The organism is Coprococcus sp. AF38-1 (assembly GCF_003603945.1).
Taxonomy (GTDB): Bacteria; Bacillota; Clostridia; order Lachnospirales; family Lachnospiraceae; genus Coprococcus; species Coprococcus aceti.
Map to the genome: position 1 here is coordinate 230,686 of NZ_QVGO01000001.1, position 53,070 is coordinate 283,755.

Below are 53,070 nucleotides of genomic sequence, written 5' to 3' on the forward strand. Positions count from 1 at the left end.
TTGACGTTGATGAAATGGTTTTGAAGGGTTCAAACTGCTTTGGTACAAAGGATTGGGACGACTACGAAGGCTGGAATGGTGATAACATGACGCTTGCGGTTTTGAGGCAGACGATGGATTGGCAAGATGTATATGAATTTGACATTCCGACTGAACTCGGTGCAAAAGTCCTGTGTCAGGAAGACATTGATAAAATCGTAGATGCTTTGAAAAAGAAGTACGGTTCAAGCTTTAATGACAGCAGAGAACAGGCGGTAAGAATTGCTCTTAGCTGGGTCGGCAAGGCTCATTACAATGATGAAGATGGACATAATCATGGTCTGGTTCAGAGCTATTGTGTAGCTGCTGACAGAAACTTTAATGCAAACTGCACTGCCGGAACAGCATGGGATTTCATTCGTATGTATTCTTCATGGACAGGACAGACAGCAACTCAGAGCAACACGATTGATAACTCGAAGGCAATCAAGTCTCCGAGTGCAAGCTTGTATTTGCCAGCGGACATTATCCGTCATGTCAGAAGCGTTAGTGCTGGAGCATTGGTGAGCAGCGATAATGTAAATATTGATGCAAATGATGTGAATGAAATCAACAATTCTGGCTCAAACGAAGCACTGCTGATGATGAAGAGAGATTTGGCAGTTGTTTACATCGGTGAACTGAACGAAGATTTGGAATTGTCTGATGGTACAACCATTAAAGCAGGACAGTCTTTGACGGTAGACCTTAGTCCGAACAAAGATATTGGCACGATTTATCTGCGTAGAACCGATGCAACGTCACTTTGCAATATCGGTAAAACAAAAACATACTACTATGTGAAGAATCCTGATGGCAAGACTTGGCTTTATCGTTTTGATTGTGACAAGTACAAGGCATTTGAGGAAGCTCGTAAAGAAAAATAAGCAATAATGTTGCAAGGCAGTCCTTGTGGAATCATTCCACAGGGGCTGTTTTGTTTTTCCCTTAAACCTTACATATAAAGGGTAGAGGCATCGTTATGCCTGTTTACAGAAAGAGGTGCTTCTTATGGCAGAAGAAATGTTCAATAAATACCGCAGGCAAGACAACAAAGAGCGAATCTTACTGCTGTATCTTATCCTAAACAAATACGACTTGGACAAGGTGGAATGTGCAGTAGAAACTGTACAAAACAAAATGTTTGGCGTAGAACTCAGGAAAATTTATGGTGTAACCAGTGAATTTGTGGACGTTCAGCGAATCGAAGCAGAACTGGCAGAAATCCATACGCCAGTAATTTGCTCGATGCAGTCTTATGAGTTGTGTTCCAACACAGAGGTAATTCATACCTATATGCCGAAGGAATCCAACAAACCATTGTATATCAATGACATGGGCGTAATTTCTCAGCTGATGGTAATTACAGAACAGTGTGTTGTTTCCAGCAATCTGGCTGAACCAGTGGAGAGTGCGAAGGACATCGGCTTTATGTATTTTGTGGACTATGTACTTCATGGCGAATGCAAAATCGGAGCATGGGAAATTTCTTATAAGGACAAAGAATTTTCCGTCTTTTACACTTCAAAAGGTTCTGATGAACAGATGCACAAAGAATTGCTGTATCGTGCATTGGAACTTGACCAGACATCGACATTTAAGCTGGTGCTTTACATCATCAAAAAGGCGGCAGAGAGCATCGAAGAAGTTGTACCTGACAACTTCACAGAAGAAACTTGGAAATTGGAGAAAAATCAATGAGCGAAAAAAAGTTTAGCAACTTCACAGAAGATTATGAAGACATATTCGCCACTGGTTCTTTGCCGGAGCAACAGCCTGCTGCCTCAAATGACGAGGACGAAGATTACGAAACAATCGGCAATATTTGTGATACTTCTGTCATGACCAACATGGAAAAGAAAGGATTCTTTTCACAGGAACAGGCGAAACATATGGACACGGTTGCAAATTTACAGAAGTCTGTGGATTCTCAATCACAGACAAATGCAGTACAGAATGTCCTTGATGAATCTGTAAAAGCAGAAGACGTTGTTCACGAGGACGAAGTGCGATATGCAACGGCAGAAGATTTGCAGAATGAAAAATTGCAAAAAGAATCAGAAGACAATAAGCAGGCTCTTGAAATTGAGGGAAAACGAATTGCTCTCGATGCGTTAAAGGGAGCAACAGAGGAACTGGAGCGAACTTCTCCGAAAGACCCTCATGCTCGGCAGTACAAAAATTCAGCTGTGATGCCGAAAGTGTCTTTTGCAAAGCCGTCAACGCAAGGCGGTGGCTTGAAAAAGCTGTTCCTGTTTTTGATAGCCTGCTGTGCAGTAGGAATTTTCTTTGGCGTGGAAGCAAATTCTTATTACAACTATAAAGGTGGCAAGACAAACGGTGTTATGTCATGCACATTTAGTTGGCTTACAGTAGAAAATCTACCGATTTCAGTAACACCACTTGACACGGCAACATTCTTTGGAGCGTTTGCAATCGGAGCAGGAATCCTTGGCGTAATCGGCTTGTTTATCTGGCTGGATTCTGATGCGAAGAAAAAATCTCGTGTTGGACATGAGCATGGTTCTTCTCACCTTGGCACTTCAAGGGATTTTAAGGTGTACAAGAATAAGTTCATGGAAAAATAAAGAGAAAAGAGGGTAAGTTTTGGCAAAAAGTAAAGTACAAGACAGCTCTTATATCGACAACAATATGCTGTTTGGCGTATACAAAGGCGAATATTTGGGGCTGTCGTTAAATAACAAGAAAGTCAACCGTTCAGCGAATGTGCTGGTTATCGGTGGCACTGGTACAGGTAAGACGTTCAAATATATCAAACCGAACATCTTGCAGGAAAACTGCTCTATGGTGGTCACAGACCCTTCCGGAGATATTTTTCGTTCGTTTGCACCGTATCTGCTTTCCAAAGGATATAACGTATTCCTGTTCAATGCCTCAGACTTTACGCTGTCTAACAATTATAATCCGCTGGAGAATGTGTTTGACAGCTATGGCAACATCTCAGAAACACAGGTCAACATTCTGGTAGACCTTTACATGAAAAATGCGAAGGCTGGCAAGGAAGCTGGCGGTGGAGACCCCTTCTGGGACAAGTCAGAAAAAGCATTCATGACGGCACTGATTTATTATGTTCTGGAAGAAGATGAAGACCTGCTCCTTGATGGATTCCCTTGTGAAGGCATCAAAGGTGGCAGAACACAGCGATTGAACGGTGGAAGATGCTTTTCTACAATCTTGAAATTGGTTCAGGAAGCAAAGGTAAGCGATGATGGAAAAACAAAATCACCTCTTACTTGTCGGCTGGACGATTTCTTCAAGCGTTTCCCGAACAACAAAACAAAGCTGTATTATGATACGTTCCTGATTGCTCCGCAGAAGACAGCAAATACCATCTTGATTACTACAGCGGTCGATTTGCAGATATTCTCCACTTATGAAGTGGACATGATTACTCGCACCAATAAGAAGTACAAGAACATGAATATCAACATTGACAAGATGGCAACCCAGCAGTCGTATCTGTTTCTTGGTATTCCGCAGTCGCATCAGGCGTTCAACTTCTTGATTGCGATGCTGTATTCGCAGCTGTATGGACGGCTTTATGAACTGGGAGAGCGAAAGCTTCGGGGAAAATGGCATATCGGGTACAGAGTGGGAACTCCGGTGTTCGATTACTTCGATTCCGAAGAAGAAGCAAAGATGTTTTATGAGACTGTGACAGAGGATAATATTGTTGAAGAAGCCTATGTGAATAACACTTCTATTTATCACATTGCTTTCAATTCACCGGAAAAAGATGCTTCCGGCAAACGAAAAGGAATGAAGTATTACAAGTCCAGCGTTCTTCGAGAACCGCTTGAAACACTTATCAAAGATATGGACAAGATGTACATATGGGCTGGAGATGAGTTTGCTGGTGGCGACCCTTCGCTTCCTATTCATATCAACTTCTTGCTGGACGAGTTTAAGAATATCGGTGAAATCCCGAACTTCTTAACGATTTTGTCAACAAGCCGTAAGTACCGCATCGGCTCTCATGTAGTAATTCAGGATATTGGACAGCTGAAAACGATGTATAAGGACGGAGAACATGAAACCGTGCTTGCCAATGTAGATACAACGATTTTCCTTGGTTCTATCTTAAAGGAAGATAAAGAACAGATTCAGAAAATGCTTGGCAAGACTACAATTCGTCAGAAGTCAACATCGTCCAGTCAATCAGGAGTATCAACGTCATACACGCCGACCGAAGTAGACCTCATGAGCATTGATGAAATCGGTGCTATCAATGACCCTGCGAAAAATCGTGATGATGAGATTGTCATTATTCGTGATGTTACTCCTTACGTTTGCAGAAAGCTTCTTTTGACAGAGCATCGCCGTTGGAAAGACGTTCAGGCAGTCAAAAAGAAGAAAATCAATGCAGAGCTGTATTACAGGAATCTGAATACAGATGAAGAAAAAGATGTTACAGGCATAATGCCTACAACATAATTCAACGAAAGGAGCAAAAACATATGAAAAAAGCGGTTGAGTGGGTGCTGAACTTGGTGACAACAGTAATTGCACAGGCGTGTAGCCTTGACGCAAAGTATGTCACAATTCAAGGCGGTGGAGACTGGGATAAAATGACCTCTATTGTCAAAGAAATATACAACTATTTGGCTATCGCAGGCATTGCTTTTACTTTGGTCTATTTCCTGATGGAAATGAACGAAAAGCTCGCCTTGGAAGGCAGAGATTTGACGATGAAGAGCTTCTTTGCACCATTTTTGAAATTGATGGTTGCAATTGCAGTTATATCACAAAGCGGAAAAATTGTTTCGAGCATTATCATGTTCAATGATACATTCATCACAAAAATTTCAAGTATTGCAAAAGCCGGAGATACAACACAAGCCGACCTTGTAAAAGTCATGACAAAGCTGATGGAGATGTTTGGGAAACTTGGTTTCTTCATTTTGCTTGTTGTGCTGATTATCCTAATGCTTACAGCGATTATCGGATTGGTATTGAAATTGGTATGGTGGTACAAGGGCATGATGTATAAGTTGGAACTGCTGTTCAGACTTTCTGTTTTGCCGATTGCAGTGGCTGACATTTATGGTGGCAGACACTCCAACGCAATTCGCTATATCAAAGGATTCCTTGCACTTGGGCTTTATGGTGTGGCACTGGTTGCGTTGCCTCGGATTGCTTTAACACTTGCGACTGCGATGACAACAGAACAGCTGGCGGCTCTTACAGGTGCTGGTGGCGACCCTGACATCGTGGCAGGATTGAGCTGCTTGCTGATGTATCTGGTAGCACCGTTTGCAGCAATTGCAGCATCTAATGTTGCAAAACAAGTGAGCAAAGAAGCACTTGGAGCGTAAAAGAAAAAAGTTCACAAAATAATTTTCAGAAACGGAGCAGAAACGCTCCGTTTTTCCTTTAATTCTTACATATATATAGTGAAAGGAGTGAAAGGCAATGGAAATTCTGATTGGACAAGACATCAGAAAATACAAAACAAAGGATATTGGCAATTTCTCCTTCAAAGAAGCGGCGTTTCTTGCTGCTGGTGCGGCTGTAGGATTTTTGACTTACAAGCTGACAGGAAGCATTGAAATTGCAATACCGCCTGCCGGATTGATTTTGTTCTTTGGTTTTTTCAAACCGTATGGAATGCCTGCTTGGGATTTTCTCCGAACGGTTGGAAGGGAAAAGCTGAGTACACAATGTTACATCAATGAAACAGACTTTGTGTACGACCCCGAAGAAATCAAAAAGGAATACGGCGATGACTATGTTATCCCTGCTGATGAGTGGAATGTTATTCAAACAGCACCGCCAGCTAAGATAAATAAGCAGGACAAAGAACGGCTTATCTCATAAAGCTGTGATTGTTCTAACACACATTTTTTCATACAGAAAGGAATTGTTTGAGATGAAGACTACAGCAATGACAACTACTAAGAAAAAGAAGTGCGGTCTGTTCCGCAAGATTATGACTGGTGCAGGCATCATGTCTGCTATGGCGAGCATGAGTGCTACAACAGCATTTGCAAGCTTCGGCGAAGATGTTGAGGTGACAGCGAATGGAGGCACCGATGCAAGCACGATGATGGGCAAGATTATCGGCATTTTGCTGACCATTACTCGCTTTGTCGGCGTTGCACTGGTTGTGTACGGCGTTTATGAGGTTGTAATGTCCTTTATGCAGAACCAGCCGGAAGCAAAGACCAAGGGCATTATCATGGCTCTGGCAGGCATTGTTATGACTGCATTGAAGTCCATTCTGGTTGCCATCAAGATTGTGGGTGAATAAATACTTGCATACATTCTTTTATTCAAAAAGAAAACCCAAACGACAGGGTGAATAAGTAAGACTTCACAACGGAAGGGGCTAATTGAAAAAGTTAGCCCCTTTCTTATTAAACAGAAACGAGGAAATTATATGAACAAATGGAACAAACGGATTGCTTCTGCTGTTTTGGCAGCAGGTCTGACGTTTTCTCTTGTTGGCTGTGGCTCTGGCAGTGCAGGCACTCAGACATCGAATGCCACAGACAAAACAGGTCAGGAATTACAGCAGAACGACTATCGTGGTGGCGTGATTCGCACATTGACATTGAAGGATAGCGTTTTGAATGTTATGGAGCAGATGAAATCCAACAACACCGCTGTACGAGAAACCAGTCCTAACTCATATTGGACAGCAGACGGCTATCAGGATTTTGTGTCCACTTTTTTGGACACACCAATCATCACAGACACACAGTGGTTCAATGAGGAAGAAACAGACTGGGACACAGTTATTTCTCAAATGGCAAGTGAAACAAGTTCTTTTTCCGCAGGTGGAGATGAGGGACTTACCGCAAAGGTTACAAGAAATGAGAAAGATGATTATAGTGTAGCCGGAGTAAGCATCACAGACCCATTGCTTATGTCGAGCGATAATTCTACAGGTTTAACCGCAAACTACAGAATTTTATATGACTGCGATAAGGATTGGTGCAAGGCATATGCTACTGCAACAGTAGATGCTACGTTACCTGACATCACAACGCAACTTTTTGAGTATCAGCGAGTTGATGATGACACTTTTGCAATTCAGACAAATCGTGAACGGCTGGTTGTTGTTTTGAAGCCTGTTAATGGCGACAAAACAGAAGTGGCGACAAAGACAGAAAAGAAAGATTCGCAGAAATCTGACACCGTGCAGTATGTGGATATGCGAAATCGTGAAGTAAAAGAGTTCTACTACTCTAAGCTTGTGAAAGATGGTATGAGAAGCACTTTTACACCTTATGCAGAGCTTCCGGAAGTTGAAGGAACATCTGCCACAGAGCTGAATGCAAATATCAGACAGAACGAGTTGATGCAGAAATATCCGTTTATGAATGAGTATGGTGATATTGCGTTCTACTACGGAGAAAAAGACAGTATGTTCTTCCACGCTCCTGCGGACATGAATGAAAAGTGGGTGTTTGAAGACAAGGCTCTCCAGCAGGCAATCGTTTACAAGGACGGCATTCTGGTGGCAACTACCTACAACAAGCTTTCTGACAGCTATGAGCGTTTCATTTATGCACGTTCTGATGCGGATTCCTCAATCACAAAGAGCTTGGAAGACATGGTTGTTATCAATAGTCTGGTCGGCGTGGTAGAAGAAGCGAAGGTTTCGCAATCTCCGGAAGATACTGCTGACACTGGAGAAAATTCCGAAACAGACGCAACCAGTGAAGAATCTTCCGAAGAAACGGAGCAGGAAAGCTTGCCTGATACAGAATCAAGCACAGAAGAAAATAACTGAAAAAGGTGATGCAACGTGAAACAGCACGAATTAGAAGACAAGGCTTACGAGATAAGGAGCTACATTGCAGATAAGTTCCGTGATATTCAGTCCAACGCCACTTTACTGAAAAACGTAGAAGACGAAATCAAGGTGAAACAGATTCTCGGCAAAATTTCTGATTACAGTGAAGAAGTCCTTCGGGGCTACAGGCAGTTGGACGAACTGTCTTATGAAACACCGGACGAAGAAGAGCAGGACGACAGTGACTATGACGGCTCTGCATTTCTCTAAAGCAGACACTCCTTAATATGACAAAAAAGAATCCGTGCAAGGGCTTATTTCTTGTGCGGATTCTTTTATACCCAAATGACGATTATTTGCACAATTTTGGATTGTATTTTCTATGTATATAAAAGCAGATATACACGACATGAGAAGTGCAAAATGATAAGATAATAATACAAATATAACGTGAAAAAAGGTGTGCTAATTGAATACTTATATGGTGCTGAAAGCAACAGGACGAGGCACAAAACATGGTCGAAGTGCTGTTGTTATTGCTTTGGACGGCACAAGAAAGAAGAGCTTCCGTGTTGTAGGAAATATTCCGGAATTGTATCACGGTATGTTCATTCAAATGGAACTGGACGAAGCGGATAATGTTTTGGACTATGAGCTTACTCTGGACGAAAGAAATATCACTGCTCTGGAGAGAGCAAACGTAAATCCAGACGAATACGAAGCTGTTCTGGAACGGCATCTCATTTTGAAAAGTGATGGGATTGGGTGGAACACTGCCAGACTTTCGCTGGAAGAAATTTATTCTGTGTTACCGTTTGGCGAAGCAGATAGAGTTCACAAGGAAGTTGTGGACGATGCGAAAGAGCCGACCAGAGTAGATGCAATCAATCGCAAGATAATCCAGAATGCCAGAAACAAGCGAAAAATCTCCTATGGTATCGAAGAGTTTCTTGGGTATTTTTCTGCGGTAGAGCAGGAAGGTGCGTATCAGCAATTGATGGTTACGCTGAAAATGATGTGCTTGCAGGCAGAACGATATGGCTTGAAAAACGGCACTGTATGGGATTCTGAGATGAAGAAAAAAGAGGATTTTATTCGTACTGATATTCAAAGTCGAAAGAAGCTGGAATACGAGCTTTTGACAGAAGAAGAGGTACAAAACTTTTTTAATTCCGTCAAAGATAAAGGCTTGGAAGAGGAACAACTCAGAACGCTGTGGGGATTGCGAACAAGCCTTCCATGCGTAATTACAGGCGGTGCAGGCGTAGGAAAGACAACAGTGATTCAAACACTGATTGATTGCTATACCACTTACTATGCAAAGAAGAATGTACTTCTGATTGCTCCAACAGGAAAAGCCAGCAGAAGACTTGCAGAAAAGACAAATATGCCTGCTGCCACGATTCACAAGGCTTTGAGAAAGAATCCGGAAGAAGAGTACACGTTCTATACGGCAGAAAATAAATTGCCTTACAGACTGATTATTGTCGATGAGAGCAGCATGATTGATACGGCTTTAATGTATGACCTGCTCTGTGCGACTGACCCGACTTGCAAGGTGATTTTTGTGGGAGACCACAATCAGCTTTACCCTGTTGGGTATGGTGAACCGTTCTTTGATTTCATGAAGGAACTGGAAGTATATCGACTGGAAATCAATCACAGACAAAAAGAAGGGACTGATATTTTACAGAACGCAAACAATGTTTTGCAGGAGAAGCCTCTCCGAAACGGAGCAGGTTTTCATATGGAATTGATTGGGTTTGATGATATTGGAGAAATCATCATGACGAATAATGAAGATACACAAATTCTGTCACCGTACAACAATTTGAACGCACAGATAAATGCGTATCTGAAAAAGGGAGAAGCAGACTTCAATGTTGGCGATAAAGTGATGACTGTCAAAAACACAAAGAAGTATTGCAACGGAGATATTGGTATTGTTACAAAAATCAACGGTAAGGGAACAATCACTGTTGAGATCGACGGGAAGGAAGTGGACATTACTGCTGCCCACAGAGAAGACCTTGTGCTGGCTTATGCAATCACAATTCATAAGATGCAGGGCAGTGAGGCAGAACGTGTAATCGTTTTTATTCCGAAAGATGACCGACTGGTAGATAAGAGAATGCTGTATACAGCTCTGACAAGAGCAAAGTCACAGCTGGAACTTTACTACTACACAACAGAATAACGAAAGGAAGGTACGAATGGATTGGGGTTACTTAGATGAACTTGACTGCAATTTACTGTATACATACGCAAAGGGGTTTGCAAAATGTAGTGGTCGATTTTGTATGGAAAAAATCCACATCAGCGATGAAGAGGAAAAGTCTGAGCAAGAACAGCTAACAAGTGCAGAACGCAAAAGGCAGACTGCACTTTATATTATTTGGTGTGTCTTCCGGCACGTTCTTGGGTGCAGAACACTCGAAGAAGCTGAGGCTTCGGCAACAGAAGAGGTTTTACGAAAGTACAAGCTGGTTAGCCTTCTGAAAAATCGTCATATTTATATCGGCGTATATGGTGACAATGAGATTTACTTGTACAAATACGATGAAGGCGACATCAACGTAATTTTGGAAATTCTCTATAATCGCTATGACATGATGGCTCAGATGGAATGCTTTGTTCGCAGAACCGAAGGAAAACAACGGACTACCAGAAATCGTTGCTTGAAAAAAATAAAAGCATATAATGCTATGCTTTTGGAAAGTGACCGCTATCATGCACTTGCAAAAAAGCAGATAGAAAATGGAAGGAATAGCAAATGAAGATTGGAAAAAGGCTACTGGCTGCTGCCGTTATGGTTGCGATGTGTGTTTCCATGTCAACAATAACTGTTCATGCAAAAGAACAGCTGAAAGATACATTCATCGAAGAATTTGACCCTGACAACTTGAAGTATTATCATTCTTTAAGCGGTAATCAGATTTTGACAGGCGGCGTAAATGAACTGAATGGTATTCAATGCACAACAAGAAATGACTGCGAAGCGTTGGAAAAGTATTTGAGAAGTGCCGGATATGTTCTTGTTACAACTGATAGCAAAGATATATCAGATGAAAATTATGACCTGCTCCAGAAGGAGTTCAATTCTTTTTTGAGCCGATATATGGACAGGGACAATGAAGTGTACTGGACAAAGTACAGAGTGTATCTCAACAAGGAAACATATGACAATGCAATTTCAGAAATGAAAAAGGACGGTTCTTTTTCTATCGAAACAGAATTAGAATTGATTGATTCATCGGTTGTGCTGAATTATGCAGTGTGGGACAATTACGACAGGAAAGAAACTGTTGTATATGAAATCAATGATAACATTCCGGACTGGTGGAGTGAAACAGGCTTTCTGGAGATTTATTCTCCAGTAAATGTTATGGTAAAGCTGGAGTATAGAAACGATTGGACTTATCATGTGTTCTATGTGAAAGCGAACGAACCATTCCTTGTAAAGGTAAGAGCAGGCGGTTATTATGTGAGAACTGTCAACACGCAGGACGTTCAAGAGGGCGAAAACACATTGGTCTACGATAACAATGTACAGGTGCAACTGGAAAATACGATTGATGAACCATATCAGCTTGACATTTCAAAACTCACAGAGAAATATGACATCATGCCGATAGATTTATCTGACAAACCGGACTTCTCGTGGAACAACAGAAACAATATTAGCTTGAACGACTATGAGAACGGAAAGGTTAAGCTGGACTACGATTCTGAGCAATCGAAAGAAAATACAACAGACACAGCCGAGCTGCCTTCTGAAAGCTCTGACAAGGATTTTTCCAGCAACAGTAAAACTGGAGAAACAACAGCTAAAACAGCAACAGGAACAACAGAGATTCCAGAAGAATCTGTAATTGTGTCAAAGAAAGAAAAAGAAGAACTGCGAAAAAGTCAGATGAAATACCGAATCATTTTTATTGGCGGTGGCATCTTGATTGTATTGATAATCGCAGGAGTGTGCTACATCATTAAGAAAAAGAACAACAAAGAATAAAAATATCAGGTAAGAGAAAAAAGGAGTGAACCACGATGACAGGAAAGGAACTGGTTCTTTTATTCAAAAAGGACAGCCGTATGACAAATTCCCAATGGCATCGGTTTTGCAAAAGATACATTCATAAAGATACAAGTTCAATCGTAAAACTGGTAAAACAGATTTACGCAGATGAAGATATAAAAAGCACAAAATCGTTTGAAGATGCTCTCAAAGAGGAAATGCAACACACTTGTAAGCTCGATGAGAAGTGCTTGATTCACGGTTGATTCGTTAAAATATACAAGTTTCAACAAAATAAATAACGGATATTTTACAGATTAAACCCTATTTTCCTATTGACAACGCACCATAAAAGTGCTATAATAGTTAATGTAAGGTACAGAGAACAACAGTTCAAAGCCTTACGGTAGCCACAGGAATATATTTTGAAAAAGGAGCGTAATTATGGCTAACAATTTTAACATTTGCGAAAACTGGGGACTGAGATGCTACGAGCAGAAGATGACAGAAAAGAGTGTTATCTTGAAGTGTTCGATGAATCGTAAGGGCGATGACGGCGAGTATACCGCACCGATTTACATTGATGTTGTTTGCAGCATCGTAGGCGACAACCAGTGCGACATTGTTCAGGACGACTACGCTAAGTCTTTTGTAGACGTTTGGGGCAGATTCTCCGTAGGTGACTACACCAACAAGAACGGCGATAAGATTCCGACCATGACAATCTTTGCAACTAAGGTAGCAAAGCGTGTCAGAAACAACTAAACAGCACCGACTGATTTGACAGTCCTCCTGTAAATATGCTCCCTCTTCGTGAGGGGGCGAATATCGGGGATAAGGAATAGCAGTGATGTACTGCAAAGCGGTTCGATTCCGCTTTTCTCGACCAACATTCTCAATGAAAACCTCATACATCAAAACCCTTATGGAAAGAGGGCAACACACAAGCACCCAAAGCCCTGTATGTTGCCTTTTTTTCATGTCAGCAGAAGTTCACAAAAGTCCAGTGTATATTCACAGAGAAACGGCAGAAATATGGTATTACAACACTCAATGAGAGTTTACGCAGGTTCAAATCCTGCTCCTGCCACCATACAAAATTATAGGAAGTGAATCTCGTGGACAAAACAGATAAGACGTGGCTTTCAAGATATGCGTTCAGTGATATAACGGTGTATATGAGAAACGAAAAAGGAACGTATACCAATCTGACTGATTATACAATTTCAGATGACAATGAAAGCATTCGCATCAAGAGCAATTCGGAATATGTTTTGATGTTTTGCTCTTATTTCTATAACGCTTATAAAAGCAAGGTTGCCTGTCGTGTATGCGACATTTCACTGAACGGATTGCTTATCTTGGCTGGGATTGGCGATATGAGCTTTATAAGACGGTTTGATGATGGGTGCGATAAAAACGAAAGCCTGCTGGCAATTCTGTGTGCAAGAAAAATCACAAATTACAACTACGGCGTTGCAATGCAGGATAAAGAGAATCCCATGATTTATCGCTTTTACAGACAATTCTGGGAGAAAGACGAAGAAACAGGCAGAAACAGAAGATACAAAGGAGAAGTATTAGCGAAGGAATTTTACATCGCTTAAAGAGAATGGTCACATCGAAAGATGTGAAAGAGGTGTACTATGGCAAAGAAAAAACGAAAATGGACAAGAAATCAAAAAGAAAGTGCTGTGCTGATTACTCTTGGCGTATCGGTTTTGATTTGCGGAGCTTGTTTTCTGTCTCCGCTGAAAGATGCTGTGAAATTTGGCTCTAAGGCAATCGTGAAAGACTTGCCGATAGATGATATAAAGACAGCATATCAAGCGTATGATGAAAACAAAGATGAACTGCACAAAGAAATTCGAGAAGAGTACGCAAAGGAAGAAGCTGGAGACCAATCCAGCGAAATTCCCAGCGGTTCAGACGAACTTTCTTTAGAGCAGGCTACTGTGATTCGTGTGATAGACGGTGATACATACGAATTGGAAATCAGCGGTGAAAAACAAAAAGTTCGCTTGATTGGCGTAGATACGCCGGAAAGCGTTGCTCCGTCAGATTATCGTACAGAGAATACGGAAGAAGGAAAAGAAGTTTCTCAGATAGTCAAAGAGAAGTTTCAGGATATTGATACTGTATATGTGGAGTATGATGTTAGTCCTACGGACAAGTATGGCAGAACATTAGCTTATGTGTACTTTGAAGACGGTACAATGGTTCAGGACTGGTTGCTGGAGAATGGGTATGCCAATACTGCCACTTATCCACCAAACGTGAAACACGCAGACCACTTTGCAGAACTGGCACATACGGCAGCAGAGCAAAAGGTTGGCTTGTGGAACGGTTTCTTTGAAGAACAGAATTGATGAAAAGAGGAATGCGTTATGGATAGGATAATCATAATCGTGTGTGCTATACTGTTTGTAATCGTAGGCGGTATTTTGATATGGTGGCTGAAAATCGGAAAACAGCATTTTATTCAGAAACGCTGTCCGGAACGCTTGCAAAAATCAGATAACGAGAAAGAAAATAAGGAGTGATGATTTATGGGAAACATGACAGATGCAGAAAAGAGATTACTGACTGTACCATTCTTTTCAAAGGGGGCAGTTGGAGAAAAGCTTGCAGGACGCTTTCAGAAGCTCCAGCAGACTATTTTGAATCGGAAAGAGAATGACCCTCACGCACTGAATCCAAAGAATGTAACAGGTATCTGGTATCTTTCTGGATTACAGTATGAAGAGGGAAATCCGCAGATTCTGGTTCGTTCTGACATTCCAAAGGGAACATATGAAAGAATCCTGCTCCACAATGAAATCTTTGAAATCATCTACAATGATGTGGTATACGATTATGACAAAGATTTTGTGGAAGGCGAGAACGTGATTCATGGCTTGCAAAAAGAACTCTTAGGAGAACTCAGAGCAGGTCGTGTGTATGCAATTTACGACAAGGAGAGAAGTTAAATGGCAGTAAGTGCAAAAGAACTGGAAGTGATTCGAGCAGACATTATGATTGCCGGAACTGCAATGCAGCAGAAAGACAATCCGATAATGGTAAACATGGCTGCGTATCACTTTGCTCAGGCAATCGAAAAAAGCATCAAGGCAATTATCAGTGAGAAATCTGTTGAACCGCCGCCACAGGAAACGATGTACGCTCACAACATGGAACATCTTTTGTTTCAGGCAGAGCGTGTTTCGCCTAACTTCATTCAGGAGCATATGTTTATTGCAGATAATGCACAAACGCTGTCAGCGTTCAATGGACTGCGGTATGGCGACAAGTGTGTGTCAAAGGCAGATGCGTTCGTTCTGATGAAGAATGCAAAGGACTTGTTCTGGGAAATCGAAAATGCTTATATGAAAGAGCTTGGCGTAAAGCAGGAAGCAATTGCTGACCATGCTCATATACAGATGTTTGATGCGACAAGGCTTTCGCTGGACGATAAAAATTCTACTTGGAAGAAGCAGAACGGTAAAAATTATCATGGGGCTGGAAAAGCAGACCACGGCAAGAAATCTTATGGGAAGCATTATCAGAAGCCCAAGTATCAGAAGGAACAGTATGATAAGTGCGATGATTAAATCATCATATTTTTTTGATTAACAATAACGAATAAACAGCAGAGTAAAGGAGAATAAATCATGTTAGGATATTTAGCGTCAGGAGTTGTTGGCTTTTTTATCGGCGTAATTCTTTCCTGTGTTTTACTTAGTAAAAGAGGTTTGGAAGCGTATCAGAAGGTGCAGGACGGTGTTTCAACTGGGGCTGGAAGCGTGAAGACAAATTTTGAAGCAGCAAAGGCAGTCTACCGTGCAACCATTGATGAGTACGAAAACGGCACAGACGAAGACGATGCAGAAGAAGCGGAGACTGAATCCGAGGGAGCTGAGGAAGAATGAAAAAATTCATCAAGTTTACTGTAGTGACCGCAATGCTGGTCGGTGCGGTGTGGTACGGCTATCAGAATGGCAAGGCAGACGGCTTTGAAAAAGCAATGGAACTGGAACGCAGCAGATTTCACTGCACCAAAAAAGAAGACGAAGGAGAGGCGACAGAGCCTGCTCCTGAAAAGAGTGATGCAGATTGAATCTTGCAGACGGCAGACTGATTTGCGATAAGTGCGGAACAACAGTTGATGCACCAGACAAATATATCAAAGGATATTGGTGTGGCAATTGTGGCTATCTGCATTACAGCAATCATGTGTATACCAAAGATATTCGGACGGCAGGTGAATTTGCGGAAGAAATTCGCTTTGTACTGGCTGAAATTCATAGAATAATGCAGAAACCGCCTGTTGAACAGAAAGTCAGAGTAAAGCTTTTGTGCGACTTATGCGACTTGTTCGACTGGCAGCAGGTGCTTGATGAATACTGCACAATTTCTATTTTGAAAGTGCTGACTGCACTGATTGAGCAAGTTCCGGAAAGCTCACGCAGAGCTGTAGGCGGTGATGCAAGCCGAGAGGACTACATCACATTCATAAACTATTTCGACATGACAGAGATGAATCTGAATGTTATTACTGCATTTATCAACTTTTGCTTCGGCAGAGATATTGAAAGCTATGACTTTCGGAAAATTGATTTTACATTATCTGAACCAGAACTCTATCTGTTAAGCTGGTATTCTAACACGATGGAAGATAAAAGCATTTACAAGAAAATTGGTCGCAGTGCCAAACGCAAACAGGGCAAGTACATTCGCTGTGGTATATTCACCGGACTGATTCTGACAATCGCATTCTGCTTATTTGCTGTATCTGACATCATGGTCTTAGTTCGCTCCAGAGAGAATCCATCTATTCTGCCAGCGGTATTCTTATTGGCAACTCTTTTGATTGCAGACACGGTGGTTGCAATCATTGCTCTTGAAGCAATCTCAAAGAAATATAAAAAATCGAAAAATCAAATATACGATATTCTGGATAAAAGGTGATATTTATGACCAAAGTAACAAAGGTCTATCTGATTAGCGAGCAAATCGACAAGGACGGCAATAAGATTGATTTTAAGAAAATCAGCGAATTGCTGTGGAATTTGCAGAGGCAGACACGAGACATCAAGAACAAATGCGTACAGCTCTGCTGGGAGTGGCTGAACTTCTCCAGCGACTACTACAAAAAGTCAGAAGAATATCCGAAGGAGAAAGATACTCTTGGATATACGTTAAGCGGATTCGTTTACGACCGTATCAAAAACGGAAGCGACCTGTATTCTTCCAATCTCTCCACATCTTCCAGAGACACCTGTACTGCATTCAGCAATTACAAAAAGGAAATGCTGAATGGGGAACGGTCTGTACTCTCTTTTAAGGCAAATCAGCCTTTGGATATTCACAACAAAGCAATTAAGCTTTCCTATGAAAACGGCAACTTTTTTGTTGCACTGAAAATGCTGAATCGTGCTGGAAAAGAAAAATACGGCATCAATGATGACCTGCGTTTCCGTATGCAGGTAAGAGATAAGTCTGTCCGGACAATTCTGGAACGGTTGATGAACGATGAATACAAAGTCAGTGCAAGCAAGCTGATGTATGACAAGAAGAAAAAGCTGTGGAAACTGAACCTTTGCTATTCCTTTGATAACCATGTCATTTCTACGCTTGACCCTGAGAAAATCATGGGCGTTGACCTTGGTGTCGTTTATCCTATCATGGCATCTGTCAATGGTGATTACGCCAGATTCAGTATCAAGGGCGGTGAAATTGAAGCTTTCCGAAACCGTGTAGAAGCGAGAAGACGCTCACTCTTGAATCAGTCACGCTATTGCGGTGACGGACGTATCGGACACGGCAGAAAGAAACGTACAGAACCAGCTGCACAGATTGCTGATAAAATTGCCAGATTCCGTGATACCACGAATCACAAGTACAGCAGAGCCTTGATTGATTATGCAATCAAAAACGGTTGCGGTACGATTCAAATGGAAAAGCTGACAGGCATCACAAGCAATGCAGAACATTTCCTGAAAGAATGGTCGTACTTTGACTTGCAGACAAAAATCGAAAGCAAGGCAAAAGAAGCTGGTATCAAGGTAGTTTACATCAACCCGAAGTTTACCAGTCAGCGTTGCAATAAATGTGGTTACATTCACACTGACAACAGACCTGTACAAGCGAGATTCTGCTGCCAGAAATGTGGCTATGAAGAAAATGCTGATTACAATGCGAGCCAGAATATTGGCACGAAACATATAGATGTTATTATCGAAGAAACATTAAAAATGCAGTGCGAACCGGAAGTTCCCACAGAATAACTGAGACGTTCGCACTAAATCAGGGCAACTCATTGTCCTTGAATCGAGACAGTATGCGTAATTCTTTCCTCGGAAAGTGGTAGATACTCTCGGTAAGGTAAACTGTGTATGAACAGTTTGAAATCCTGCACACAAAATCCGTGCAGGCATCTTATAGTTTTGTACATCTTTGCTGTTGCAATCTGCGTATAGGCGTAAGATGTGAGGTTTAGGGTATGTAATTACAACACATCGTTCACAGTTGCAATCTGCGTATAGGCATTGTTTATTTATTTTATTTGATAACGAATAATTTACAGAGTAAATTGATATATACGCTTGACATTTGTACACTACCGTGCTATAATAGTTAATGTAAGGTAGTTAATCTACAAAGCACAAAATCAAAAAAATAAAAAAGGAGTATTCACTATGAACGGAAATTTTGAAGCGAAATGCGAAGACGAAAACAAGGTAGTTACAATGGAAGAAGCGAAAAAGGAAACCGCATCTGCTCCAGAGGAAAAGAAGCCTGCGAGAAAGCAGACAAAGACCACTAAGCCGATGAATATTTTTCAGAGACTTCTGGCTGTAGAGAATGCTCTTGCAGTCGTGGCAAAGAATCTGACTGTCAGCACTGGTGGCAGAAACAGTTACAGAGCAGTTTCTGAGCGTGACATTATTGATGCGGTAAAACCGTTGGAAGTTGAGTACGGTGTGTACAGCTATCCGGTAAGCCGTGAGATTCTGGAAAGTCACATTCTGGAATCTGAGAATGAATATCAGGGCAAGGTGACAAAGAAGTTCACTTTCATGACGAGAGTGAAGACTGTGTATCGTTTTGTCAATGTAGACGAGCCGACAGACTTCATTGAAACAACAGTGTTCTCTGAGGGAATTGATGCACAGGACAAGGGTTCTGGCAAGGCAATGACATACGGCGATAAGTACGCTCTGATGAAGATGTACAAAATCTCTACAGGTGACGACCCTGACCAGCAGGCAAGTGAGCCGACCAACTACAGAACCGCTGGCAGTCAGCCGAGACAGCAGTCTGCACAGACGGCAGCTCCGGCACAGTCCGCACAGCAGAGACCTGCTGCTTCTGGTGGCACATGGGGTTCAAGACCTGCTCAGGCAGCACAGCCTGCACAGCAGAGACAGAATGCTTCCGGCTGGGGTAATGGCAACAGCAACGGACAGTCCGGCTCTGGTTGGGGCAGACGTGGTGCATAAGCACAGAGAATAACACAAGCAATCACACAGGACGTTCAGGCAGATGCTTGGACGTTCTGAGATGCCGACATAGCTCAATGGCAGAGCATTACAGAGAGATACAGGTTCGATTCCTGTTGTTGGCTTCAATCTTTTTACACACGATTGAATCACCGTGGCAGAATGTGAGTATTTCCGTGATTTTGCGTTTTTGTGTTGGGTTATTGTAATTCGGACAGCAGTTCCACGGTGCTGTGATTCCGGATTACTTATCGTCTGATTGGTAGCAATTTAACAGGTGCAACTCCTGTTCAGATGACTAATGTATTGATGCTTTTATTGATACTTTGAAATCAGGGCGACTTAGCGTCCTTAAATCGAGACCAGTATGCGTAATTCTCTTTCCGGAGAGTAGCAGACACCCTCGGTGAGGTAAACTGTAAGACGCAGTTTGAAATCCTGCACACAAAATCCGTGCAGGCATCTTGTAAATATGTGCATCTTCGCTGTTACAGTTTGTATGTAAGTGCAAGATGTAAGGGTGAGGTATGTTGCTCATGGCAACATGAAACTCTGTACATAAAATCTGTACAGACATCTTGCAGTTGCTATTTATGCGTATGTGCAAGGTGTAAGCTGTCTGGTATGGCGATAAATCATATGTTGATTTGTTGCAGGCTGTGCGTATGTGCAAGGTGTAAGTACGGCTCACATCAGCAGGATAACACTGGTTAAACAGTTGCAGTCTGTGCGTATATGCGAGGTATGAGCAGTATATGAAAAAATAAAAAAGGAGATATAAAATGGAAAACAAAAACTATCGTTCAAGATACTTGAAAGTTGTGGTATTCAATTCTACAAATGATATTGGCAGGATTGAATCCACTGTGAATCATACGGTTGATTCGCTGAAAGCTGCACACGCAAAAATCGTGTCCATCACAACAAACATTTACGGCATCAGTCCGATGAATCTGCTGTACAACATTATTTATGAGGCAGACCATGCTATCAGCGATGCAGAGCTTGCCGGAAAGGGGAAGTAATTGCAGAAGATAAATTCCGAGAGAGTTCGTGATGCTTGGAAGAAATCCGGACTTAGTTATCGTGAACTTTCTGCATTGACCAAAATTCCACAAAACACGCTTGCCTGCTACATCACAGGAAAGCGGAATCCCACCGACATCACAACTAATGTCATCGAAGAGATTGTGAATGCTTATCTGAATGACAGCAGTGTTTACATCAACAAGACACTCTACAGAGATAAATTCATGGAAAGCGTGTACCGCATTTGTGAGATTATCCCAGAAGAGAGACAGCCAATTGAGATTATGAAAGCGTTTGATGCTCTGCCGTCAGTAATTATCAGCACAAAGGATTTGAAAGCGTCTACAGACGCTCAGGACGGCTCAGAACGAGCCGAAAAGGAATAGCCGATACAACAGACGAGTGATTCCGAGAAAGCCTTACAGAGGCTCAGAGAAGCCCTGTGGGGCTTTTTTATTTTGAAAGAAAGAGTGATTCATTTATGAGTGAAGATTATATCAGCAAGCTTGGGGCAGAGCAGAAGCGAATCTTCTCCCGAATGGTAAACGGTGAGAATATTTTTCTGACCGGAAATGCCGGAACAGGTAAGTCGTTTTTGGTAAAGGCATTCGACCAGTATTGTAAGCAGAATGATGTGAAAATTCTGAAAGCTGCACCGACTGGCATTGCCGCCTGCAACATTCAGGGCGTGACTTTACACCGACTGTTCAAGCTGAAAACTGATGTTAAAAGTATGCTTGCTGACGTGAGAAATGTTCCGACAGAAGTGATGCAGATTCTGAATCTGGCAAGTGTTCTGCTCATTGACGAAATCAGTATGGTGCGGATTGACGTGTTCGATAAAGTGATGAAATACATTGACCTTATCAATCGGGAACGCAAGGCACAGAAGCGACCGGACATTCAGATTATTCTGGTAGGGGACTTTTATCAGCTTGCTCCGGTAATTCCTCCGCTGGATAAAAAGATGCTGGACTTGTACTACGGCAAGAATATCGGAAACGGATTTGCGTTCCAGTCAAAGTATTGGCAGTCACTCCGGATTCAGTTTGAAAAGCTGACCGAAGTAAAACGGCAGGACGGAGACAAAGCGTTCTGCACAGCACTTGACCAGTGCAAAGAAGGCGATACGGATTGCCTTCCGTTCTTTGCAAAAAATACAGCAGCAAAAGAGCAGAAAGATGCAATTTGGGTATGCGGAAAGAATGTTACAGCCAGACTTCGGAATCAGGAACGGTTGGACAAAATCAAGAAGAAGGAATACAGTTTTCCTGCTATCTATACAGGGATAGCGACCGCCAGTGACGGACTGTGTGAGGATTCTTTCCAGTGCAAGGTAGGAGCAAGAGTAATCATGCTGGTAAATGAACCGTCTGGAGATTATCAGAACGGCAGTATGGGAACAATCAAAAAAATCTCAGGTGATGAAATTTATGTTGAAGTGGAGCGAATTGAAATCGCCACAGGAAAACCAGAAAAACATCTGGTTTGTGTAGAACGGCATGACTTCAACAAGTACGAATACAGAGAGAAAGAAATCATTGAAGAACTGAAAGATGAGCGTGGAGAGGCAATCATCAAGAAGCATAAGGAACTGGAGCTTGTGACTGTAGGAAGTGCAGAGCAGTTTCCGATGAAGCTGGGATTTGCAATCACAGTTCACAAAGCACAGGGACAGACTTATGACGCAATGAATTTCAAGCCGGAAATCTTTCAGGACGGACAGCTCTATGTTGCTCTTTCCCGATGCAAGGCAGCAGACAAAATGTTCATTGCTGACCCTCTGACACCAAAGATGGTTCGGGTATCTTCTGAGGTCGTCAACTACTACAAGAACCCAGAGAACTACACATTTTTCGGCAGAGAAAAAGATATAATTTCTGTGCAGACTTCCAGAGATTGCGAGGGTGCAGTAAAACTTTTGAACGAGGTTTTTGCAGACAACAAAGCAGAGATTCTTGACTTTCTGCAAGCTCTTTCTGCAAAGAAAAAGGCAGAGGAAAAGGAGAAAAAAGAAGAGGAAAAGAGTGAAGTGTCAGTCGCTGGCTGGAACAAAAAAGGAGCATAATCCAGCTTGTTTTTGGAAAGGAATTTTGCAATGACTGTGAAAGAATTGAAACTGTATTGTACAGCTACGCCCGACATAAAAGACACCGAGGCATTGCAGGAATTTATGGATAAAGAGAGAGCAGGAACGCATAAAGTTGCCTGCATCAAAATTGGAATCACTATCGGATTTGCAGTTGCTTTTTCACTTGTAATATTCGCTTTTTGCGGAAAAATTTCTCTGGAAAGCTTGAAAAATATTTTGCCGTTTTGCTTTCTGTGTATGATATACATTGGCATCGTTGTCATTACAATGTTGCTTCATGTGAGCAATGCTGCGAAGAAGTTAGAACAGGCAATTCAGGCAGGCTCAGGCATTCGCACTTCAAAGCATTTGTTCTTGCTTGATGAAATCAGCAAAGAGAAAAAAGCATCTGACAAAAAGCCCTCTACGATATATCATTTCACTGATGAGCAGAAATCATCTGCAAACTTTTACGTCAGCAAGCAACAGGCAAATTGCTTCTTCGACCAGACGGCGAAAGGTGTACATTACAAGCTGTATTGTTTGCAGGATAAATACATCTTTTTCCTTGCCTCTGATACTACAGAACTAGAATTGATTACAGAACAAAATAACGGATAAATGAAAAATATAAAGTGGCTGTTGTGTTTCATAACGGTCACTTTTATTTTATGTTTTGAATTTTAGGAATTGAAAAAATGTTTGACATCTTGTATAATAGCACTGAACGAATTTATGATAGGAGAGATGGATATGCGTAGAGGAACAAAAGAAATCCGCAAGGTTTTCACTGGCTCACGAGAATACTATGTATATGATTTGGACAAGGACTTTTTTGGAAAATCCAAACGCATTTATGCTGCTACCGAAGGTGAACTGAAAGAAAAAATTGCAACAGCAGAGGCTGAACGTACTGCGGTTTTGGAAACATATAGACCAGTTGGGAAAAAGCTTTCAGACTATGTGCGTTTTTATTTCAAGTGTGCTGTTACGCAAGAGGCAATACCAACTATCAAAAAACTGACAACGCTATTTGAAAACGCTGTTTTCGATTCTCCAATAGATAAAAATATTGATGAAATTACACAAGAAGATATGCAGAAATTTTATAACACGATTGTTCTGAAATTTGAGCAGGTGAACATTGATAAAATCACAGATGTGTTGAAGAAAACATTCACACTTGCGAAAGAAGCAGGTATCACTTGTCAATTCAATTTGTCAGACATCAGAAAGACAGTTCCAGCAGCCGGAACTGTATCAACAGCCTACATCATGTCACCGAAAGAGCTGGAATCTTTGCTTTCGTTTTGCATTGCAGAAGACTGTGTGAAGTATGGCGTAAATGAATTGGTTGCCATCTTTACAATGCTGACAGGATTCCGCTTCCAAGACATCAATACAATGAAAGCAAAAGACATCAATCTGGAAGAAAAGACAGCCACAATAGATAAGAAAAAATATCCGCTTTCCGACCAGTGTGTGTCATGGATTGAATCGCAAATTGAAATTGGAAGACTGCCGGAATGCAGAGAAGAAAATGACCGACTGCTGTTCCTGAACTCATACGGAAATCCATTGACAATGCAGAGTGTACACAGTACAATTCGCAACATCACAAGAGTATGCGGACTTCCAAAAGGCATTACTACAAAGACGATTCGCAAGGCGTTTATTGTATCTGAACTTGAAAACGGTACGAAGCCAAAAGAGATAAAAGACAACTTGCATATGCAGTCGATTCGTGAAGTTATGAACATAAAAGACGAATACGATTTACAAGTCAGCATTGGATAATCTGATTCAACCAGATTAAAGCAAACGGATATGTAGGTATACCTTGCTATACCTGTACCCTATACAACAGCCTTGCATTTTGTACACTGTAGCCAACATCACAGCACATGGTTTGTGCATGGCTCTGAAAATTGTGAACGCTGTCAGAATAATTTTCGACAGTGATTGACGTGCCAGTGGAAAACAAATATAATAGAAGTGCAGTAGTTTTACTGCATCTCCCCTCAAAACAGAATGTTGAAAAAGACGTTCTGTTTTTTTATGCGTTTCTTTGCAGGCAGCAGTCCTGCTCCAGAGTATTTTTACATCTATTTTATTTCAAGAATCTATCGACAAGGAAGAAGGAATCTTCATTGAATCAGACGAAAATCTCATTCAAAATTGATGGCGAACCCAAAGGAAAAGGCAGACCGAGATTCGGTAACAGCAGCACTTACACACCGACAGAAACCAAGGACTATGAAACGCAGGTTGGCTGGTGTTACAAGGCGGTCAGTCGTGGCTTCCAATTCTCCGAGAATGATGCGATTCGTGTAGAAATCATTGCTCATTTTGGAATCCCCAAGTCCACAAGCAAAGTGAAACGTGAAGCAATGCTGCAAGGCAAAATCCGTCCGTTGAAGAAGTGCGATGCAGATAATATTGCAAAGATTATCTGTGACGGATTGAACGGTGTTGCCTATCCAGATGACAAGCAAATCACTTCTCTTTCTGTAGAGAAATGGTACAGCGACAATCCGAAAGTCGTTGTGATTTTGAGCAACGACATTACGGAATAGAATCTTTTTCTTACAGCATCATGTTCCTGCTCCGGAACTGGTGCTTTTTTCTTGCAACTTCAAGCTTTACAGAATGTTTTCATTTCAGCAAAACAAAGCAAATTATATCTTACAGTAGATATGCTAAAATAATAGATGAACGAACATAAACAGCATGAACGAAAAAGGAGATGAAATGCTGTGAACCAGAAGTTAAATTTCTATCAGTGCATTCGGTTGTTGTCTGCATTGGCAGAAAAGGAAATCATTCAGCGAGACCCAGAAAACAAAAACAACATTCTGGTGTATCGCTCTGCTGGAACGGAATATCCAGAAGGCTTTTACTCTCAGAATTTGTTGTCCACTGCATCAGAGTTGGTTGATGATGAAGAAGGACAAAGTTATCTGGTCAGCCAGCTGGAAGAAGCAATTGGAGAGCCTGCTCATTTCGATGCAGACCCATTTCGGAAGAGGGAGTGTGTGTGATGCAAAACTATTCAGACGAACAAAGATATGCGTTTTTCAAAATGATTGGTGACATGAAAGCAAGTGATTTTGGTACGCAGAATTTTCTTACGCATTCGCTTGATGATACGATAATTCTTGACACAGAAATGCTTGACGAAAACACGATACGACTGCATATGGGACACAAAACAAAATACGGAGAATTACTTGTGCAGAAAGGCGATGCTGTTTGTGGCTTTTATCACAAGAACAAAGAGAACGGCAAAGGCGTTTCTGCAACAATGGACATTTCTCTGCACGAAGACCTGCATAAGAATGCTGTTATGGCAGATATTTTCTGCTTGCAGGCAGGACGGTTTCAAATCGAATCATTCATACAGGCAGATGAGTATGGAGCGAACTTTTCGTTAGAACGTATCTGGGCGAATGATGAGAAAGAGCCACGTCTGACATCTATGCCACAGCTGTTCGTTGATGGACAGTTCAGCAAAGGCTTTTACAATTTTGTTCGGGACATCGTTGGAGAAGTAAGAAAAGCGATGGAGATATGCTTTTGTGATGACGATTACGATGAAATGGAGTGCGATGACGATATATGATTACATACGGAATGCAGAAGGAAACAGCTGCATCAATTGATGTTGCAACCAAGCAGGCGGTCAACAGTGTAAAGAAAAATCTTATTGTTCTCCAAAAAGCTGCTGCCGAATACGAACGCTCCTGCGTTGCTTACTTCAAACAGGTTCTTACAGCCACCGGACTTTCTCAAAAGGTGGTCAACAAAGAAACTGGAAAAGTCGGAAAAATCCGCATCGTACATGGACGGTATCATTCGTTGGAATATCCGATGGAACTTCGATTTTTTCCGGACGATGAAAAGCCAAAGAAGAAGCCGAACAAGCTGCAACAGCACGAAAACGGCAGACAGATTCTTGCATCATACTTCTTATGTATGCAACCGAACAACGAACTCTCAGAGTATCTGAAACAGAATTTTGAACCGTACCACGAATAATCAAATCAGTCGTTTTCCTGCTCTGGGAGAACGGCTTTTTTGTAGCCAGCAATTGTAAAGATTCATACAATGTTTACAGACCAGAAAAGCAAACTGCAATATGTCTTACAGTAGATATTGTATAATAGATAATGTAAGGAACAGATAAAGGAGCGTACTGTTATGGGAATTGAAAAGAAAATCACTGAAATGCTTGTAACAGCTTCTTGCGGAGACCAGAAGCAAATTGCTGAAACAATCGCTAAAGAAATGGGGCTTGTTCTTGACGGAAGACCGATTACGATTTCTTTTAAGATGTCCATTTTTGATGAAGTTGTTGACGTAGAAACGGCACACGCAACAATTGAATGTCTGGTGGACTGGATTAACCACAGACTTGAAAGCAAAAGCTGGAAGCATGGGAATTATGATTTCTACGGCGAGGGCGAATGCGAAAAATTTGAAATCAAAGACAGAGTTCTTCGCAGAAGAAAAGGCAGAAGAGGTGGAAAAGGAACGACTGTATCTCTGGAAGCCATTCGAGAACAAGATGCGATTTATTTGGCTGAGGGAGATATGTAATCAGCGTCAGGAAAGGACGGTACGATGATGGGGTATTATCAGAGAAAATTTCATTTGCAGTATCAACTGCCGGACGGCAACACATGGAAAGGCATGATAAATGTCGATGCTGAAAGAAAAGAAGATTTGCCAGCCAAAGAAGCTATCAGAGGAACATTCTGGTTCTTCAAAAGCAAAGAGGGGTGGCATGGCGAATTTACGCTTGACAACTACGGGCAGCAGAAATATCCGTATGTTATAACACTGGGAGTGTACCGCCCAATTCGTCAGCTGACACATCAGATAAATTCCAGAGAAGAAGCAGAGGCTATGTTGTTTTATCTGAGAAAGGTGTCATATGATGAAATTCCACGATGCGAAAGCCGAATTGAAAAGTGCGTCTATTCCGAAGAAACACATTACTGGGACTGACCTATCGACCAAAGGAGCAGGATTGAAATGGAACAGTTTTACGAAATCACACCACAGAGCAAGCGGTTTGCAGAGTGCATGACCTACTGGAATGAATCCGATAAGCAAGCCGAAAAAGTCAGGAAGTTTATGAACAATCACAACATTCCATCACCTGCTCTTTGGAAAGGAAATATTCTCTACATCAAGAAGTGTCCGGATATGCCTGACGACAATTTCATGAAGAAAACAGTCGAAGACAATGGGAGTGTTTATTACGGCATCAAGAAGACAAGTTTTCTCGGCAAGGAACTGAAAGCCCTTGGAGTTTGCAGAGCATACAAACCGTTTGTGCCGTTCTTTTTTGAAGAAACGATTTTGCAGGCAGAAGTTCGGTTGTTTTCGGTTGACGGAAAAGTCTATTGCAGTGTAGAACATAATCTGGAGAAGCCTCTGACTTGTCCGGAAGGATTCGTTGAAATGAAAGGCAGTGCGTTCTACGAAATTATGGAAGGTGAAGAAGATGCGTAAGCCTTATCAGGCAAAAACCATTGCAAAGTTTCTGATAGAGGCAGCAGAAGCGGCAGAGCCTACTATCTGTATGACAAACAGCAAGCTGAACTCTATGCTGTACTATGTGCAGGCATGGTACATGATAAAGTATGGTACGCCTTGCTTTACAGACCAGCTGTACGCTCAAAGCTGGGGCGTAGCTGTAGAAGATGTACATTACACTTTCCGTATGTTTGGCAATTGCTCTTTGTGGGGCATTATGGCAAATCAAATAAAGACAGATGAAAAACTGGAAAAGAAAGACCAGAAGCAAATCTGTAAGGTGCTGTATCAAATAGGAACATACAGTGCAGCAACACTGAATCGAATCGTTATGAATCAGAAACCATACCGTGACGCTTATGCCAATACCAGCAATGCTAGTGTCATTACATTGGAAAGTCTGAAAGCATACTTTTCTGAGTGAATATGTTATATCATTAACTACACGCAAACAGATGTGTTACTGAGGTCGGCAATACACCGCTACCAGAAAGGAATCATGAATGACCATTTACATTCTGATTGGCTGTATTAAACTCTACGGAGCAGATGCAAAGGAAGTTCTAGCAGTGTTCAACACTCGCCGAAAAGCAGAAAGAGAAAAGGAACGCAGAAAAAGATTCCAGTCTTTTGATTATTACCTAATTGAAGAACAGCAGGTTCAATAATCTATCTACTCCCTGTTCTGGAAAATCTCAAAGAAGGATAACTGAATATGAATTTTGAAACACTTGTAAGAGATATGATTGCACTCCGGAAGGAATACCGAGAAAAAACACGGAGTGGAGAAGTCCACACACAAAGCGATGCAATTGCGGTTTGCAGAGCCTTCAAAAACAAATACAAGCTGTCTGACAGCGAGTGTGTCGGCATTGCAAGGGGCTATTTTGACCTTGATGATACTATAAACTTGTGGGACAGAATGCAGGGAAAAGAACCACAGACACAGGACGATATTTTCAAATTGTGATTTACTTAATCACCATTTGAATTGTCATAATGCACAAATTTTCTGGCACTTACATAACGAATGTTTGACAGAGTAAATATGCGTATATACTTGACATTTGTACACTACTGTGCTATAATAGATAATGTAAGGAACACACAGAAACGTGAAAGGTATGGTGTTGACAATGAAAATTTTTGCAATCGACCTGACTTTTAACAGTGGAAGAACAGAAAATGCTGTGTATGCTTGTGCAGCTTACGATGAAACCATCAGCATTCCGGAAAAAAGCGGTGCAACGGCTGTGGTTCTTGGCAACACAGAAAGTGATGCAATCAGAAGCCTTCTGAATGTGCTGATTAAGAGAAAAGAACGCACTGGTGTAACATGGAAAGCAAGAGAATTAAAAGAATATCGTAAATGAGGGAATGGCTATGAGTGAAACATATCAGGAAGCAAGAAAGAATGTTGTAAGAATGGCACAGCACTATATCGACTATTGTGCCAGCTATGGAACGAAATGCTCCTTCTATGAGTATTGCGAACCGGACATTCCGATGACAACAGAAACAAAGGAACTGATTGCAAAGGTTTCGGACAGCCTGCATGATGTTGTTTCTACTCTGGGAAAGTAACCTGCAACGCAGAGTGATTGCGACCGACACAAATGTCGGTTGCAAGTAATGCGACTGACAAGCGGTCACAAGTCCGCTGACAGGCTAAAAGATAAGGAATGAAAGGAATGAAAATCCGTGATTGAAACAGGTGCATATTGGGTAGGTAAGAGTAACGGCAATCATGGCAACTGTACTGGAGTATTGTGCCGTTGCAGTGTCTGCGGACATGAACACACTTTCTTTGCATACAGCCTTGAACCTTGTGCAAATTGTGGACGAACAATGATGGGCATGAAGAATGTTCCGTTCAAAAGAGAACTTATCGTTCCGAGAGATGTTTCTCCGGAAGCTCTGAACCTTGCGGAGCAGGTGCTGACGATGGTTCAGGAACAGCTGAAAGAGCGTTCCTTGAAGATGTCAACACTGAAACCTCTTGGCGATGACGAGTGGCATACAGTTCTGCGAGCTGTCGGCACAAACGAAATTGACAGGGTGATTGAGGACGTTCGCTATCAGCTGAAATGTGAGGGAGAAGCATGAGAAAGTTATTCTGGGTATTTTACCATTTGACAAGAGGACATCTTTTCAGAGCTGTTTTCGCAGTGTTTCGATAAGTGCATGAGGTGGAGCTATGACGATTGCATTTTTTGTCTTATTGTGGCTGTTCATCAATCTGATGATACTTTTTATCATGCAATTTGTTGAAGAAAAATATTCCCCACTGGAGCTTTTCGTAGAGATAATAGCAATAATCATCTCTCCGATACTGTGGATTTCTTTCTGGACTGTCGTGAATCGTATCAGGAAAGCTCGTAGAAAGAGAAAGAAAGCGAAAGAAACGAAAGAAAGCGAACCGAGGTGTTGAAATGTTAAGAAAAGTGTTGAAAATGACAATTCTGACGATGATTGCTGGAGCATTCTTGCTTGCCTGCTCCGGCTGTGATACAGCAACACCAATTCCGCTGTGTTATATGTAACAACGGCAAGCAGAAAGTGAGATGTAATCAATGAGAGAAGCTTTGCAGATGTTTTCAGTAGGCTCGCCCTATACGATGTTGCTGATTTACACTATGTTCGTCTTGGTGTATACGTTCTTCAAAAGCTGGAACAAAGTGTTAGATGTGGTGTTCTTTATTACAGGAATCACATTTTCTACTTACGGAATTGGAATAATTGCTACTGAATGTAGCATGACTGCTGGTGGAATTGAGAAGTCCATTGCATTCACTGTAACAGCTGCGGTTATGGCAGCAGCACATATACTTTTTGGTGTATATGTGGCAGCTGATAGATGGACAGAAAGGTAAATGACATGAACTCAAAGAAGATTTTTCAGTGTGAAGCTTGTCCGTTTGCGGTTTCAGGAAGCAATAGACGTGTATGAAGAATGGTAACAGGAGATGATAATATGACTTGGGAATTTGCGGTGCGATTGGCAAAAGCTTGCTTGGCAGCATCGTTTGCCAGTGCATTGATTGCTGGCATATTTGCAGCCTGCACTTCTTCTCAGGTTAAACAGAGAGATGCAGAGCAATCTTCTCAAATGGAAGAATACAAGGACAGCAGTAATGGAAAAGTGACGGTTTATACTGACAAAGATACCGGAGTGCAGTATTTGATATTTGAAAGCGACAGAAGAGGTGGTATCACGCCACGGTTGGACGAGAACGGTAATGTAATGGTTCAGAAAGGAAATACCGATGAAGAATAAGTTTCAGTGTGAAGTATGCAATATCCGCATAGAAGACTGGGTAACTGTGGAGCTTGACCCAGATGATGTACACCAGATAGATATGCAGTTTTCTTACTGTCCGAACTGCGGAACGCCTTTGGGGAAGGAACTGTATTTGAATCGCAGAGAGCAGGCTTTGAACAGTGTTCACGCTGTTGCAGGAACAGATACCTGTGACAGCATCAGAGTGGTAACAGATTTCGGCATCATTGCCCTGCGAGTGAACGAACCGTTCTATTTGCAGAAAAATCGTTACAGAGTATCTATTATCACAAGTAAAGTAAGCAACAAGTTTTTTTATAACGTGGAAATTTGCCAAAACAATATGTGGCAGTCCACTGTGATTTCAAAATCTACTATGACAGAGTGCCTGCTGACACTTGCGAAAAAATTGCAGAATGGAGAGGAAATCGTGAAATGAATGCAGTTACATATGCAGTTTTTACAATGTGGGGCATGGTTCTCGGAGCAGGACTGCTTCGCATTTTCCAGTTGATTTTTTGAGAGGTAAGATATGCTGGAGATTTATTTGAAGACTTGCAATTTCTATGTTGCAAAGAATAAGTTCGACATGGAATACGGACGAAAAAAACGATTCACAACAGCTGAACCGGAACTCGTTCTGTTGGATATTGTCAATCCGGAAGTGCAGAAGCATCTGGATATGGGTGTCTATCGGGGAGAAGGCTTTGACAGTCTGTGGAAGTTTCTCAAAGGCACGAAGCATACAGATATGGAAAATAATCTGCTCTGCTTTTCTGAACTAAGGGAAAGTGCAGAAGCCGGACGGCGTATCTATCTGTTTGACCACTATGCAGGTTCTTCGGAGAGATACGAATATCTGTACAAGGAGAGAAAAGAGCCAGAGCTGTGCTGGAAGCTTGTGATAAAGTATACCATTACCAGAAGACTGACATTGAAGAAAATGGGAGAACTCTTTCCAGAAAATAAGGTGATTTTGTACGCAAAGCAGCATCATCTGCTCAGTGATGCAATGCTGAAAGTGTTGAGCAGAGCAAAATAAGAGGTGATAGCGTATGTTGACAGAGTATGTAAGCGATGAACAATGGAAAAAAGAAGTGGTTTATGAAGTGGGTGATGTTGTGTACAACACCAGAACTGTAAGCGGTGACAAAGGCATCTATTCTGCTGGTTCAAAATTTCGTATTTGCGATATTCAGGCAAGCACAAGCACAAGAAAGCTGAAAGAATATGATGTCAGCCGATTTGTCACAAAGTATGTTTCTTTCGTTCTGGCTTCGGAAGAAACAGATGACCTCATTCGTTGTCAGGCTGGAGAATTTCGGCTGTATCACGAGGGAGAAAAAGCAAAAGAAAACAATCTGGCAATCCGATTGCTGGCAGCAGGAAGTGTGCTACTCATCTTGATGATACTGACAGTAGCCATAATTGCAGTCTTTTTTGACAAAAGCAATCGAATTGCATGGGCGGTAGCGTGGACAGTATGCGGAATTACAGGTGTCTATATCGCAGTGTTGTATTTGCTTTCAATGTACGGATTTAACCGGATAGACAACAGTCTGAGCTATCGTGCTGCAAGAAGAGAAAAGGAGTGCCTGTGATGAAAGTAAAGCGGAAGGAGCAGGACATTTACACGCCATTGTCATGGTGTGACAGAATGAACTCTGCGTATCAAATGAGCATCAGAAACAGCGTGTCTGCCGAAGCAATCATGGATATTCTGACTGCACCGAGTACGGATTCACAACAGGAGTTGCAAAAACGAAAAAGCGGCATCTTCTCTTTCTTGAAACCAAATGCAAAAGCCAATGCGTTCCTGAAAGGTCTGTCAAACAGTGAGCTGTTTGATGCACTGGAATCTATGGCAGTCATAAAGAAATGGAGCAGGAACAAGCAAGTCTTCCGACTGGACAACGATTTTGTCCATGAGCTTCTGAATACAGAAGAAGTGTTCTATGAAAAAGATTCTTGGAAGTTCCTGCCGTATCAGCTGTTTTATCTGGACATTGAAGACTGTCCGGAATACTGTGAGATGTTTTCCTGTCAGGGCATCTTTGTCTATGTTCACAATCTCTTTGAGGACGGAAAAGAAAAGGTTGTGATTCGCATTTACCGAGTGAATCAGGATATGTTCATCAAAGATATGTTTGAACTTGGTAACGTATCAGACCAGCTGGGCTTTTGCAATTTATCAGATACCAAAGAGGAAATCTATCTGTCCAACGGAGAAGAAAAGAAAATCACATCAAATATCCGAGGTCTGATGACAATGGTTGTGCAGATTCTCAATTACCTGTCTTCTGTTCAGCCGGACATCGAAGAAAATCCTCAGACGAAGAAAACGTATCGCAAGCCTGCTCCGCATACTGAGCCGAAAAACAAATATTCTGAAATTCAGAAATGGGACGTTGGCGTTCGGTTTGGTGCAGCTTTTCGTGCTTGGAAAAAAGAGCAAGAAAGTACCGAGCCAAAGGAAACGTCTGGAACACAGCACTCCAGACACGGCAAAGTCAGACCGCATTGCAGAAAGGCTCACTGGTCGCACTTCTGGTATGGCAGCGGAGAGAACAAAGTAAGAAGAGCAAAGTGGCTGAGCGAGTGCTTTGTTGGCGTAAGAACAGAAGAAATGCCAGCGGTAATACATAAAATTGAAACAGAACAGAAAGGGGAAGTGAAATGAATAAAGAAACGGTTCTTCTCGTGACAGCGATGCTGACAGTCACCTGCATCGTTTGTCTTGCCAGAGATAAGATTTTAGAAAGCAAGAATCAACCTGCTGCCAGCAGTGTTTCAGAATCTGCGGAATCCGAAGATTCCATGACATCTGTTTCTCCGGATATTGACATCAATTTCAACTCTGAAAATGATGTGGAATCAATATCAGATGAAAAGCTCCGTTCCATTGCAAATCACGATTTCAAAACCGCAGACTTTGTTCACGACCTTGCCTGTCAGCCGGACTTGTTTCAGACGGAATGGTACGGTGCAGGAACTGATACCGAAGAGAAGTTTCTCTACGCTCCTGTTTGGTTTAACGAGGAAACAAACGTCAAGAAGGCTATTTCTGCGGAAGAGCTGAAAGACTTTGCAAAGCAACGTAATGAAGAAATTGCTGTAAGCAGTGCTGATGCAGAGTATATCTTCTGCGGTGAAACAGACGATTATCTGGAATACAGCGTTCGGTTTACCAGCCATAATGAATATTATGACAACGACAGTCTGGTAGGCAACGACACCTACAGGGCATATCGTGTTATCTATCCGAAACATACAGTCATGCTGGAAAGCGACTGCTCTCTGACACAATATTTTGCAGGAACGCCTACGCTGGAGAGCGTTCAGTCCTGCTTTGACTTAGAGTTCAGCCTTGATGATGAACCAGTTCTGTATCGGGAATATACAGAAACGGACAACGCATTCCAATGCACTTACTATAACCTCACATGGGAAACATTGCAGACGTTTGATGTTGCAGATGATGCTACTTCGATTTTACAATTGAACAAGAATACGATTCTTCTCGACAAGAAGACAAATCAAATCACGAAGCATTCAGAACCAGTCAAGTCAACGACAACAGAATGAATTGCTGTCGTTTTGCACAAACATTGTGGTACTTACATAACGGATGTTCTACAGAGTAAACATTGAAATATGCTTGACATTTGTACACTACTGTGCTATAATAGACAATGTAAGGAACACATACGAACGACCGAAAGGAATGGTAAGTATCATGGCAAAGAACACAGTATGGCATACAGAATACAGTGCATGGTCGCTGGAAGCGTTGGTTGAAGAAATCAATCGCCTTAACTATTGGGAACTGGAAGCCTGCAAAGAACTGTGCAAACGTGCAGGACTTGAAAGCGACTGGGAAAATGCTGATGCAAATACTTTTGAGGAAGTCATCTATCATGCTGCTGAAATTCTCGGTGTAGTCATTGGCTAAGTGATGCAACAGGTTTTTTAACGAATGACGAGAGGTAATTGAAAATGAAAGTTAATCACGATTCAGTTATTGGAAGAAACGAGAGCATTACGATGACAAAGAGATTTAGAGCTTGCGGTCAGATTGCAAACAGCGTTTACAGCGATTCAAAAGAAGAGCTGATTAAGAAGGTCGTTGGTAAAGAGGTCTTCGGGCTGGATATTCTTCAAGAATATCGCAACGGAAGATGGACAACGATTGGAAAGTTTAACGTGCATATTGACTGAAAAGCAAAGGAGAAAAGGTGCATGGGACTGAATGAAGTGACTGCCGGAATGACACCGCAGGAAAAAGAAATCTATTTCGCACACATGGAAAAGAGACACAGGGAAGAAGCCGAGAAGATTCGGCTGGAGAAAGAGCGAACAAGAGCGTATAAAGAATCTTTGATTCAAGACATTCTGGCGAAGGGACTTAACCATAACCAATACACCGAAGAACAGCTTCGGGGCAAGTCAATCAGAGTGCTGGAAATGATGTGGTGAGGTGAGAACAATGAAAAAAGGCACGGTTCTGTTGAATACAGAAGCTTTGGCAAGCGACCCCTTTCGCATGAGTATTTTCATGGGAAGGTACAAAAACCACAAGAACGACACCATGAAGTTGTTGGTTCTGGACAGTGGCAGACCTACGATTATCCGAGAAGAAATAAAGAAGCTGTGTACCACACTGATTCCGGTCGGATATGTGGACATCATGGAAGAAGTCAAAGGCATCATGCTGAAAGCTTTTGAAAAAGCGGAAGCAGACCTGCCGAAACAGGCAAAGGAGCATATTGCATGAGCAGAGTGGAAGAAATTCGGAAAGTTGTGGAAACCGTTGTAGAGGAAACCGTTGTAGATGGAGAACACAATAACGTGTACAGAAATCTATGCAAGACAATGAAAGCATATTCTGTGGAAGAATTGACAGAATACTGCATCGCCATGGGAGAAGCAGGAACGCTTCACGCATATCTGACACAGCATATCTTGGATATGGCTGTTGCTAAGAAAGTATGGGGAAAGAAAGGAGCTTTGGCATGAAACCGGAGCATGAAATCAACTGGAATCAATACGAGTTCTCGAAGCCGATGGTAGTGCAGATGCACGATAGGGTAACAGATGACCTGAGAATCGGAAACTCACCTGTATTGGTAGATTTTTCTGTTTTTTCTGATGCGAAGAAACTGACAGCACTTGCTATCAAGGCTGGAGTTTACGACAAGTACGACAAGGCATACATTCTCCTGAATCTTGGCTGCCTGCAAAACCTGAGAGTGGGTGTTGCAGTAAATCACATGGGAGATGTTCGCATGACAGTTCGGGCGTATGGAAAGAAACCGGAAACCTTTGAAATCAAGTTATCTTTCCCTGAACGAGTTGCTCTTTTGGAGTGCCTTGACATCGTGTGTATGCGAGAGGTAGGAAGTACGCTGGAAACACTTTCTAAGAGTGCATATGAAGAAGTGGAGCAGGAAGATTTGTATAATGCAGTCCGTTGCTTCTACAGAGATGGTGTTCCGGTCGCCAGCAATTTGGACTACTTTCAGATTGAGAGGAATCTCATGGGGACAGTACAAGTCAGCTATGACATGGAAACTCTCTGCACCATTCGTGATGTAGAAAAAAATACATATGCAGTGGAAGGGCTGAAAGAAAATCGTTTTCGTTCCGCTATCAGCAGAGGCATCAAAAGTGCCATTGCAGATGCAACCGTCATGTAAAGGAGTTTATGTGAGTGAAGAAGAAAGGCAAGAAAGAGAAAACGAGCTGACAAAAAAGCTTTCTCTTGTCGAAACCACACATCTGATGCTGTTAGCATTTATCGTTCTCGGTATCATAGCAGTGGGTGAAACTGGTATGTTGCTTTACGCCTTGATTGCATTAGGAATCATACAGTGTGTTTCTTTTGAAATCACAAGTTATGTGTTGAAAAAGGACATCAAGCAGTTAAAGCAAAAAGAAGATAAGTAATTCATGCTGGATTATCCGGCTGGATATAAATTGAACTAGGAGTGATTATCATGAATGAAAAGAAGTTCACAGTTCGCATTGACACAATCAGTAAGGTAAAGGAATTTGTTCGTCTGGTATCGGCTCACAACGCAGATACCGAACTGCGTTCCGGCAGATTCGTGGTCGATGCAAAGTCTATCATGGGCATTTTCTCCCTGAACATCTCTGAACCTGTGGAGATGCGAGTATGCGGCGATGAAGATGACATTGAAAAGCTGGAACAGGACATCAAGCAGTTCATCGAATCGTAAAGGAGAAAGGACATGAGCGAAGAGAAGACAACGTATAAGGGATTCTCTGTTGGTGACAGAGTATATTACTACAAGAAAGGGTGTTGTCCCAGCTTGCCAAGCTGCCTGATTGGGGCAATTCTCAAAATCCAGACAGGCAAGGAATCCGCAACATTTGTGGTGCATGACGAAAAGGACAATATTGTCGATGTGCCATACGAGCATATCTTTAAGAATCAACAGCTGTGTTTTGCTTATGCAGCAAGCCTGACATAAAGGAGTGTGGAAATATGGCATATTACTGGTGTAGCTTGACCTTTGATAAAGTTGGAACATTGCTGGAGAGAAACAGCATTGTTTATGGCGAAACAGAGCAGGAGTTTATCCGGAATATGTCACGTTATCTCCGAGGACACTACGGAACACATCTTACCGCAAATGACTATGATATGCGATTAAAACGCATGGAAGCAGAACAGAATATGTCAGGGGCTGACCTTGGTTTGTATTCTCCGGCATATCCGGATTCAGACAACGATGATGCTGTTTACTTCGTGAGAAAGAAGCAATTGTGCAGTTTTGAGAGAGAAAATCTCCGAGTGCTTGACCTGCGAAACTACCACGAAGCAATTCTCGCTCATGCAGTATGCTTTGCGGAAGAACGTCTGAGATACTGCCGTAAGAAAAAGCAAGGCAAGCGACACAAAAAAGGCTGGAATTATCACTGGCACAAAGGAATCCGGAATAAACTGATACTGGATTCCAAAGGAATGCTCAGAGCAAAGTATTCCGCTGGATTTTTCTGTACATATCAGCTTGACCCGAAGTTTTATAAGTCAGAAAACAACTGGAAGGAAAACAAGAAATGCAGGCATCAATGGGAATGTCACAGCAATCCTCATGCGGACACCATTCCTGCATAACCAGAAAGGAAATTAAAATGAAGGCAAGGACTAAGAAAACGCCCAAAGTCGCTGATAATGAAAACGTAACAGTGGAAATTTATGAAGCCAGTAAAATGATAATGATTGTGGTTTCAAAACGTGGAAAACATTCAGGTGTCTATCCTTGATGTAAAGGAAAAGAAGTTGGGGTACGACCGTTCCAAAACAGTCAAAGTGTTCCGAAGTGATGCTCCAGAAGTTGTGCTGTGCTATATTACCGCAGAAACGACAGTGTGCGATGTTCCGAAGAAGCAGGCAAACAGTACAGGAAAAGGATTGCAGATTACAGGTATCACAGTCAGCAAGCCTAATACGCCTCTTCTGAGCCTGCTCTCAGAAGCTGGAATGGATAAGGCTGTGATATTTGACTGGGTAAAGAGAACACGGCTTACAGAGCTGCGTAAGTGTGTTGACATCGCAATGAATGTACTGGTAGATGCTGACGATGACAGCATCAGTGAAAGTTGCCGTGTAGCAGCAGAGTTTTCTGAAAAGGTGCAGAGCCTCACCAACACTTATGTGAAGGAAATCCGGAAAATTCAGTGACGAATGCAGACTTTATAAAACATTTACAAGTCCGCAAAACAAACAGCAATATATCTGCTGTAAGATTTGCTATAATGATAAGGTCAGCGGAAGTCCGCTGAAATATATCGCTCGTCTGCCATGAGTAGAAGGAGTTTCCGAGGACGTATGCGAAAAGCACCACGTCCTTTGTTTTTTACAGGGAACGGAGAGATAACGATGTCAATTACATTGGAATGCAGAAAGACGAAATCTGAAATGAAAATCGGCTATGGCAATTTCTTTTTTCTCAGAGCAAAAGTAGCTGAACTGTTCGACAAGAATGTTTGGCAGCAGTACATGAAAATCATGGAGATTCCGTATGGAGATGACCGTAAACAGGCTCTGGAGAAGTGGGACACAGACATGGACAGAATCCTGCAAGCCAGCGAAATGCCATCAGGTGTAAAAGACTTCCTGTTCCAGTCAGATTGTGCTGGGAATATCTCCAGAAGTGCTTGTATGGCATTGTATGAGCGAATACACAACTATGACAATAACATCGCCTATGGGTTTCGGATTGTGAAAGACAGCTTCGGAAACCTGATAAGGCAGGAACTTGGTTTTCAAGACTTTGTGGAACTGATAAAAGAGTGTATCGACACAAATTGTGACCTGCTCTGGTCGTAAAATATGCAAGGTGGTGATGGAAATGGAAAAAATACAACTTCTTGAATTGTTTGGTGGCATAGGTTCACCGAGGTGTGCGTTGCGGAACATTGGTGTTCCTGTAAAGTCCATTGATTATGTGGAAATAGATGAAAAAGCAGTCAGGTCATACAATGCAATGTTTGCTGCTGAACATGAATATTCACCGCAGACGGTTGTGGGTTGGAATTTGAAACCTGACATTTTAGTTCATGGTTCACCTTGTCAGGACTTTTCCATTGCCGGACATCAGGGCAAGGCAACCGCAGAAGGTGGAAGAATCAACAAAGGGAAAGGTGCAAATGAAGGTTCAGGAACAAGGTCGAGCTTGATGTGGGAAACGGTTCATATTATTGAACAGATGGGCGAATGGAAACCAAAGGTTGTGATTTGGGAAAACGTGAAGAATGTTCTGTCAAAACACATGGTTCATAACTTCAACCGATACCTTTCCTATATGGAGAAGTTGGGATATACCAACAATCACAAAATACTAGATGCAAGGAATTACGGACTGCCACAGGCAAGGGGAAGGGTTTTTACTGTGTCAGTGCTTGGCGATGAACAATTCAATTTTGACCTGATGCAGACTAAACCAATGGTGAACATCAAAACATTCCTTGAAAGTGGTGATGTTCCTGATTGCTATATGGTTACACAACCAAGTGTATACAATGCCATTGGTAAAAAAGGAATCAGGCGAGCAACTGTCATTGATGAATATGCAAACACTATCACCACAAGACAGGACAGAACCCCAGCACAGGTCATTGACCTTGGCGGTGGAAAATACAGATACCTGACAGAACTGGAGTGTTGGCGGTTACAGGGCTATTCAGATGACGATTTCTATGCAGCAGAATCAACCTGTCAGGTTGAGCGTGAGAAGATGAACAGAACCCTATATCATCAGGCAGGCAATTCCATTCCAGTTGTGATATTTGAAGCAATGTTCAAGGCAATGTTTGAACAGGGTATCATTGAAGTCGGCTCTTGAATTACTTTCAAAAATCAACATGCTATGATATAATAATGTAAGAACTTTTGTACTCAAACAAAGCTTGCGGAGGTTGAAACTATGAAAAAAGAAAACAATTGGATTGATAAAGAAATCGACATTTCCACATTTTATGATAAATTGAGTGATTCAGTAAAAGAACTCATCGTTGAGGCAGAAGAAGCCGAAAAAAACGATATGGATATGGCATTTTATGAGATTTGTGATAACATAGAAATTCAATCGAAACTGCTTGTACCAGATGTAATTTCTTTTAAGGAATGGGATTTGCTTTGCAGTAAATATTATCCACAAACTGATTGAATATGAAAGGATTGATTTTATGAAAAAAACAGTAATTCAGGACTTAAATCCATATATACCAAACGAAAGAAATGGAACGTATGGTGGAAAAGCAGGAGACAAAGAAGGAATCACTATAAACGGAGAATATTGGATTGTGAAGTATCCTAAAAGCACTAAGGGTATGAGGGGGACGTTGGATTCATATACAACTGCACCCCTTTCTGAGTATATAGGAAGCAACATCTATCAAATTCTCGGCATTGAAACGCATGACACGGTTTTGGGAATCAGAAACGACAAGCTGGTTGTTGCCTGCAAAGACTTTTGCAAAAGCGAAGGTTCTCTTCGAGAAATAAGGACTTTGAAAAATATATATAACAAAGAGCTGTCTGAAAAATTAGAAGAGACTTTTTCTTCTACTTCTTCTTCTCACTGCATTGATTTAGAAGATATGATGGTGCATTTGAAATACAATCCTATTCTGAAAGAAATTCCGGATATTCAAACACGCTTCTGGGAACAATTCATTGTCGATATGCTGATTAACAACAATGACAGAAACAACGGGAATTGGGGCGTTTTATATGAAAATGGGGAATATCGCCTTGCTCCAGTATTTGATAACGGTGCTTCATTTTCAAATAAAACTCCAGATTGCAAAATTATAGAATGCTTAAATGATGATTTCAAGTTGCAACAAAGTGTCGCTAGTTCGGTATCTATTTATCGAAACAATGGACATCAAATACACGGAAAAGACATCATTCAAATTAAAGACGAAACATTTTATGAGGTGGCTGCAAAAATAATTCCTGTCATTGATGAAAAAATGGGAGAAATTTTTGACTTCGTTCAAGGTATTCCTGAAAAGCAAAATGGTATTGCTGTGTGTTCTAAAGAAAGAGGACATTTTTATCTTGAGACTATGGAAATGAAATTGGAACAATATCTAATGCCAGTTTTAGCCGTGGCGAAAGAACATTTCATAGAAACAAAAGGCAATGCAATCGAAAACGATGATATAGAAAAATAGTAAAACAAGAGGCACTGTGGTTATCAATCAATGACTGCGGTGCTTTTGTTATTCTGCACAAAAAATCCGGTACTTACATAACGGATATTTTGCAGATTAAATTGCTGTATATGCTTGACATTTGTACACTACTGTGCTATAATAATATATGTAAGGTACAGATGACAAACACATAAAGTGAGGTTTGAATATGGATAAGGTATTGGTTTTGAAAGCGACAGAAAACGGAACGGTTGGCGTAGAAATGCCGTTCGACAAGGAAGCAGGACTGGACTTCTACTATCAGAATTTGGACTGCGACACGATTGATATTGTCGAAGCACACGGTTTGGTAGAATTGAAGCTGGAAGACTTCTGTCTGGTGTGTGATGATGAGGGCATCTTCAACGGTGGCAAGGTAAATGGAATTGCATCTTTGCTGTACGGTTTCATGGAACATGGTCAGCCGTTGGTTGGACACGTTATGGTATGCAAGAACAAATACACCGATGACGGCATTGAAACAGTCGGAATGACTGATGATGACCTGAAAACACTTTACACTGCAATTGAGAAGCTGGTACACGAATACACAAACAAGAAATAAGGAGATATTGCCATGAGATTGATTCAGACCATAGACAACGATGAATTTTATCCAACACCTGCTACACTTGTAAAACGTATGCTGGCAGGAATTGACTGGGACATGGTACAGACTGTCCTTGAACCATCTGCCGGAAAGGGTGATATTCTTCGGGGAATTGCTTTGGCAACCGAGAGTGTCAGACATGACATGGACATTGATTGCATCGAAGCAGATGCCAGTCTGCGACAGGTGCTTCGGTATAATTTCTCCGAGGAAAGAAAAGACAGCCTGAACCGTCAGCAGGGTGAGACTATCAAGAACAGCGGTTGCCCTAATGCAGAAAATCGCTTTGGGAAGTGGAAACAGTATAACAGAGATACTGGATATACTGCGATTCCGGAAGAGCTTGAAGCACAGCTGAATGCCATTGAAAAAGAAAAGAAGACATTCTTTGCCGATGGGATTCACATTGTGGGAGATGATTTCCTCACTTATGAGCCGTTCAAGCAGTACAATCTTATCGTGATGAACCCACCGTTCTCCAATGGTGATAAACACCTTTTGAAAGCTCTGGAGATGCAAAGAACGCATGGTGGTTCTGTTATCTGCCTGCTCAATGCAGAAACAGTCCGGAATCCGTATACAGCAACCAGAAAAGAACTGGTTCGCCTGTTGAATGAATACGATGCGTCCATTGAGTATCTGGAGCAGGAGTTTACCAATGCAGAAAAGAAAACAGCTGTTGAGGTAGCCCTTATCAAGGTGGCTGTTCCCGAAAAAGAAACAGAGCAGGATATTTTTGACCGCATGGCTCAGACGGAGCATTATGAAGAATTTGTTCCGGACGAGAGCAAAGAAATTGAAGTTGCCGACTTCATTCAGGCAATTGTCAACAGATACAAGGTTGAAATGAAATCTGGTCTGGAGCTGATTCACCTGTACAAAGGAATGAAACCGTATCTGGAGAGTTCTTTTGATGAAAGCGAACTGAAATACAGTAAGCCTTTGATTCAGCTGAAAGACGAAAGAGACCACGATTTGACGGTAAACAAATACGTCAAAAGCGTTCGCCTGAAATACTGGAAGGCTTTGCTTTCCAACAAGAAGTTTGTCGGCAAGCTGACAAGCACACTGCAACAGCAGTACAGAGAACAGACTTCCAGCTATGCGAATTACGATTTTTCAGAGTTCAATATTCGCACTTTGCTTGCGGAAATGAACACAAAAATCAAGGTGGGCATTGAAGAAGAAATCGGACAGATGTATGACCGTCTGACTGAGGAACACGCATATTATCCGGAATGCCAGAAGAACCGCCATCTGTATGACGGCTGGAAAACAAACAAAGCATGGAAAATCGGAAAAAAAGTCATTCTTCCTTGCTATGGCATCTTTGACAGCTGGAGTGGAAAACCTCGTACTTACGAAGCATACAACACTCTGACAGATATTGAAAGAATCCTGAACTTCTTCGATGGCGATATGACTGCGGAAGTCAATTTGGAAAATGAGCTGAGAAAGAGCTTTGAACAGGGCATTACAAAAAATATTGCCTGCAAATTCTTTCAGGTGACATTCTACAAGAAAGGGACGGTGCATATCACATTCACCTGTACGGAGCTGATTGACCGATTCAACATCTATGCTGCACAGAACCGTGGTTGGTTGCCACCGTCCTACGGCAAGAAGTCCTACAAGGACATGACCGTAGAAGAGAAGGCGGTTATTGACAGCTTCCAAGGCGAAAAGGCGTACAATGAAGTGATGGCAAAGTCAGACTACTATCTGGCATCGCCCATTGAGAGCCGCCCTTTATTGACTGTAGCGTGATTTTTTACGCTCAAATATAACGAATAACCAACAGAATAAATGCAAATGTGTCAAATTGACACACTATCAAAAGGAGAGAAAAACTATGGCAAAAATTATTTCTGTATGCTCTGAAAAAGGTGGAGCAGGTAAGACAACTGCAACTCTGAACATTGCAAGAGGACTTGCAAAGAAAGGTAAAAAGGTTCTGGTAATCGACCTTGACCAGCAAGGCAATGCGAGCCGTGCTTTGGGCTATATCAAGGACGGTAAGTACACTATTTCCGAAGTAATCTACAATCTGTCCGCAGGCATGGAAACGGATTATGCAGACACTGTTCGTCACAGTGAGAGTGGCGTTGACTATGTACCGTCTTCCCCGATGCTGACAGGCATCACTACTTTCATGGCGAATGACAGCGACAGCAACTATGTGCTGAAACGTGCTGTGCAGAATGATGTGTACGCTCAGTATGACTACATTCTGTTTGACTGCCGAACACTGCTTGACCTGCTCGTTTCCAATGCAATGAACGCCAGCGATTATATCGTGATTCCGGTAGAATGCGGCGTGTTTAGCTTTGACGGACTGGAAAAGATGCTGAACAAGGTGACATCTATCAACAACAGCACCAACAAGAATCTGCGTGTGCTGGGAATCCTGCTGAACAAGTTCAACCGTACCAATGTAAGTTCTTCTATCGTGGACAGTGTGCGTGAAGAATATGAAAAGCTGACCTTTGACACGGTGATTCCGTTCTGCCCTGCTCAGAGCGAAACGGCAGTTCTGAATCAGAAGTGCTGTGTCGATGACAAGAACAGCAGTATGGGCATTGCTTTCACCAGAGTATCAGAAGAGATTCTGAATCGCATCGAAGAGTAAGCACAGAGAAAAGGAGAGACGAAACATGGGTAAAATCAATTTGAATGCAATGAAGCAGGCAAGAAAGGAACAGGAGATTGAAACGCCTGTTCCGGAAGCTCTGGAGCAGGCATATGCCAACGTATGGGGCAAAGACAAAGAAACGGTGCAGTACATCGAACTGAATCATATTGTACCGTTTGCAGACCAGAGAGGGCGAACACAGCCTTTCAAAATCTCTGAGGAAAAGGTATCTCAAATCAAGCTGTCTGCCTCTGACATCGGCATTGTAACACCGCTTATCGTTCGCAAGGTCGGAGCAGAGTATCAGATTATCTCCGGACATCACAGATACATCGCTGCCAAGGAGCTGGAAATGCTGACAGTACCATGCGTTGTGAGAAAAATTTCAGATGATGAGGCAATCAAATACGTTACAGAGTGCAATATCCAGCGTTCCAGACTGCTGCCGACAGAGTATGCAGAAATCTATGCACGATACATGGAAATGCGGAACGATATTGACATGACAGCACAGGAGATTGCAGACAAGTTTGCAATTTCCAAGAAGTCACTGTATCGCTACATCAAGATTCTGGACTTGACCGATGACCTGAAAAAGATGATTGACGAAGACAAGCTTCATACAGATACCGCAGAAATCTTCTGTGGGTTCTCTGCGGACGAGCAGGACGCTGTATACGAATTTGTTCAGCAGACTGGAAAGAAAGTAAATCGTACTATGGCAAAGGCAATGGAACGCATCACACAGGAGCAGGAAGTGACAAGTTACGAGGATTTTCTTCCGGTTCTGGAGCAACCGAAAAAACCAGTCAAGAACAAGCTTTACAGTGGCTTTGCAGAAAAGTACAGCGTGAACTACTCCGAAGAAGAGTGGGACAATCTGGTATCAGAGCTTCTGACCAAGCACTTTGAGAATCGGTAAAAAGCTTTTCGGATAATACGCACGATTCATGCTGCCTTGCAACAGTATCATGCGTAGGATAAAAGCACATAAAGCAAAAAAGAGTGGAACAGTCCGGTGCGATTGCTCCACTTTTTCATGTTTACAAAAGGTTTACGATTGCGAAAAGTAAAGCACAATATATCTACTGTAAGATATGATATAATATAATTACAGAAAGCACAAAGACAGCAGCAATCCTGCGGAGAAGGTTTTGAGGTAAGGTTATGACGTTCGTTGAAATGAAGAGAAATTTTAAGACCAAAGACGGCTACACAAGAATAACAATGGAAGAAAATCCGTTTGCTATAAAAATAAAGCATTCACTTTGCTATCCGGCAATGGAAGAAGGAAAGTTTGTTGAGTATGTTCAGAATACATACGAAGTAAAAAAGGACGAAGCTAACAGCTTGTTTTTGAAATACAAGAAACAAGGGTTTGAATACAGAATAGAAAAGTAAGCCGACCGACAGTGGTTAATCTGTCAGAGAAAGTCAAGGAGATTAAAATGAAAGTGCTTGAAACAAAAAGTGGACAGGTTTTTGAGATATGGGAAAGCAGAAAAGAAGCTCTGCATGACGTTGCCGACATCATTGACGGTATCAGATACGCAAATAAAATCGGACAGCGAACAGATGACTTGCTGTGGGTGCAGTACAAGGACGGAAGCCACTATTGCATCAGTGAAGAAGGCGAAGAGGGAAAGTTTAAGAAAATCAACATCGAAGCTATCATTGACGAGAATGACTGCACAACGATGATTTGGGGTAAAGTTGAAATCTATAACATTGATGATATAGATGAAAAATACAGTGAAGAAAATGATGATGAATCGAAATTCTGGAACGTGACATAAGGGGGGCGTTAGCATGAGCAAAAGTGTCATTAAGCCCTGTCCTTGCTGCGGTGGTAAAGCGAGATTAAAGCAAGGAAAATACAATACTCTGGGGAGCTATGGCGGTGCAGAGCTGGATAAACATTGGTACGGGATTTATTGTACTCAATGTGGGTTGAGCCAGCCCAGAAGACAATATCCTTCAAAAGAGGACGCTTATGAAGCATGGAATAAGAGAGTATACGACAATTAACAGTCGGTTTACTGCATAAAGGAGCGAGGAAACATGAAAGAAATCAATATTTTGGAAGCTATTCAGATGCCACAGCTGATGATTGACATGGCTACACCTGTCAAGGACTACGAAAAGTATGATTTTCATGTAGGCATGAAGTGCAAAATTGATGGCTTTCCATTTGAGCTGATGAGCGAAAACGGCAAGCTGTCCCTCGAAGCAGGAGCAATCATGCTGACAGCACGGAGACGGAGAGAGCAGGAAGTCCCTCGCTTCCGATGTGGCGAAACAATTGCAATTATACAGTTGTTTGACGGCTATGCAAAAGCTTTTGCATACACACTCCCTGAAAAAGTACGGCAGCAGTCGTTCGCCATTTCCTGAAAGGCGGTATTGATATGACAGTTCCGAAGAATGATGATGTACGCTTTCAAGTACAGTGCGAAGTGGAAACAGAGGTGAAGAAACGTGGCTGATAATTATTACTGGATTCGTCTGGAGAGAAAGGTTCAGCTGAATCAGCTGAAATACGCTGATGAGGTCAAAGAGGTCTTGTGGGGAAACGGATTGATTCCCCAAACTGCACCATATGCCGTTTATGAAGGCTCTTATAAGAGCAACGGCGAATGGAAAGATGCGGTGCTGGTAGTCAGCAAAGCGTCCAAAAGAACCGTTTTGCACCGATGCCTTTTCAAGAGAGAAACGGTGAACGGCACAGAAGTGCTTCACAGAGCTGTCAATCTGCTCCAGATGAATGAACTCAGCTGTTGCAGCGTTGATGATTATAAGGACGCTGTGGGAGCAACAGAACGAATTTGGTGGTTCTATTTGAAAGCCGGAAAAAGTTGCGAGTGTCGCAACAATCCGACAGTTGGACTGCGTTTGTCCTGTATGCAGGATAACACGGAAATCACGAAGTTCATCAACGAAAATTTGGTGAACTGCTAAGAAAGGAAGACAAGTATGGGTACTAAGATAATCACTAAGATAATTATGACTGCGGTAAATATAGCTATTATTGCATTCTTGTTTCCTCTTTTAATGAATAAACTTTTCGATACGACTGTGACTGAAACCAGAACGAATATTGATTCCGGAATCAGCTATGTAGAGAGGATAACAAAAAACACAACCACCTATCAGGCAGAAGTACAAGTAAGCCGTGATGAAACGGTAACGGCTGATGTATCAAAAGAGATGTTTTCCAAAAAGCCGGAACAGGCGATTCTGATTCAATGTCAGTTGGATAAAACTCCGGACGGTGAAAGAACGATTTTGACCAGTGACGAAAATTATGATACAACAGCAATTCAGAAGAAGCTGATTGAAGACGGCGAAAAAAGCGTTTGGCATATGGCGATTGCTTCGGCATTGTTATTATTTGCTGTGAGCATTTTCGCTTTAACGGTTTTTTCAAAGGAAGAAAAGAAACTGGTGAAGGAGTTGGTCTGTCATGACACTAACTGATACACGAAAGGCATTGCAGGATATTCTTGAAGAAGCCACAGCTACCGATTGTGCTGTTTGCTATGTAACTGATGCTGATGAGGAAACCCTGCGTAGTGCGATTCAAGCAATAGACGATATGAAGAAGATGCAAGGTATGCTGAAAACAGCTGTCGATGAAATTGAAAAGCTGATGAAAGACCTTTGCCATGCGACAACACCGGATTCAAAATATTCGCCTTGTGCAGACTGCTCATACAACAGATGCTGTATGGACAGAGAAAACTATGTAACAGGTGTGCATTGGATTCATAAAGGCGAATTTGAAGACGCTTGGAACAAAGAATAAGGACGCTGTATTATGAAAAAGAACTACAAGCAAGGCTACAGTCGCAAATATCTGGAAGAAGCTTTCGTTGGGCTTGGGGCTACCATATACGGTATGTTCGACCGCAAGCAAGGCTCTGGGTATTTGTTCCGATACATTCGGGTAGAGGGCGTACAAAAAGACGGACAGCCTTTTGTAGGGCGAGAACATCACCTGTGGATATTCCGAGGCTGCAAGATGCTTGACCTGATGCAATTTTCCATGAAAAAAGGAGATAAGTTCCGCATCAAAGGCGAGCCGTATCTCTATCGGAGAAAAAACGGCTCTTACGATTTTTCTATCCGAGATATACATAGCTTTGAAAAGATACAGGACTATACTTTCCCGACTTGGGAAGAAGTGACACAGACACAGAAAAAGCATAAGTGTCTGTATTGTCCAAAGAAAGACAAGTGCAATGGCTTTTGCACATGGTAAGATAAGAGAGGTGTGACTTATGATTTTTGTAACTGGCGATACGCATGGAGAACACGACATTCACAAGCTGAACACAATCGGTTTTCCGGAACAAAAAGGCTTAACACGAGATGATTATGTCATTATCTGCGGAGATTTCGGCGTTGTGTGGAACGATGATGCTTGTGACAGGTATTGGTTGGAGTGGCTGGAGAATAAGCCGTGGACAACGCTTTGGATAGATGGAAACCACGAGAATTTCGACCTGCTCCGGAAATATCCGAAAGAGCAGTGGAATAGCGGTGTGGTGCAGAAAATCACGCCTCATGTCATTCATCTTTGTCGTGGAGAAATCTTCAATTTGCAAGGAAAGACTTTCTTTGCAATGGGCGGTGCAGAAAGCACAGACAAGGTGTTCCGCAAAGAAGGACTTTCTTGGTGGAAAGAGGAAATGCCGTCAGATGAAGAAATGGCTCATGCGATACAGACGCTGGAGCAGGCAAACTGGAACGTGGACTACGTTTTGACACACACGATTTGCAATGACGTTCTGAAACAGCTGTTTTTCTTATATGCGGAATTTGGCTGGCAATATAAAACAAACCAGCTGTCAGACTTCTTTCAGAAAATCGAACAAAAGCTTTCCTATCAGCAATGGTTCTGCGGACATTATCATGATGATATAGTTATGAGTGACAACAAGCACACAATGGTATATCACAACATTATCCGCTTACCAGAATAAATCAGATAAAAGGTGATAAATCTATGCGAAAGGAGTATCATCAGATGCCGAAGACAATAGCAGCGAAAAAGGCACAGAAGAAGTATATTGCTTCCAGAAAAAGACTGTCCCTGCTGTTCACAAACGAAGAGTATGCGAAACTGTGCGAAATGGCAAAAGCCCAGCACACGACCATCACTGGCGTGATTCGCAAAGAGCTGAAATTGAATGGGGAATAATGCGTATTTGTATGTTATCCACAAGATTCAACAGTTTTTGTAACGGATAATTTACAGAGTAAAACCGCATAAACACTTGACATTCGTACACCATTGTGCTATAATAGACAATGTAAGGAACGCTACCTTACACATTCCTCTATTTTTCCCAATGGTATTGCGGTGAAAACTGCGTACTGAAACATTTTTATTTTTTCCCATTACCCCTATATTATTTTTCTTCAACCCCACCATGGGGCTTACTCCTTATTTTTATGTGTGGAAATCACAGCAAGACAGTGAAAGCCTGTCATATGCCGAAAAGCAGGTCGCTCCTGCGATTTGGCACAACAATCCTCAGCGTATCACAATGTTTTACCCATTTGACTTTGTGGTGCGTATCATCTCCTTATTATAAATTTGCAAGACGGAGTTTATCCATTTCTCCGTCTTGTGTCTGAGTAGTTTAAGTAAAACACTGTAGCTGGAGCAAAAGCCATTTGCAACACCAGAGAGAAGCTATGTAGTGATAAACGATACAGAATGTGGGTGCAAGTCCTGCCTCAGACACCAACAGCGTCATAACAAACCATATACCTTATCACGAGGGAGAGTTTTTCTTTATCTCCTTGATTTTGTCTCTCCCTCAATGCCTGAGTTCGAGTAAATCATTGCAGTTGAAATTATTTTCAATGCGAATGATGCTGGTGCAAATCCTGCCTCAGACACCATTTGCAAAGTATCTCCGTTTGCTTTGCAACAGTCAATTCATAACGAGGAAGCGTTCGCCATAGCGTTTCCTTACTGCGTCCCTGTAGTTTAAGTAGAACAAGCGGTTTGGTGAATGCACCGCAAGCGTATCGGTGAAAGCCCGATTGGGGACACCAACAGCCTTCTGATGAAACAGAGGGCTTTTATTATGTTGTTAAAAGGAGAAGATAGCAAATGACGAAAGAACATTATTTCATGAATTTCACAAAGGAACAGCTTGCTGCCAAGCTGGAAGAACTGGACAAGAAGTATCAGCGTGAGCGTTCCTGCGATGAGATTTTGGCAAAGAAGCCTGCTCAGGAGCTGGAAAAGGAGTGTGCAATTGCATGACACAGAGACACTATGACATCTATGTAGAAAGCGTCTGGAACTGTGCATCTTCAAAAGCCTGCTCCAGCGTGTATCTGCTGGACAGAGCAATTGGTTGTTGCGGAATGATAACTACGTTTACATTCGGAAAGGAAGACGGTAATCAGGCAGAAATGCTGCGGACAGCAACACTGGCAGCTCTGAACCGTACACTTTCTGAATCAGTCGAATCCGGTTCAAAGGTCTCTTTGTACATCAATTGCGGATATGTCAGAAATGTGTTGATTCAGAAACGGTATCAGCAGTGGCAGAACAATGGCTGGGAAACGGAACAAGGCAGACCTGTCGCAGAAGCAGACCTCTGGAAGAAATTACTGGCTTTGCTTGGTGTTATGGACGTGCAGCCGATTCAGAAGAGCGTCTGGGAGCAGGACTATGAAATTGCAAAGAAGCTCCTGCGAGTAGCAGAGTTCAATGCAAGTTCTCCAGAAGAAAAGGACTTGGCATGAAAAATCAGATAGTGAAAAAGAAACGCTTTCAGCTCGCTTTTGCGAGTTTACCGAAAGAATATCACTATTATGTGAAAGAAACCAATGAACTGACTATCTGCCGTGACTGCAAGCGGTGGCACTTTGAAGTTGCAGGAGCAAATGTAACGTATCAAAAAGCAGAAATAAAAAAGGTGACAATCTTTGTGTGGGATAATACCCAGAGTTATCGCATGGCTGTTCTGAACGCTGTTCCTGACAGAGCAATCCATACTGCCATAGAGCAGTATGCTTATGCACACTATGAGAAAGGCTTTCCGGCAGAATGCGAAAACTGGTACTGGAATAAAAAAGAAAACAAACTGGTATATTGTCCGCAATAAAAAGGAAGTGTACCTGATGAGTAAAGCCGGAGCTGTTCTGCTGGTAATCGGCATCATTGTATTCGTGTTCTTTGCGAATTTGATTGTGGAGCTGATTTTGGCAGACAAACGAGAAAAGAGGGACAAAAAGTGAAGAATACTCCAATGACCAGTATCGAACTGGTGCAGTGGCTGAAAGACGGCTGCTTTGACAGCAGATTTGCTGACGCATTCGACACCGGAGAAGACGGCGATATTCACTCCGTATTTGACAATTATACGGCTGAGGAAATCGTGTATAAGGCAGAGCTTTACGAGCGAAGAAAGGGGAAAAACAATGACTAATGTGAATCGTATCGTTGCAGAAAGCAATAAAGTTGTCCGGTACATCAACGGCAATTCAATCGCTGAGACATATGCCAAGCAGGAAGCACACAGTGCAAGCGTGTACATCTCTCTGACAGGCAATCCCGAAGCTATCTGCGTTGCAAGATTCAACTACGGTATGAAGGAAACCAGCTCTGTGGCGATAACAATGCAGGCAGCAAAACTCATGGCAGAGATTATCTTTCTGTTCTCTGCTGGTGGCAGCAGTGCAGTTCCGGAAGAACTGTCTCACAAGTTGTTACGGGAAATGGTACATGAAGAGCCGAAGAACTGCATTTTTGTTGATGATAAAACGAACACACTGCATACTTTGAAACTGTCAAATTTCTTGTGCCGTTTCCTTGTAGTGCCAAACAATGAAGATTTCCTTGCTCGCCTTTCGATGCTTGTCAAAATCA

Annotated in this window: 83 protein-coding genes and 2 tRNA genes (2 of these 85 cut by a window edge); all 85 read left to right on the forward strand. The window is 42.0% G+C overall.

Translation table 11 applies throughout. The annotated features are described in order from the left end of the window. On the forward strand, positions 1-905 hold the 3' end of the coding sequence (locus DW025_RS01005) for a hypothetical protein (RefSeq protein ID WP_119998229.1). Its footprint begins 6,130 nt before the window's first position; 905 of the gene's 7,035 nt are visible here — the last part of the coding sequence; its start codon lies off the left edge, out of view; it ends in the stop codon at positions 903-905. Positions 906-1,029: 124 nt separating this feature from the next. Continuing rightward, positions 1,030-1,719, forward strand: coding sequence for a hypothetical protein (locus tag DW025_RS01010; protein ID WP_119998231.1), 690 nt, complete (start codon positions 1,030-1,032; stop codon positions 1,717-1,719). Continuing rightward, positions 1,716-2,606, forward strand: coding sequence for a hypothetical protein (locus DW025_RS01015; RefSeq protein ID WP_119998233.1), 891 nt, complete (start codon positions 1,716-1,718; stop codon positions 2,604-2,606). The genes DW025_RS01010 and DW025_RS01015 overlap by 4 nt, the downstream gene beginning before the upstream one ends. A 19-nt stretch (positions 2,607-2,625) precedes the next feature. After that, a complete protein-coding gene (locus tag DW025_RS01020; protein WP_119998235.1) occupies positions 2,626-4,473 on the forward strand; it encodes a type IV secretory system conjugative DNA transfer family protein in 1,848 nt (615 codons plus the stop codon). A 23-nt stretch (positions 4,474-4,496) separates the two neighbouring features. Further along, positions 4,497-5,354 (forward strand): hypothetical protein, encoded by an 858-nt coding sequence (locus tag DW025_RS01025; protein WP_119998237.1) that lies wholly within the window; start codon positions 4,497-4,499, stop codon positions 5,352-5,354. 97 nt (positions 5,355-5,451) lie between these two features. Then, the gene (locus DW025_RS01030; protein WP_119998239.1) at positions 5,452-5,856 is read left to right on the forward strand and encodes a PrgI family protein; all 405 of its coding nucleotides are present in this window, start codon (positions 5,452-5,454) and stop codon (positions 5,854-5,856) included. 52 nt (positions 5,857-5,908) lie between these two features. Continuing rightward, the gene (locus tag DW025_RS01035; RefSeq protein ID WP_119998241.1) at positions 5,909-6,289 is read left to right on the forward strand and encodes a hypothetical protein; all 381 of its coding nucleotides are present in this window, start codon (positions 5,909-5,911) and stop codon (positions 6,287-6,289) included. A gap of 129 nt (positions 6,290-6,418) precedes the next feature. Then, a complete protein-coding gene (locus DW025_RS01040; RefSeq protein WP_119998243.1) occupies positions 6,419-7,777 on the forward strand; it encodes a hypothetical protein in 1,359 nt (452 codons plus the stop codon). Positions 7,778-7,792: 15 nt separating this feature from the next. After that, entirely contained in the window at positions 7,793-8,050 is a 258-nt protein-coding gene (locus tag DW025_RS01045) for a hypothetical protein (protein WP_119998245.1), read from the forward strand. Between the two features lie 199 nt (positions 8,051-8,249). Then, on the forward strand, positions 8,250-9,977 hold the full coding sequence (locus DW025_RS01050; protein ID WP_119998247.1) for an ATP-dependent DNA helicase: 1,728 nt from the start codon (positions 8,250-8,252) through the stop codon (positions 9,975-9,977). 16 nt (positions 9,978-9,993) lie between these two features. Continuing rightward, positions 9,994-10,557 carry a hypothetical protein gene (locus tag DW025_RS01055; RefSeq protein ID WP_119998249.1) on the forward strand — a complete coding sequence of 188 codons (564 nt, stop codon included), beginning with the start codon at positions 9,994-9,996 and terminating at the stop codon, positions 10,555-10,557. Next, complete coding sequence (locus DW025_RS01060; protein ID WP_119998250.1) at positions 10,554-11,792, forward strand: hypothetical protein; 1,239 nt, start codon at positions 10,554-10,556, stop codon at positions 11,790-11,792. The genes DW025_RS01055 and DW025_RS01060 overlap by 4 nt, the downstream gene beginning before the upstream one ends. A gap of 35 nt (positions 11,793-11,827) precedes the next feature. Further along, positions 11,828-12,061, forward strand: a complete 234-nt coding sequence (locus tag DW025_RS01065; protein WP_119998252.1) for a hypothetical protein — start codon at positions 11,828-11,830, stop codon at positions 12,059-12,061. A gap of 178 nt (positions 12,062-12,239) precedes the next feature. Continuing rightward, the gene (locus DW025_RS01070) at positions 12,240-12,560 is read left to right on the forward strand and encodes a hypothetical protein (protein WP_119998254.1); all 321 of its coding nucleotides are present in this window, start codon (positions 12,240-12,242) and stop codon (positions 12,558-12,560) included. Positions 12,561-12,821: 261 nt separating this feature from the next. Further along, positions 12,822-12,888 (forward strand) — tRNA-Leu (locus DW025_RS14715). A gap of 25 nt (positions 12,889-12,913) precedes the next feature. After that, the gene (locus DW025_RS01075) at positions 12,914-13,402 is read left to right on the forward strand and encodes a hypothetical protein (protein ID WP_119998256.1); all 489 of its coding nucleotides are present in this window, start codon (positions 12,914-12,916) and stop codon (positions 13,400-13,402) included. A 39-nt stretch (positions 13,403-13,441) separates the two neighbouring features. After that, entirely contained in the window at positions 13,442-14,164 is a 723-nt protein-coding gene (locus tag DW025_RS01080) for a thermonuclease family protein (RefSeq protein ID WP_119998257.1), read from the forward strand. 18 nt (positions 14,165-14,182) lie between these two features. Further along, complete coding sequence (locus DW025_RS14720; RefSeq protein WP_165854720.1) at positions 14,183-14,338, forward strand: PepSY domain-containing protein; 156 nt, start codon at positions 14,183-14,185, stop codon at positions 14,336-14,338. Between the two features lie 6 nt (positions 14,339-14,344). Further along, on the forward strand, positions 14,345-14,764 hold the full coding sequence (locus tag DW025_RS01085) for a hypothetical protein (protein ID WP_119998259.1): 420 nt from the start codon (positions 14,345-14,347) through the stop codon (positions 14,762-14,764). Further along, complete coding sequence (locus DW025_RS01090) at positions 14,765-15,385, forward strand: HEPN domain-containing protein (RefSeq protein ID WP_119998261.1); 621 nt, start codon at positions 14,765-14,767, stop codon at positions 15,383-15,385. Positions 15,386-15,445: 60 nt separating this feature from the next. Beyond that, complete coding sequence (locus tag DW025_RS01095; RefSeq protein ID WP_119998263.1) at positions 15,446-15,703, forward strand: hypothetical protein; 258 nt, start codon at positions 15,446-15,448, stop codon at positions 15,701-15,703. Next, positions 15,700-15,891: a hypothetical protein gene (locus tag DW025_RS01100; protein ID WP_119998265.1), complete on the forward strand. Its 192-nt coding sequence runs from the start codon at positions 15,700-15,702 to the stop codon at positions 15,889-15,891. The genes DW025_RS01095 and DW025_RS01100 overlap by 4 nt, the downstream gene beginning before the upstream one ends. After that, positions 15,888-16,742, forward strand: a complete 855-nt coding sequence (locus DW025_RS01105) for a hypothetical protein (protein WP_119998267.1) — start codon at positions 15,888-15,890, stop codon at positions 16,740-16,742. The genes DW025_RS01100 and DW025_RS01105 overlap by 4 nt, the downstream gene beginning before the upstream one ends. A gap of 5 nt (positions 16,743-16,747) precedes the next feature. Continuing rightward, a complete protein-coding gene (locus tag DW025_RS01110) occupies positions 16,748-18,061 on the forward strand; it encodes an RNA-guided endonuclease TnpB family protein (protein WP_243104854.1) in 1,314 nt (437 codons plus the stop codon). A 411-nt stretch (positions 18,062-18,472) separates the two neighbouring features. Next, positions 18,473-19,276, forward strand: a complete 804-nt coding sequence (locus DW025_RS01115; protein WP_119998268.1) for an ERF family protein — start codon at positions 18,473-18,475, stop codon at positions 19,274-19,276. 63 nt (positions 19,277-19,339) lie between these two features. Then, positions 19,340-19,401: transfer RNA gene (locus tag DW025_RS01120), tRNA-OTHER, on the forward strand. A 657-nt stretch (positions 19,402-20,058) separates the two neighbouring features. Then, the gene (locus DW025_RS01125; RefSeq protein ID WP_119998270.1) at positions 20,059-20,301 is read left to right on the forward strand and encodes a hypothetical protein; all 243 of its coding nucleotides are present in this window, start codon (positions 20,059-20,061) and stop codon (positions 20,299-20,301) included. Beyond that, positions 20,302-20,691, forward strand: a complete 390-nt coding sequence (locus DW025_RS01130; RefSeq protein WP_119998271.1) for a helix-turn-helix domain-containing protein — start codon at positions 20,302-20,304, stop codon at positions 20,689-20,691. Positions 20,692-20,786: 95 nt separating this feature from the next. Further along, complete coding sequence (locus tag DW025_RS01135) at positions 20,787-22,373, forward strand: ATP-dependent DNA helicase (protein ID WP_119998273.1); 1,587 nt, start codon at positions 20,787-20,789, stop codon at positions 22,371-22,373. Positions 22,374-22,403: 30 nt separating this feature from the next. After that, positions 22,404-22,997, forward strand: a complete 594-nt coding sequence (locus DW025_RS01140; RefSeq protein WP_133302855.1) for a hypothetical protein — start codon at positions 22,404-22,406, stop codon at positions 22,995-22,997. Between the two features lie 132 nt (positions 22,998-23,129). Beyond that, positions 23,130-24,173, forward strand: a complete 1,044-nt coding sequence (locus DW025_RS01145) for a tyrosine-type recombinase/integrase (protein WP_165854721.1) — start codon at positions 23,130-23,132, stop codon at positions 24,171-24,173. A 353-nt stretch (positions 24,174-24,526) separates the two neighbouring features. Then, positions 24,527-24,952: a RusA family crossover junction endodeoxyribonuclease gene (locus tag DW025_RS01150; protein WP_243104855.1), complete on the forward strand. Its 426-nt coding sequence runs from the start codon at positions 24,527-24,529 to the stop codon at positions 24,950-24,952. Positions 24,953-25,132: 180 nt separating this feature from the next. Then, positions 25,133-25,417 (forward strand): hypothetical protein, encoded by a 285-nt coding sequence (locus DW025_RS01155; RefSeq protein ID WP_119998278.1) that lies wholly within the window; start codon positions 25,133-25,135, stop codon positions 25,415-25,417. Then, on the forward strand, positions 25,417-25,998 hold the full coding sequence (locus DW025_RS01160; RefSeq protein WP_119998280.1) for a hypothetical protein: 582 nt from the start codon (positions 25,417-25,419) through the stop codon (positions 25,996-25,998). The genes DW025_RS01155 and DW025_RS01160 overlap by 1 nt, the downstream gene beginning before the upstream one ends. Beyond that, on the forward strand, positions 25,995-26,414 hold the full coding sequence (locus tag DW025_RS01165; RefSeq protein ID WP_119998282.1) for a hypothetical protein: 420 nt from the start codon (positions 25,995-25,997) through the stop codon (positions 26,412-26,414). The genes DW025_RS01160 and DW025_RS01165 overlap by 4 nt, the downstream gene beginning before the upstream one ends. A 162-nt stretch (positions 26,415-26,576) precedes the next feature. Further along, positions 26,577-26,975, forward strand: a complete 399-nt coding sequence (locus tag DW025_RS01170; protein ID WP_119998284.1) for a hypothetical protein — start codon at positions 26,577-26,579, stop codon at positions 26,973-26,975. A gap of 24 nt (positions 26,976-26,999) precedes the next feature. Continuing rightward, positions 27,000-27,386, forward strand: coding sequence for a hypothetical protein (locus tag DW025_RS01175; RefSeq protein WP_119998286.1), 387 nt, complete (start codon positions 27,000-27,002; stop codon positions 27,384-27,386). A 27-nt stretch (positions 27,387-27,413) separates the two neighbouring features. Beyond that, positions 27,414-27,896 carry a hypothetical protein gene (locus DW025_RS01180; protein WP_119998288.1) on the forward strand — a complete coding sequence of 161 codons (483 nt, stop codon included), beginning with the start codon at positions 27,414-27,416 and terminating at the stop codon, positions 27,894-27,896. Further along, on the forward strand, positions 27,889-28,344 hold the full coding sequence (locus DW025_RS01185; RefSeq protein WP_119998290.1) for a Panacea domain-containing protein: 456 nt from the start codon (positions 27,889-27,891) through the stop codon (positions 28,342-28,344). Before DW025_RS01180 ends, DW025_RS01185 begins: the two co-directional genes overlap by 8 nt. 291 nt (positions 28,345-28,635) lie before the next feature. Beyond that, positions 28,636-28,890, forward strand: coding sequence for a hypothetical protein (locus DW025_RS01190; protein WP_119998292.1), 255 nt, complete (start codon positions 28,636-28,638; stop codon positions 28,888-28,890). A gap of 166 nt (positions 28,891-29,056) precedes the next feature. Next, entirely contained in the window at positions 29,057-29,293 is a 237-nt protein-coding gene (locus DW025_RS01195) for a hypothetical protein (RefSeq protein WP_119998294.1), read from the forward strand. 10 nt (positions 29,294-29,303) lie between these two features. Continuing rightward, complete coding sequence (locus tag DW025_RS01200) at positions 29,304-29,504, forward strand: hypothetical protein (RefSeq protein ID WP_119998296.1); 201 nt, start codon at positions 29,304-29,306, stop codon at positions 29,502-29,504. A gap of 117 nt (positions 29,505-29,621) precedes the next feature. Then, positions 29,622-30,026 (forward strand): hypothetical protein, encoded by a 405-nt coding sequence (locus DW025_RS14680; protein ID WP_133302857.1) that lies wholly within the window; start codon positions 29,622-29,624, stop codon positions 30,024-30,026. Positions 30,027-30,117: 91 nt separating this feature from the next. Next, positions 30,118-30,351, forward strand: coding sequence for a hypothetical protein (locus tag DW025_RS01210; RefSeq protein WP_119998300.1), 234 nt, complete (start codon positions 30,118-30,120; stop codon positions 30,349-30,351). A 142-nt stretch (positions 30,352-30,493) separates the two neighbouring features. Continuing rightward, positions 30,494-30,793 carry a hypothetical protein gene (locus DW025_RS01215; RefSeq protein ID WP_119998302.1) on the forward strand — a complete coding sequence of 100 codons (300 nt, stop codon included), beginning with the start codon at positions 30,494-30,496 and terminating at the stop codon, positions 30,791-30,793. A 101-nt stretch (positions 30,794-30,894) separates the two neighbouring features. Further along, positions 30,895-31,197, forward strand: a complete 303-nt coding sequence (locus DW025_RS15030) for a DUF6440 family protein (protein WP_243104856.1) — start codon at positions 30,895-30,897, stop codon at positions 31,195-31,197. Further along, entirely contained in the window at positions 31,187-31,639 is a 453-nt protein-coding gene (locus tag DW025_RS01225; RefSeq protein WP_119998303.1) for a hypothetical protein, read from the forward strand. Before DW025_RS15030 ends, DW025_RS01225 begins: the two co-directional genes overlap by 11 nt. Before the next feature lie 93 nt (positions 31,640-31,732). Then, the gene (locus tag DW025_RS01230) at positions 31,733-32,242 is read left to right on the forward strand and encodes a hypothetical protein (RefSeq protein WP_119998305.1); all 510 of its coding nucleotides are present in this window, start codon (positions 31,733-31,735) and stop codon (positions 32,240-32,242) included. A gap of 13 nt (positions 32,243-32,255) precedes the next feature. Then, a complete protein-coding gene (locus DW025_RS01235; protein WP_119998307.1) occupies positions 32,256-32,801 on the forward strand; it encodes a hypothetical protein in 546 nt (181 codons plus the stop codon). Beyond that, on the forward strand, positions 32,798-33,880 hold the full coding sequence (locus DW025_RS01240) for a hypothetical protein (RefSeq protein WP_133302858.1): 1,083 nt from the start codon (positions 32,798-32,800) through the stop codon (positions 33,878-33,880). The genes DW025_RS01235 and DW025_RS01240 overlap by 4 nt, the downstream gene beginning before the upstream one ends. Then, positions 33,877-34,785 (forward strand): hypothetical protein, encoded by a 909-nt coding sequence (locus DW025_RS01245; protein WP_119998311.1) that lies wholly within the window; start codon positions 33,877-33,879, stop codon positions 34,783-34,785. Before DW025_RS01240 ends, DW025_RS01245 begins: the two co-directional genes overlap by 4 nt. Before the next feature lie 151 nt (positions 34,786-34,936). Next, complete coding sequence (locus DW025_RS01250; protein ID WP_119998312.1) at positions 34,937-35,152, forward strand: hypothetical protein; 216 nt, start codon at positions 34,937-34,939, stop codon at positions 35,150-35,152. Between the two features lie 44 nt (positions 35,153-35,196). Next, on the forward strand, positions 35,197-35,418 hold the full coding sequence (locus tag DW025_RS01255; protein WP_119998314.1) for a hypothetical protein: 222 nt from the start codon (positions 35,197-35,199) through the stop codon (positions 35,416-35,418). A 21-nt stretch (positions 35,419-35,439) separates the two neighbouring features. Beyond that, positions 35,440-35,676, forward strand: a complete 237-nt coding sequence (locus DW025_RS01260; protein WP_119998316.1) for a hypothetical protein — start codon at positions 35,440-35,442, stop codon at positions 35,674-35,676. A gap of 79 nt (positions 35,677-35,755) precedes the next feature. Continuing rightward, on the forward strand, positions 35,756-35,974 hold the full coding sequence (locus tag DW025_RS01265) for a hypothetical protein (protein ID WP_133302859.1): 219 nt from the start codon (positions 35,756-35,758) through the stop codon (positions 35,972-35,974). Then, entirely contained in the window at positions 35,971-36,216 is a 246-nt protein-coding gene (locus DW025_RS01270) for a hypothetical protein (protein ID WP_119998320.1), read from the forward strand. The genes DW025_RS01265 and DW025_RS01270 overlap by 4 nt, the downstream gene beginning before the upstream one ends. Next, complete coding sequence (locus DW025_RS01275; RefSeq protein WP_119998322.1) at positions 36,213-36,896, forward strand: hypothetical protein; 684 nt, start codon at positions 36,213-36,215, stop codon at positions 36,894-36,896. Before DW025_RS01270 ends, DW025_RS01275 begins: the two co-directional genes overlap by 4 nt. Positions 36,897-36,906: 10 nt before the next feature. After that, positions 36,907-37,146: a hypothetical protein gene (locus DW025_RS01280; RefSeq protein ID WP_119998324.1), complete on the forward strand. Its 240-nt coding sequence runs from the start codon at positions 36,907-36,909 to the stop codon at positions 37,144-37,146. Between the two features lie 50 nt (positions 37,147-37,196). Then, complete coding sequence (locus tag DW025_RS01285; RefSeq protein ID WP_119998326.1) at positions 37,197-37,439, forward strand: HPr family phosphocarrier protein; 243 nt, start codon at positions 37,197-37,199, stop codon at positions 37,437-37,439. A gap of 12 nt (positions 37,440-37,451) precedes the next feature. Then, positions 37,452-37,694 carry a hypothetical protein gene (locus DW025_RS01290; RefSeq protein ID WP_119998328.1) on the forward strand — a complete coding sequence of 81 codons (243 nt, stop codon included), beginning with the start codon at positions 37,452-37,454 and terminating at the stop codon, positions 37,692-37,694. Positions 37,695-37,708: 14 nt separating this feature from the next. Then, entirely contained in the window at positions 37,709-38,341 is a 633-nt protein-coding gene (locus DW025_RS01295; protein ID WP_119998330.1) for a hypothetical protein, read from the forward strand. Positions 38,342-38,461: 120 nt separating this feature from the next. Beyond that, the gene (locus DW025_RS01300) at positions 38,462-38,908 is read left to right on the forward strand and encodes a hypothetical protein (protein WP_133302860.1); all 447 of its coding nucleotides are present in this window, start codon (positions 38,462-38,464) and stop codon (positions 38,906-38,908) included. Positions 38,909-39,106: 198 nt separating this feature from the next. Continuing rightward, a complete protein-coding gene (locus tag DW025_RS01305; RefSeq protein WP_119998334.1) occupies positions 39,107-39,556 on the forward strand; it encodes a hypothetical protein in 450 nt (149 codons plus the stop codon). A gap of 22 nt (positions 39,557-39,578) precedes the next feature. Beyond that, positions 39,579-40,571, forward strand: a complete 993-nt coding sequence (locus DW025_RS01310) for a DNA cytosine methyltransferase (protein WP_119998336.1) — start codon at positions 39,579-39,581, stop codon at positions 40,569-40,571. An 81-nt stretch (positions 40,572-40,652) separates the two neighbouring features. Then, positions 40,653-40,895: a hypothetical protein gene (locus DW025_RS01315; RefSeq protein WP_119998338.1), complete on the forward strand. Its 243-nt coding sequence runs from the start codon at positions 40,653-40,655 to the stop codon at positions 40,893-40,895. Between the two features lie 19 nt (positions 40,896-40,914). Continuing rightward, on the forward strand, positions 40,915-41,910 hold the full coding sequence (locus DW025_RS01320) for a HipA domain-containing protein (protein ID WP_119998340.1): 996 nt from the start codon (positions 40,915-40,917) through the stop codon (positions 41,908-41,910). Positions 41,911-42,100: 190 nt separating this feature from the next. Then, the gene (locus tag DW025_RS01325; protein ID WP_119998342.1) at positions 42,101-42,496 is read left to right on the forward strand and encodes a DUF3846 domain-containing protein; all 396 of its coding nucleotides are present in this window, start codon (positions 42,101-42,103) and stop codon (positions 42,494-42,496) included. A gap of 12 nt (positions 42,497-42,508) precedes the next feature. Beyond that, positions 42,509-44,308 carry a DUF4942 domain-containing protein gene (locus tag DW025_RS01330; RefSeq protein ID WP_119998344.1) on the forward strand — a complete coding sequence of 600 codons (1,800 nt, stop codon included), beginning with the start codon at positions 42,509-42,511 and terminating at the stop codon, positions 44,306-44,308. Positions 44,309-44,393: 85 nt separating this feature from the next. After that, positions 44,394-45,170, forward strand: a complete 777-nt coding sequence (locus tag DW025_RS01335) for a ParA family protein (RefSeq protein ID WP_119998346.1) — start codon at positions 44,394-44,396, stop codon at positions 45,168-45,170. Between the two features lie 25 nt (positions 45,171-45,195). After that, positions 45,196-46,095, forward strand: a complete 900-nt coding sequence (locus DW025_RS01340; RefSeq protein WP_119998348.1) for a ParB/RepB/Spo0J family partition protein — start codon at positions 45,196-45,198, stop codon at positions 46,093-46,095. Positions 46,096-46,340: 245 nt separating this feature from the next. Continuing rightward, positions 46,341-46,574 carry a hypothetical protein gene (locus DW025_RS01345; RefSeq protein ID WP_119998350.1) on the forward strand — a complete coding sequence of 78 codons (234 nt, stop codon included), beginning with the start codon at positions 46,341-46,343 and terminating at the stop codon, positions 46,572-46,574. A 47-nt stretch (positions 46,575-46,621) separates the two neighbouring features. Further along, positions 46,622-46,969: a hypothetical protein gene (locus DW025_RS01350; protein WP_119998352.1), complete on the forward strand. Its 348-nt coding sequence runs from the start codon at positions 46,622-46,624 to the stop codon at positions 46,967-46,969. A gap of 13 nt (positions 46,970-46,982) precedes the next feature. Next, complete coding sequence (locus tag DW025_RS01355; RefSeq protein ID WP_119998353.1) at positions 46,983-47,201, forward strand: Lar family restriction alleviation protein; 219 nt, start codon at positions 46,983-46,985, stop codon at positions 47,199-47,201. Between the two features lie 33 nt (positions 47,202-47,234). Continuing rightward, positions 47,235-47,567 (forward strand): hypothetical protein, encoded by a 333-nt coding sequence (locus DW025_RS01360; RefSeq protein WP_119998355.1) that lies wholly within the window; start codon positions 47,235-47,237, stop codon positions 47,565-47,567. Between the two features lie 84 nt (positions 47,568-47,651). Next, positions 47,652-48,131, forward strand: a complete 480-nt coding sequence (locus DW025_RS01365; RefSeq protein ID WP_119998357.1) for a hypothetical protein — start codon at positions 47,652-47,654, stop codon at positions 48,129-48,131. A 15-nt stretch (positions 48,132-48,146) separates the two neighbouring features. Next, positions 48,147-48,650, forward strand: a complete 504-nt coding sequence (locus DW025_RS01370) for a hypothetical protein (protein ID WP_119998359.1) — start codon at positions 48,147-48,149, stop codon at positions 48,648-48,650. Continuing rightward, positions 48,637-48,978, forward strand: coding sequence for a hypothetical protein (locus DW025_RS01375; RefSeq protein WP_119998361.1), 342 nt, complete (start codon positions 48,637-48,639; stop codon positions 48,976-48,978). Before DW025_RS01370 ends, DW025_RS01375 begins: the two co-directional genes overlap by 14 nt. A 12-nt stretch (positions 48,979-48,990) precedes the next feature. Next, positions 48,991-49,434: a hypothetical protein gene (locus DW025_RS01380; RefSeq protein ID WP_119998363.1), complete on the forward strand. Its 444-nt coding sequence runs from the start codon at positions 48,991-48,993 to the stop codon at positions 49,432-49,434. A gap of 19 nt (positions 49,435-49,453) precedes the next feature. After that, entirely contained in the window at positions 49,454-50,158 is a 705-nt protein-coding gene (locus DW025_RS01385) for a metallophosphoesterase family protein (protein WP_119998365.1), read from the forward strand. Between the two features lie 44 nt (positions 50,159-50,202). Beyond that, positions 50,203-50,376 (forward strand): hypothetical protein, encoded by a 174-nt coding sequence (locus tag DW025_RS14725; RefSeq protein ID WP_165854722.1) that lies wholly within the window; start codon positions 50,203-50,205, stop codon positions 50,374-50,376. Between the two features lie 924 nt (positions 50,377-51,300). Next, positions 51,301-51,456 carry a hypothetical protein gene (locus tag DW025_RS14730; RefSeq protein ID WP_165854723.1) on the forward strand — a complete coding sequence of 52 codons (156 nt, stop codon included), beginning with the start codon at positions 51,301-51,303 and terminating at the stop codon, positions 51,454-51,456. Beyond that, positions 51,453-51,944, forward strand: coding sequence for an RNase H family protein (locus DW025_RS01400; RefSeq protein WP_119998371.1), 492 nt, complete (start codon positions 51,453-51,455; stop codon positions 51,942-51,944). The genes DW025_RS14730 and DW025_RS01400 overlap by 4 nt, the downstream gene beginning before the upstream one ends. Next, positions 51,941-52,306, forward strand: a complete 366-nt coding sequence (locus DW025_RS01405) for a hypothetical protein (protein ID WP_119998373.1) — start codon at positions 51,941-51,943, stop codon at positions 52,304-52,306. Before DW025_RS01400 ends, DW025_RS01405 begins: the two co-directional genes overlap by 4 nt. A gap of 129 nt (positions 52,307-52,435) precedes the next feature. Continuing rightward, on the forward strand, positions 52,436-52,630 hold the full coding sequence (locus DW025_RS01410) for a hypothetical protein (RefSeq protein ID WP_119998375.1): 195 nt from the start codon (positions 52,436-52,438) through the stop codon (positions 52,628-52,630). Beyond that, positions 52,623-53,070: the 5' portion of a hypothetical protein gene (locus DW025_RS01415; protein WP_119998377.1), read on the forward strand. The gene runs 23 nt beyond the window's last position; the window shows 448 of its 471 coding nt (coding positions 1-448); it begins with the start codon at positions 52,623-52,625; the stop codon falls past the right edge of the window. The genes DW025_RS01410 and DW025_RS01415 overlap by 8 nt, the downstream gene beginning before the upstream one ends.

What these genes read in the sequence shown, in the direction of transcription:
- DW025_RS01090 (WP_119998261.1), top strand. Translation starts at nt 14,765, where the DNA reads ATGGCAGTAAGTGCAAAAGAACTGGAAGTGATTCGAGCAGACATTATG.
- DW025_RS01160 (WP_119998280.1), top strand. Translation starts at nt 25,417, where the DNA reads ATGCAAAACTATTCAGACGAACAAAGATATGCGTTTTTCAAAATGATT.
- DW025_RS01355 (WP_119998353.1), top strand. Translation starts at nt 46,983, where the DNA reads ATGAGCAAAAGTGTCATTAAGCCCTGTCCTTGCTGCGGTGGTAAAGCG.
- DW025_RS01200 (WP_119998296.1), top strand. Translation starts at nt 29,304, where the DNA reads ATGAGTGAAACATATCAGGAAGCAAGAAAGAATGTTGTAAGAATGGCA.
- DW025_RS14730 (WP_165854723.1), top strand. Translation starts at nt 51,301, where the DNA reads ATGACGAAAGAACATTATTTCATGAATTTCACAAAGGAACAGCTTGCT.
- DW025_RS01330 (WP_119998344.1), top strand. Translation starts at nt 42,509, where the DNA reads ATGAGATTGATTCAGACCATAGACAACGATGAATTTTATCCAACACCT.
- DW025_RS01035 (WP_119998241.1), top strand. Translation starts at nt 5,909, where the DNA reads ATGAAGACTACAGCAATGACAACTACTAAGAAAAAGAAGTGCGGTCTG.
- DW025_RS01405 (WP_119998373.1), top strand. Translation starts at nt 51,941, where the DNA reads ATGAAAAATCAGATAGTGAAAAAGAAACGCTTTCAGCTCGCTTTTGCG.
- DW025_RS01110 (WP_243104854.1), top strand. Translation starts at nt 16,748, where the DNA reads ATGACCAAAGTAACAAAGGTCTATCTGATTAGCGAGCAAATCGACAAG.
- DW025_RS01215 (WP_119998302.1), top strand. Translation starts at nt 30,494, where the DNA reads ATGAGAGAAGCTTTGCAGATGTTTTCAGTAGGCTCGCCCTATACGATG.
- DW025_RS01170 (WP_119998284.1), top strand. Translation starts at nt 26,577, where the DNA reads ATGGGAATTGAAAAGAAAATCACTGAAATGCTTGTAACAGCTTCTTGC.
- DW025_RS01315 (WP_119998338.1), top strand. Translation starts at nt 40,653, where the DNA reads ATGAAAAAAGAAAACAATTGGATTGATAAAGAAATCGACATTTCCACA.
- DW025_RS14720 (WP_165854720.1), top strand. Translation starts at nt 14,183, where the DNA reads ATGGATAGGATAATCATAATCGTGTGTGCTATACTGTTTGTAATCGTA.
- DW025_RS01385 (WP_119998365.1), top strand. Translation starts at nt 49,454, where the DNA reads ATGATTTTTGTAACTGGCGATACGCATGGAGAACACGACATTCACAAG.
- DW025_RS01180 (WP_119998288.1), top strand. Translation starts at nt 27,414, where the DNA reads ATGGAACAGTTTTACGAAATCACACCACAGAGCAAGCGGTTTGCAGAG.
- DW025_RS01145 (WP_165854721.1), top strand. Translation starts at nt 23,130, where the DNA reads ATGCGTAGAGGAACAAAAGAAATCCGCAAGGTTTTCACTGGCTCACGA.
- DW025_RS01080 (WP_119998257.1), top strand. Translation starts at nt 13,442, where the DNA reads ATGGCAAAGAAAAAACGAAAATGGACAAGAAATCAAAAAGAAAGTGCT.
- DW025_RS01235 (WP_119998307.1), top strand. Translation starts at nt 32,256, where the DNA reads ATGTTGACAGAGTATGTAAGCGATGAACAATGGAAAAAAGAAGTGGTT.
- DW025_RS01125 (WP_119998270.1), top strand. Translation starts at nt 20,059, where the DNA reads ATGGAAAACAAAAACTATCGTTCAAGATACTTGAAAGTTGTGGTATTC.
- DW025_RS01245 (WP_119998311.1), top strand. Translation starts at nt 33,877, where the DNA reads ATGAATAAAGAAACGGTTCTTCTCGTGACAGCGATGCTGACAGTCACC.
- DW025_RS01320 (WP_119998340.1), top strand. Translation starts at nt 40,915, where the DNA reads ATGAAAAAAACAGTAATTCAGGACTTAAATCCATATATACCAAACGAA.
- DW025_RS15030 (WP_243104856.1), top strand. Translation starts at nt 30,895, where the DNA reads ATGACTTGGGAATTTGCGGTGCGATTGGCAAAAGCTTGCTTGGCAGCA.
- DW025_RS01400 (WP_119998371.1), top strand. Translation starts at nt 51,453, where the DNA reads ATGACACAGAGACACTATGACATCTATGTAGAAAGCGTCTGGAACTGT.
- DW025_RS01310 (WP_119998336.1), top strand. Translation starts at nt 39,579, where the DNA reads ATGGAAAAAATACAACTTCTTGAATTGTTTGGTGGCATAGGTTCACCG.
- DW025_RS01195 (WP_119998294.1), top strand. Translation starts at nt 29,057, where the DNA reads ATGAAAATTTTTGCAATCGACCTGACTTTTAACAGTGGAAGAACAGAA.
- DW025_RS01255 (WP_119998314.1), top strand. Translation starts at nt 35,197, where the DNA reads ATGAAAGTTAATCACGATTCAGTTATTGGAAGAAACGAGAGCATTACG.
- DW025_RS01250 (WP_119998312.1), top strand. Translation starts at nt 34,937, where the DNA reads ATGGCAAAGAACACAGTATGGCATACAGAATACAGTGCATGGTCGCTG.
- DW025_RS01305 (WP_119998334.1), top strand. Translation starts at nt 39,107, where the DNA reads ATGTCAATTACATTGGAATGCAGAAAGACGAAATCTGAAATGAAAATC.
- DW025_RS01290 (WP_119998328.1), top strand. Translation starts at nt 37,452, where the DNA reads ATGAGCGAAGAGAAGACAACGTATAAGGGATTCTCTGTTGGTGACAGA.
- DW025_RS01100 (WP_119998265.1), top strand. Translation starts at nt 15,700, where the DNA reads ATGAAAAAATTCATCAAGTTTACTGTAGTGACCGCAATGCTGGTCGGT.
- DW025_RS01340 (WP_119998348.1), top strand. Translation starts at nt 45,196, where the DNA reads ATGGGTAAAATCAATTTGAATGCAATGAAGCAGGCAAGAAAGGAACAG.
- DW025_RS01135 (WP_119998273.1), top strand. Translation starts at nt 20,787, where the DNA reads ATGAGTGAAGATTATATCAGCAAGCTTGGGGCAGAGCAGAAGCGAATC.
- DW025_RS01070 (WP_119998254.1), top strand. Translation starts at nt 12,240, where the DNA reads ATGGCTAACAATTTTAACATTTGCGAAAACTGGGGACTGAGATGCTAC.
- DW025_RS01175 (WP_119998286.1), top strand. Translation starts at nt 27,000, where the DNA reads ATGATGGGGTATTATCAGAGAAAATTTCATTTGCAGTATCAACTGCCG.
- DW025_RS01375 (WP_119998361.1), top strand. Translation starts at nt 48,637, where the DNA reads ATGACACTAACTGATACACGAAAGGCATTGCAGGATATTCTTGAAGAA.
- DW025_RS01185 (WP_119998290.1), top strand. Translation starts at nt 27,889, where the DNA reads ATGCGTAAGCCTTATCAGGCAAAAACCATTGCAAAGTTTCTGATAGAG.
- DW025_RS01260 (WP_119998316.1), top strand. Translation starts at nt 35,440, where the DNA reads ATGGGACTGAATGAAGTGACTGCCGGAATGACACCGCAGGAAAAAGAA.
- DW025_RS01010 (WP_119998231.1), top strand. Translation starts at nt 1,030, where the DNA reads ATGGCAGAAGAAATGTTCAATAAATACCGCAGGCAAGACAACAAAGAG.
- DW025_RS01030 (WP_119998239.1), top strand. Translation starts at nt 5,452, where the DNA reads ATGGAAATTCTGATTGGACAAGACATCAGAAAATACAAAACAAAGGAT.
- DW025_RS01085 (WP_119998259.1), top strand. Translation starts at nt 14,345, where the DNA reads ATGGGAAACATGACAGATGCAGAAAAGAGATTACTGACTGTACCATTC.
- DW025_RS01270 (WP_119998320.1), top strand. Translation starts at nt 35,971, where the DNA reads ATGAGCAGAGTGGAAGAAATTCGGAAAGTTGTGGAAACCGTTGTAGAG.
- DW025_RS01325 (WP_119998342.1), top strand. Translation starts at nt 42,101, where the DNA reads ATGGATAAGGTATTGGTTTTGAAAGCGACAGAAAACGGAACGGTTGGC.
- DW025_RS01225 (WP_119998303.1), top strand. Translation starts at nt 31,187, where the DNA reads ATGAAGAATAAGTTTCAGTGTGAAGTATGCAATATCCGCATAGAAGAC.
- DW025_RS01165 (WP_119998282.1), top strand. Translation starts at nt 25,995, where the DNA reads ATGATTACATACGGAATGCAGAAGGAAACAGCTGCATCAATTGATGTT.
- DW025_RS01285 (WP_119998326.1), top strand. Translation starts at nt 37,197, where the DNA reads ATGAATGAAAAGAAGTTCACAGTTCGCATTGACACAATCAGTAAGGTA.
- DW025_RS01295 (WP_119998330.1), top strand. Translation starts at nt 37,709, where the DNA reads ATGGCATATTACTGGTGTAGCTTGACCTTTGATAAAGTTGGAACATTG.
- DW025_RS01275 (WP_119998322.1), top strand. Translation starts at nt 36,213, where the DNA reads ATGAAACCGGAGCATGAAATCAACTGGAATCAATACGAGTTCTCGAAG.
- DW025_RS01370 (WP_119998359.1), top strand. Translation starts at nt 48,147, where the DNA reads ATGGGTACTAAGATAATCACTAAGATAATTATGACTGCGGTAAATATA.
- DW025_RS01380 (WP_119998363.1), top strand. Translation starts at nt 48,991, where the DNA reads ATGAAAAAGAACTACAAGCAAGGCTACAGTCGCAAATATCTGGAAGAA.
- DW025_RS01265 (WP_133302859.1), top strand. Translation starts at nt 35,756, where the DNA reads ATGGGAAGGTACAAAAACCACAAGAACGACACCATGAAGTTGTTGGTT.
- DW025_RS01140 (WP_133302855.1), top strand. Translation starts at nt 22,404, where the DNA reads ATGACTGTGAAAGAATTGAAACTGTATTGTACAGCTACGCCCGACATA.
- DW025_RS01040 (WP_119998243.1), top strand. Translation starts at nt 6,419, where the DNA reads ATGAACAAATGGAACAAACGGATTGCTTCTGCTGTTTTGGCAGCAGGT.
- DW025_RS01210 (WP_119998300.1), top strand. Translation starts at nt 30,118, where the DNA reads ATGACGATTGCATTTTTTGTCTTATTGTGGCTGTTCATCAATCTGATG.
- DW025_RS01015 (WP_119998233.1), top strand. Translation starts at nt 1,716, where the DNA reads ATGAGCGAAAAAAAGTTTAGCAACTTCACAGAAGATTATGAAGACATA.
- DW025_RS01065 (WP_119998252.1), top strand. Translation starts at nt 11,828, where the DNA reads ATGACAGGAAAGGAACTGGTTCTTTTATTCAAAAAGGACAGCCGTATG.
- DW025_RS01115 (WP_119998268.1), top strand. Translation starts at nt 18,473, where the DNA reads ATGAACGGAAATTTTGAAGCGAAATGCGAAGACGAAAACAAGGTAGTT.
- DW025_RS01345 (WP_119998350.1), top strand. Translation starts at nt 46,341, where the DNA reads ATGACGTTCGTTGAAATGAAGAGAAATTTTAAGACCAAAGACGGCTAC.
- DW025_RS01060 (WP_119998250.1), top strand. Translation starts at nt 10,554, where the DNA reads ATGAAGATTGGAAAAAGGCTACTGGCTGCTGCCGTTATGGTTGCGATG.
- DW025_RS01335 (WP_119998346.1), top strand. Translation starts at nt 44,394, where the DNA reads ATGGCAAAAATTATTTCTGTATGCTCTGAAAAAGGTGGAGCAGGTAAG.
- DW025_RS01055 (WP_119998249.1), top strand. Translation starts at nt 9,994, where the DNA reads ATGGATTGGGGTTACTTAGATGAACTTGACTGCAATTTACTGTATACA.
- DW025_RS01095 (WP_119998263.1), top strand. Translation starts at nt 15,446, where the DNA reads ATGTTAGGATATTTAGCGTCAGGAGTTGTTGGCTTTTTTATCGGCGTA.
- DW025_RS01350 (WP_119998352.1), top strand. Translation starts at nt 46,622, where the DNA reads ATGAAAGTGCTTGAAACAAAAAGTGGACAGGTTTTTGAGATATGGGAA.
- DW025_RS01230 (WP_119998305.1), top strand. Translation starts at nt 31,733, where the DNA reads ATGCTGGAGATTTATTTGAAGACTTGCAATTTCTATGTTGCAAAGAAT.
- DW025_RS01190 (WP_119998292.1), top strand. Translation starts at nt 28,636, where the DNA reads ATGAATTTTGAAACACTTGTAAGAGATATGATTGCACTCCGGAAGGAA.
- DW025_RS01025 (WP_119998237.1), top strand. Translation starts at nt 4,497, where the DNA reads ATGAAAAAAGCGGTTGAGTGGGTGCTGAACTTGGTGACAACAGTAATT.
- DW025_RS01360 (WP_119998355.1), top strand. Translation starts at nt 47,235, where the DNA reads ATGAAAGAAATCAATATTTTGGAAGCTATTCAGATGCCACAGCTGATG.
- DW025_RS14725 (WP_165854722.1), top strand. Translation starts at nt 50,203, where the DNA reads ATGCCGAAGACAATAGCAGCGAAAAAGGCACAGAAGAAGTATATTGCT.